The sequence below is a fragment of the Clostridium ljungdahlii genome (assembly GCF_001636845.1).
Lineage (GTDB): Bacteria > Bacillota > Clostridia > Clostridiales > Clostridiaceae > Clostridium_B > Clostridium_B ljungdahlii_A.
The window spans coordinates 57672-115342 of record NZ_LITT01000011.1 but is presented as its reverse complement, the minus strand read 5'-3'; the positions used below and the strand labels follow the sequence as shown (position 1 = coordinate 115342).

At 29.7% G+C, this 57671-nt stretch carries 61 protein-coding genes, 2 pseudogenes and 1 riboswitch (1 of these 64 only partly in view); of the genes and pseudogenes, 19 read left to right on the top strand and 44 right to left on the bottom strand.

Annotated elements, in window-relative coordinates:
* Both WY13_RS05870 and WY13_RS05865 read right to left on the bottom strand, forming a co-directional pair.
* Nucleotides 1-39, bottom strand: the 5' portion of a protein-coding gene (locus tag WY13_RS05870) for a magnesium transporter (RefSeq protein ID WP_063554772.1). Its footprint begins 1188 nt before the window's first position; the window shows 39 of its 1227 coding nt (coding positions 1-39); the start codon lies at nt 37-39; its stop codon lies off the left edge, out of view.
* A 265-nt stretch (nt 40-304) separates the two neighbouring features.
* A riboswitch (M-box (ykoK) riboswitch) is annotated at nt 305-493 on the bottom strand.
* Nucleotides 494-584: 91 nt separating this feature from the next.
* Entirely contained in the window at nt 585-1205 is a 621-nt protein-coding gene (locus WY13_RS05865) for a hypothetical protein (RefSeq protein WP_063554771.1), read from the bottom strand.
* A 252-nt stretch (nt 1206-1457) separates the two neighbouring features.
* On the opposite strand from WY13_RS05865, the gene WY13_RS05860 reads away from it, so the two are divergent.
* Nucleotides 1458-2879, top strand: coding sequence for a PIG-L deacetylase family protein (locus WY13_RS05860; RefSeq protein WP_063554770.1), 1422 nt, complete (start codon nt 1458-1460; stop codon nt 2877-2879).
* Nucleotides 2880-2938: 59 nt separating this feature from the next.
* Here WY13_RS05860 and WY13_RS05855 read toward each other — a convergent pair whose 3' ends face one another.
* From WY13_RS05855 to uppP, 6 genes are all read right to left on the bottom strand, one after another.
* The gene (locus WY13_RS05855; protein WP_063554769.1) at nt 2939-3562 is read right to left on the bottom strand and encodes an undecaprenyl-diphosphatase; all 624 of its coding nucleotides are present in this window, start codon (nt 3560-3562) and stop codon (nt 2939-2941) included.
* Between the two features lie 15 nt (nt 3563-3577).
* Nucleotides 3578-4153 carry a phosphatase PAP2 family protein gene (locus WY13_RS05850; protein ID WP_063554768.1) on the bottom strand — a complete coding sequence of 192 codons (576 nt, stop codon included), beginning with the start codon at nt 4151-4153 and terminating at the stop codon, nt 3578-3580.
* Between the two features lie 87 nt (nt 4154-4240).
* On the bottom strand, nt 4241-4915 hold the full coding sequence (locus WY13_RS05845; protein WP_063554767.1) for a DedA family protein: 675 nt from the start codon (nt 4913-4915) through the stop codon (nt 4241-4243).
* Between the two features lie 238 nt (nt 4916-5153).
* Complete coding sequence (locus WY13_RS05840) at nt 5154-5768, bottom strand: manganese efflux pump (protein ID WP_063554766.1); 615 nt, start codon at nt 5766-5768, stop codon at nt 5154-5156.
* A 151-nt stretch (nt 5769-5919) separates the two neighbouring features.
* Nucleotides 5920-6699: a transglycosylase domain-containing protein gene (locus tag WY13_RS05835; RefSeq protein WP_063554765.1), complete on the bottom strand. Its 780-nt coding sequence runs from the start codon at nt 6697-6699 to the stop codon at nt 5920-5922.
* Nucleotides 6700-6807: 108 nt separating this feature from the next.
* A complete protein-coding gene (gene uppP / locus WY13_RS05830; RefSeq protein ID WP_063554764.1) occupies nt 6808-7599 on the bottom strand; it encodes an undecaprenyl-diphosphatase UppP in 792 nt (263 codons plus the stop codon).
* 271 nt (nt 7600-7870) lie between these two features.
* Here uppP and WY13_RS05825 point away from each other — a divergent pair, with 271 nt between their 5' ends.
* The 5 genes from WY13_RS05825 to WY13_RS05805 all read left to right on the top strand — a co-directional run bounded on the left by WY13_RS05825 (nt 7871) and on the right by WY13_RS05805 (nt 12127).
* Nucleotides 7871-9835, top strand: coding sequence for a transglycosylase domain-containing protein (locus WY13_RS05825; RefSeq protein WP_063554763.1), 1965 nt, complete (start codon nt 7871-7873; stop codon nt 9833-9835).
* Nucleotides 9836-10026: 191 nt separating this feature from the next.
* Nucleotides 10027-10467 (top strand): hypothetical protein, encoded by a 441-nt coding sequence (locus WY13_RS05820; protein WP_063554762.1) that lies wholly within the window; start codon nt 10027-10029, stop codon nt 10465-10467.
* A 34-nt stretch (nt 10468-10501) separates the two neighbouring features.
* Nucleotides 10502-11005, top strand: coding sequence for a hypothetical protein (locus WY13_RS05815; RefSeq protein WP_063554761.1), 504 nt, complete (start codon nt 10502-10504; stop codon nt 11003-11005).
* A 161-nt stretch (nt 11006-11166) separates the two neighbouring features.
* Nucleotides 11167-11538 carry a hypothetical protein gene (locus WY13_RS05810; RefSeq protein ID WP_063554760.1) on the top strand — a complete coding sequence of 124 codons (372 nt, stop codon included), beginning with the start codon at nt 11167-11169 and terminating at the stop codon, nt 11536-11538.
* A complete protein-coding gene (locus WY13_RS05805; RefSeq protein WP_063554759.1) occupies nt 11522-12127 on the top strand; it encodes a DedA family protein in 606 nt (201 codons plus the stop codon). The genes WY13_RS05810 and WY13_RS05805 overlap by 17 nt, the downstream gene beginning before the upstream one ends.
* Nucleotides 12128-12226: 99 nt before the next feature.
* On the opposite strand, the gene WY13_RS05800 is transcribed toward WY13_RS05805, so the two are convergent.
* Nucleotides 12227-13627 carry an MFS transporter gene (locus WY13_RS05800; protein ID WP_063554758.1) on the bottom strand — a complete coding sequence of 467 codons (1401 nt, stop codon included), beginning with the start codon at nt 13625-13627 and terminating at the stop codon, nt 12227-12229.
* Nucleotides 13628-13997: 370 nt separating this feature from the next.
* Between WY13_RS05800 and WY13_RS05795 the strand changes: the two genes are divergently transcribed.
* Complete coding sequence (locus WY13_RS05795; RefSeq protein ID WP_063554757.1) at nt 13998-15203, top strand: MGDG synthase family glycosyltransferase; 1206 nt, start codon at nt 13998-14000, stop codon at nt 15201-15203.
* A 66-nt stretch (nt 15204-15269) separates the two neighbouring features.
* Here the strand turns inward: WY13_RS05795 and WY13_RS05790 are convergent, their stop codons facing one another.
* The 4 genes from WY13_RS05790 to WY13_RS05775 all read right to left on the bottom strand — a co-directional run bounded on the left by WY13_RS05790 (nt 15270) and on the right by WY13_RS05775 (nt 18784).
* On the bottom strand, nt 15270-15845 hold the full coding sequence (locus WY13_RS05790) for a phosphatase PAP2 family protein (RefSeq protein ID WP_063554756.1): 576 nt from the start codon (nt 15843-15845) through the stop codon (nt 15270-15272).
* 202 nt (nt 15846-16047) lie between these two features.
* Nucleotides 16048-17463, bottom strand: a complete 1416-nt coding sequence (locus WY13_RS05785; protein ID WP_082848401.1) for a sensor histidine kinase — start codon at nt 17461-17463, stop codon at nt 16048-16050.
* Entirely contained in the window at nt 17444-18124 is a 681-nt protein-coding gene (locus WY13_RS05780; protein ID WP_063554755.1) for a response regulator transcription factor, read from the bottom strand. The genes WY13_RS05785 and WY13_RS05780 overlap by 20 nt, the downstream gene beginning before the upstream one ends.
* Before the next feature lie 81 nt (nt 18125-18205).
* Nucleotides 18206-18784, bottom strand: coding sequence for a zinc dependent phospholipase C family protein (locus WY13_RS05775; protein WP_063554754.1), 579 nt, complete (start codon nt 18782-18784; stop codon nt 18206-18208).
* Nucleotides 18785-19101: 317 nt separating this feature from the next.
* Between WY13_RS05775 and WY13_RS05770 the strand changes: the two genes are divergently transcribed.
* Nucleotides 19102-19863: a DeoR/GlpR family DNA-binding transcription regulator gene (locus WY13_RS05770; protein WP_063554753.1), complete on the top strand. Its 762-nt coding sequence runs from the start codon at nt 19102-19104 to the stop codon at nt 19861-19863.
* Nucleotides 19864-19882: 19 nt separating this feature from the next.
* Nucleotides 19883-21112: an aminopeptidase gene (locus tag WY13_RS05765; RefSeq protein WP_063554752.1), complete on the top strand. Its 1230-nt coding sequence runs from the start codon at nt 19883-19885 to the stop codon at nt 21110-21112.
* Nucleotides 21113-21482: 370 nt separating this feature from the next.
* Here WY13_RS05765 and WY13_RS05760 read toward each other — a convergent pair whose 3' ends face one another.
* The 11 genes from WY13_RS05760 to WY13_RS05715 form a co-directional block, all read right to left on the bottom strand.
* On the bottom strand, nt 21483-22328 hold the full coding sequence (locus WY13_RS05760; RefSeq protein WP_063554751.1) for a TylF/MycF/NovP-related O-methyltransferase: 846 nt from the start codon (nt 22326-22328) through the stop codon (nt 21483-21485).
* 44 nt (nt 22329-22372) lie between these two features.
* On the bottom strand, nt 22373-24559 hold the full coding sequence (locus tag WY13_RS05755; RefSeq protein WP_063554750.1) for an HD domain-containing phosphohydrolase: 2187 nt from the start codon (nt 24557-24559) through the stop codon (nt 22373-22375).
* Between the two features lie 418 nt (nt 24560-24977).
* Nucleotides 24978-26390, bottom strand: coding sequence for a L,D-transpeptidase family protein (locus tag WY13_RS05750; RefSeq protein ID WP_156498973.1), 1413 nt, complete (start codon nt 26388-26390; stop codon nt 24978-24980).
* Between the two features lie 435 nt (nt 26391-26825).
* Complete coding sequence (locus WY13_RS05745; RefSeq protein ID WP_242866343.1) at nt 26826-27479, bottom strand: M15 family metallopeptidase; 654 nt, start codon at nt 27477-27479, stop codon at nt 26826-26828.
* A 285-nt stretch (nt 27480-27764) separates the two neighbouring features.
* Nucleotides 27765-28724 (bottom strand): DUF4367 domain-containing protein, encoded by a 960-nt coding sequence (locus WY13_RS05740; protein WP_063554747.1) that lies wholly within the window; start codon nt 28722-28724, stop codon nt 27765-27767.
* A 2-nt stretch (nt 28725-28726) separates the two neighbouring features.
* Nucleotides 28727-29158 carry a sigma-70 family RNA polymerase sigma factor gene (locus WY13_RS05735; RefSeq protein WP_347459173.1) on the bottom strand — a complete coding sequence of 144 codons (432 nt, stop codon included), beginning with the start codon at nt 29156-29158 and terminating at the stop codon, nt 28727-28729.
* Complete coding sequence (locus tag WY13_RS22170; protein WP_347459137.1) at nt 29101-29271, bottom strand: hypothetical protein; 171 nt, start codon at nt 29269-29271, stop codon at nt 29101-29103. Before WY13_RS22170 ends, WY13_RS05735 begins: the two co-directional genes overlap by 58 nt.
* A 192-nt stretch (nt 29272-29463) precedes the next feature.
* Nucleotides 29464-31035 (bottom strand): serpin family protein, encoded by a 1572-nt coding sequence (locus WY13_RS05730; protein ID WP_063554746.1) that lies wholly within the window; start codon nt 31033-31035, stop codon nt 29464-29466.
* Between the two features lie 362 nt (nt 31036-31397).
* Nucleotides 31398-31706, bottom strand: coding sequence for an ArsR/SmtB family transcription factor (locus WY13_RS05725; RefSeq protein WP_063554745.1), 309 nt, complete (start codon nt 31704-31706; stop codon nt 31398-31400).
* 101 nt (nt 31707-31807) lie between these two features.
* Nucleotides 31808-32140, bottom strand: a complete 333-nt coding sequence (locus WY13_RS05720) for a (Fe-S)-binding protein (protein ID WP_204377945.1) — start codon at nt 32138-32140, stop codon at nt 31808-31810.
* A gap of 48 nt (nt 32141-32188) precedes the next feature.
* On the bottom strand, nt 32189-32491 hold the full coding sequence (locus tag WY13_RS05715) for an aminotransferase class V-fold PLP-dependent enzyme (protein ID WP_063554743.1): 303 nt from the start codon (nt 32489-32491) through the stop codon (nt 32189-32191).
* A gap of 494 nt (nt 32492-32985) precedes the next feature.
* On the opposite strand from WY13_RS05715, the gene WY13_RS05710 reads away from it, so the two are divergent.
* The 8 genes from WY13_RS05710 (at nt 32986) to WY13_RS05675 (ending at nt 36255) form a co-directional block, all read left to right on the top strand.
* Nucleotides 32986-33180 (top strand): hypothetical protein, encoded by a 195-nt coding sequence (locus tag WY13_RS05710; RefSeq protein WP_063554742.1) that lies wholly within the window; start codon nt 32986-32988, stop codon nt 33178-33180.
* 13 nt (nt 33181-33193) lie between these two features.
* On the top strand, nt 33194-33571 hold the full coding sequence (locus tag WY13_RS05705) for a hypothetical protein (protein WP_063554741.1): 378 nt from the start codon (nt 33194-33196) through the stop codon (nt 33569-33571).
* Nucleotides 33572-33574: 3 nt separating this feature from the next.
* Nucleotides 33575-33868 carry a 4Fe-4S dicluster domain-containing protein gene (locus tag WY13_RS05700; protein WP_063554740.1) on the top strand — a complete coding sequence of 98 codons (294 nt, stop codon included), beginning with the start codon at nt 33575-33577 and terminating at the stop codon, nt 33866-33868.
* A complete protein-coding gene (gene gcvH, locus WY13_RS05695) occupies nt 33861-34712 on the top strand; it encodes a glycine cleavage system protein GcvH (RefSeq protein WP_063554739.1) in 852 nt (283 codons plus the stop codon). The genes WY13_RS05700 and gcvH overlap by 8 nt, the downstream gene beginning before the upstream one ends.
* Nucleotides 34705-35106 (top strand): putative zinc-binding protein, encoded by a 402-nt coding sequence (locus WY13_RS05690; RefSeq protein WP_063554738.1) that lies wholly within the window; start codon nt 34705-34707, stop codon nt 35104-35106. The genes gcvH and WY13_RS05690 overlap by 8 nt, the downstream gene beginning before the upstream one ends.
* 1 nt (nt 35107) lies before the next feature.
* On the top strand, nt 35108-35521 hold the full coding sequence (locus WY13_RS05685) for a putative zinc-binding protein (RefSeq protein ID WP_063554737.1): 414 nt from the start codon (nt 35108-35110) through the stop codon (nt 35519-35521).
* Nucleotides 35518-35706 carry a hypothetical protein gene (locus WY13_RS05680; protein WP_063554736.1) on the top strand — a complete coding sequence of 63 codons (189 nt, stop codon included), beginning with the start codon at nt 35518-35520 and terminating at the stop codon, nt 35704-35706. The genes WY13_RS05685 and WY13_RS05680 overlap by 4 nt, the downstream gene beginning before the upstream one ends.
* 180 nt (nt 35707-35886) lie before the next feature.
* Entirely contained in the window at nt 35887-36255 is a 369-nt protein-coding gene (locus WY13_RS05675; RefSeq protein ID WP_063554735.1) for a hypothetical protein, read from the top strand.
* Nucleotides 36256-36443: 188 nt separating this feature from the next.
* On the opposite strand, the pseudogene WY13_RS05670 reads toward WY13_RS05675, so the two are convergent.
* From WY13_RS05670 to WY13_RS05645, 6 genes and pseudogenes are all read right to left on the bottom strand, one after another.
* A pseudogene (locus tag WY13_RS05670) lies at nt 36444-36707 on the bottom strand (permease); the annotation flags it as partial.
* Between the two features lie 23 nt (nt 36708-36730).
* A complete protein-coding gene (gene arsB / locus WY13_RS05665; RefSeq protein WP_063554733.1) occupies nt 36731-37786 on the bottom strand; it encodes an ACR3 family arsenite efflux transporter in 1056 nt (351 codons plus the stop codon).
* A gap of 79 nt (nt 37787-37865) precedes the next feature.
* Entirely contained in the window at nt 37866-39611 is a 1746-nt protein-coding gene (arsA, locus tag WY13_RS05660) for an arsenical pump-driving ATPase (RefSeq protein WP_063554732.1), read from the bottom strand.
* A 21-nt stretch (nt 39612-39632) separates the two neighbouring features.
* Nucleotides 39633-40010 carry an arsenite efflux transporter metallochaperone ArsD gene (gene arsD / locus WY13_RS05655; protein WP_063554731.1) on the bottom strand — a complete coding sequence of 126 codons (378 nt, stop codon included), beginning with the start codon at nt 40008-40010 and terminating at the stop codon, nt 39633-39635.
* Between the two features lie 13 nt (nt 40011-40023).
* Nucleotides 40024-40434, bottom strand: coding sequence for an arsenate reductase ArsC (locus WY13_RS05650; RefSeq protein ID WP_063554730.1), 411 nt, complete (start codon nt 40432-40434; stop codon nt 40024-40026).
* Between the two features lie 37 nt (nt 40435-40471).
* Nucleotides 40472-40798, bottom strand: coding sequence for an ArsR/SmtB family transcription factor (locus tag WY13_RS05645; RefSeq protein ID WP_063554729.1), 327 nt, complete (start codon nt 40796-40798; stop codon nt 40472-40474).
* A 354-nt stretch (nt 40799-41152) separates the two neighbouring features.
* On the opposite strand from WY13_RS05645, the gene WY13_RS05640 reads away from it, so the two are divergent.
* On the top strand, nt 41153-41611 hold the full coding sequence (locus WY13_RS05640; protein ID WP_063554728.1) for a C-GCAxxG-C-C family protein: 459 nt from the start codon (nt 41153-41155) through the stop codon (nt 41609-41611).
* 64 nt (nt 41612-41675) lie between these two features.
* On the opposite strand, the gene WY13_RS20405 is transcribed toward WY13_RS05640, so the two are convergent.
* From WY13_RS20405 to WY13_RS05625, 4 genes and pseudogenes are all read right to left on the bottom strand, one after another.
* A complete protein-coding gene (locus tag WY13_RS20405; protein WP_082848400.1) occupies nt 41676-41849 on the bottom strand; it encodes a C-GCAxxG-C-C family protein in 174 nt (57 codons plus the stop codon).
* Entirely contained in the window at nt 41850-42389 is a 540-nt protein-coding gene (locus WY13_RS05635) for a pentapeptide repeat-containing protein (RefSeq protein WP_242866342.1), read from the bottom strand.
* 99 nt (nt 42390-42488) lie between these two features.
* A pseudogene (larC, locus tag WY13_RS21320) lies at nt 42489-42785 on the bottom strand (nickel insertion protein); the annotation flags it as partial.
* 332 nt (nt 42786-43117) lie between these two features.
* The gene (locus tag WY13_RS05625) at nt 43118-43966 is read right to left on the bottom strand and encodes a polysaccharide deacetylase family protein (protein WP_063554726.1); all 849 of its coding nucleotides are present in this window, start codon (nt 43964-43966) and stop codon (nt 43118-43120) included.
* A 557-nt stretch (nt 43967-44523) separates the two neighbouring features.
* On the opposite strand from WY13_RS05625, the gene WY13_RS05620 reads away from it, so the two are divergent.
* Nucleotides 44524-45663, top strand: coding sequence for an FtsW/RodA/SpoVE family cell cycle protein (locus WY13_RS05620; protein ID WP_156498993.1), 1140 nt, complete (start codon nt 44524-44526; stop codon nt 45661-45663).
* Nucleotides 45664-45927: 264 nt separating this feature from the next.
* On the opposite strand, the gene WY13_RS05615 is transcribed toward WY13_RS05620, so the two are convergent.
* The 10 genes from WY13_RS05615 to WY13_RS05570 all read right to left on the bottom strand — a co-directional run bounded on the left by WY13_RS05615 (nt 45928) and on the right by WY13_RS05570 (nt 57609).
* The gene (locus tag WY13_RS05615; RefSeq protein WP_082848399.1) at nt 45928-47046 is read right to left on the bottom strand and encodes a Ger(x)C family spore germination protein; all 1119 of its coding nucleotides are present in this window, start codon (nt 47044-47046) and stop codon (nt 45928-45930) included.
* The gene (locus WY13_RS05610; protein WP_023163297.1) at nt 47040-48119 is read right to left on the bottom strand and encodes a GerAB/ArcD/ProY family transporter; all 1080 of its coding nucleotides are present in this window, start codon (nt 48117-48119) and stop codon (nt 47040-47042) included. Before WY13_RS05610 ends, WY13_RS05615 begins: the two co-directional genes overlap by 7 nt.
* The gene (locus tag WY13_RS05605) at nt 48120-49577 is read right to left on the bottom strand and encodes a spore germination protein (RefSeq protein ID WP_063554724.1); all 1458 of its coding nucleotides are present in this window, start codon (nt 49575-49577) and stop codon (nt 48120-48122) included.
* Between the two features lie 320 nt (nt 49578-49897).
* Nucleotides 49898-51835: a molybdopterin-dependent oxidoreductase gene (locus WY13_RS05600; RefSeq protein WP_063554723.1), complete on the bottom strand. Its 1938-nt coding sequence runs from the start codon at nt 51833-51835 to the stop codon at nt 49898-49900.
* Between the two features lie 104 nt (nt 51836-51939).
* Nucleotides 51940-52704 (bottom strand): MerR family transcriptional regulator, encoded by a 765-nt coding sequence (locus tag WY13_RS05595; RefSeq protein ID WP_063554722.1) that lies wholly within the window; start codon nt 52702-52704, stop codon nt 51940-51942.
* Nucleotides 52705-52793: 89 nt separating this feature from the next.
* Nucleotides 52794-53960, bottom strand: coding sequence for an ABC transporter permease (locus WY13_RS05590; RefSeq protein ID WP_063554721.1), 1167 nt, complete (start codon nt 53958-53960; stop codon nt 52794-52796).
* A gap of 13 nt (nt 53961-53973) precedes the next feature.
* A complete protein-coding gene (locus WY13_RS05585; RefSeq protein ID WP_063554720.1) occupies nt 53974-54636 on the bottom strand; it encodes an ABC transporter ATP-binding protein in 663 nt (220 codons plus the stop codon).
* A gap of 47 nt (nt 54637-54683) precedes the next feature.
* Entirely contained in the window at nt 54684-55625 is a 942-nt protein-coding gene (locus tag WY13_RS05580) for an efflux RND transporter periplasmic adaptor subunit (protein WP_063554719.1), read from the bottom strand.
* 86 nt (nt 55626-55711) lie between these two features.
* Nucleotides 55712-56929 (bottom strand): sensor histidine kinase, encoded by a 1218-nt coding sequence (locus WY13_RS05575; RefSeq protein WP_063554718.1) that lies wholly within the window; start codon nt 56927-56929, stop codon nt 55712-55714.
* A complete protein-coding gene (locus WY13_RS05570; protein ID WP_063554717.1) occupies nt 56914-57609 on the bottom strand; it encodes a response regulator transcription factor in 696 nt (231 codons plus the stop codon). Before WY13_RS05570 ends, WY13_RS05575 begins: the two co-directional genes overlap by 16 nt.
* Nucleotides 57610-57671: the final 62 nt, after the last annotated feature.

The following is a 57671-nucleotide window of genomic DNA, read 5'->3' as shown; positions in this document are numbered from 1 at the left end:
ACCCAATATTCTACTTAAATAAACACTTGTAAATTGCATTGCACCCACTCCTTTTCTTACGAGGTGTACAATGCAGAATTTAATGCAGGTACACTCTCATATATTTTCTAATAATAAACTTTTATTGTCATATTTATAATGCGGGTCACCGTCCATTAAATTCATCACTCTCCTTAGATTTATAATTTGAAATAGTTCTTATACATTTTCATTACAAATATGTAAAAATAATTTATACAATAAAAAAATCTCTTCACAACAAAATGAAGAGATTGGATTCTTGATAAATTCCAAAACAAAAATAGCACATCTTCACTCGTTGAGTTTTGACTCTGTAAAGCTTAGATCATAGACATTCATATTTCTATGAATGTTGTCAGCTACATTAAGTAAAACCTTAATCCGGTAGTACCTGCTCACCCATTGGCGTCTCTCGACATTTCTGGGCAGTAGCGTATATCTTGTACAGTAATCTCACCTAACAATGTTATTATATTTTCAATTAATAATAATCTATTACTTATTATATACATATATTCCTCAGTTGTAAATATTTTTTAAGCAATCATAATGTTAAAATTATGTTACTTAGAAGCTTTATACCCTGCACACTCTGCAGCCCATGTTGTTGTAAAATAAACGCTATTTTTAGTATTCTTCATTTCATTATTGTAAGAAGAACTTCCTGGAATATGATATGTGTTGTTACTGGTATCTCCTATAATAGTTCCTTTACCATTTGCATCTACATACAATTTATCTTTACTGTCAGTGCTATAAGTATAAATTGGATTAGTACTGCTTTGTCCAAAATTGCTCTGTAAAGTATTAAAATCATTCTGTACTGAAATGAGATCATTTTGCAAGTTAATAAGTCCATTTTGAAAATTTACAGAACTGCCTACAGTTCCAAAAGAATATAAACTAGTTTGTTGGTTACTGCTGGGGTTACTTGGAGTAACAGTACCGCTAACAGCTACCTGTGTTTTCCCTGACATTGGATATTGATTTTTAATATCTATCTGACTAAGGGCATATTCTGAATTAAGCATTAAGACAAACAGTAAAAAATATAAAATTGCCGGCAATCCATATCCAAGTCCAGCTTGCCACTTCTCTCTGAAAAATATAGGTTTAATTAATATGGATTTCAAAAAAAGCATCATAAATATGATTCCTATACAGTAAAATATCCACTCAATCATAATAACACTTCCAAATTTAAATATTTTTATGCATTATACATCTAAATCATTAAAATTAGATTAAAAAATAGTTAATTAGACATTTTTTAACCTGATTTTAATTTTTATTGAAAATAATGCAGATTCAATGCTATTTTGGGGCAGCTCTAAAATTCAAAGAAACTGGGTATTTAAATTAGAATAATCTATTTACAATTTCCATATCATAATAAAAAATAATTTTAATTTATACACTGCAGAAAGGCGAACTACATGAGAATATTCAAACTAACTATAAAATTAATTACAACTATATCAGCTATTATCATAGTTTGTATTATTGTTTTCTTTTCTAGAGAATTTATTTCAAATTATTCTGTCAGGTTTAATATGGACAATATACAACTGCCTGGAAAAGACTCCAAAGTATTAATATTCTCACCACACAACGATGATGAAACACTTGGAGCAGGAGAATTTATAAAAAAGTCTTTAAAAAATGGTGCTAAAGTAAAAGTTGTATTAGTCACTAACGGAGATGGTTTTAAAAGTGCATTACAGCTAGATTATTTTAATTTATTTCCAAAGGAAAATGACTTTATTAAATTTGGCTATACAAGACAACAAGAAAGCATTAATGCATTAAGCCAACTTAGATTATCTAAAAATAATATAATTTTTTTAGGGTGTCCAGATGGTGGAATTGCACATTTATGGAGTTCTAATTGGGATAACAGCAATCCATATAAAAGCAATTTTACTCAATCTAATAGATCTCCCTATAGTAACAGTTATACAAAAAACGCTATTTATTCAGGCGAAAGCTTAGTTTCTGATATAACAAAAATAATTGATGAATATAAACCTGATTATATAGTTATGCCCCATCCAAATGACAGACACCCTGATCACTGGGCAGTTAACGCTTTTGTTCAATATACTTTAACTTATATAAATTATACCCCTAAAAAAATATGGTTATATCTTGTACATAGAGGAGATTGGCCCACACCACTTAAAAGAAATACTTCCTTTTATCTAGTACCACCAAAAAAATTAACTGGAATAGGTACTAATTGGTATGCATTAGATCTAAACAATAATGAAATAAATGAAAAATCTAAAGTGCTTCAAAGTTATAGAACTCAATTCCGTACATTAAAACCACTTATAACTGCTTTTGAAAGAAAAAATGAGCTTTTTGGAGAATGTCCAAATCCAACAATTGAAAAATTTGAAAAAAGTGATATTAAAATAACTGCTGAAAAGCAAAATGAAATAATTACTGACCCACTGCAAGATACTTTAAGCTTAGAAATAAGCAGAGATGCAGATATTTCCCACATATATGCAGAAATATCCAAGGAAAATAATTTGCACATTTTTTTACAAACAGATTTGAATATTGACAAATTCACTAGTTATAACATCAATATGATATTGTTCAACAAAGGTAAAATTTCTAAATTCAGTATTAAATTTAAGGACAAAAAATTAATGTTAAGACACAATTCCAGCATTCCAATAACAACTACATATGGAGGAATAAAATATTCTGTGTACAGTGGATTTATCCACATTACTATTCCTTATAAAGATACAGGAAATTTCGACCATATGTTTATAAATGCCTCAACCTCTATAGAAAATCATACACTTGATAAAACTGCACGGAAAATGGTAAATGCAATTTAAAAACAGCACCTAATTTATTCCATAGCAATAACTATTCGGAATAAATTAGGTGCTTAAAGTTATTGATTTTTGAATGTTGTTTTTGTGCTGCGTAAGTTCTGTTTATTGTATAACCTACTAAATTTGCCCAATGTTATCAATTTCTTTTCAAGTATTTCATACAAATTTTCAATTTTGCTCCTCAATTTCAGATTATAAATATAACTTGTTCCACAAACAATCATATACGCACCTATAACATCCATAGGATAGTGCTGTCCAACATATACTCTTGAAAATCCTACAATTACCGACAATATAGTTAACATTAAACTAAGTACCTTATTATACTTTCCAAGTCCCAACGCTATACTCATTGTCCCCATTGCATGATCGCTTGGAAAAGATGCGTCTTTCACATGAGTAAATAATAGATTTACCTTATTATGAACAAATGGCCTGTCCTCATAGTAAATGCCTCCAATAATAAAACTTAAAATCAGGTTGATTACTGTAATAACAAAAGTGCTAAACGCAATCTTTCTATAATCAGAATTTGTTTTTACAATTCCTAAAATAAATACTGCTGCAAGAGCTGCCATAAATATATAAGGTACATCCTTTGAAAAGAAAATCATTATACTATCTAAAATACTATTTTTATTTGCTAAATTATTTATTAATCTAAAAAGTTCCATATTCATTTTTAACTATCCTTTCTACAATAAATTTTGATAAAAAACAGAAAACATCGATAAATAGCCTTCCTGTAAAACTATAAAAATTAATTTAGCGCATACTATTCCAACTATGATTCCTGATATAATATCTGTTGGATAATGGACATATAAATAAAGCCTTGAAAAGGCTATTGAAAAAGCTATTCCCATAAATATCAACTTATACTGGCTAAAATACATAGAAAGTATTTCTGCAACAGCAAATGAAGATACAGTGTGCCCAGAAGGAAAAGAATATGACATAGGCTTTACAATTAGAAGATTAATATTATTTTTATAATTGCAGGGCCTAACCCGCCTTACTATATGTTTTATTATTCCTTCTCCAACAATAGTACTTATGATTAATGTAAGTATTACTATATTTCCAATTGCCCTATGTGGTTTATCTAATATTAAAACTACAGCTATCAAAATCCATATAAATCCTCCATTGCCCATACTTGTTACTATAGGCATTAATCTATCTAAATATCTATTTTGCATATACTTCTCAATAACACATAAAATGTAATTATCAAATATATTTATTCTTTTCAAAGTACTTAAATACATCTATTCACCCCTTTTTCATAGTAACTGTTGCTCTATCCATTATATATCCATTTCATATTATTCTTTATACATAAGAGAATATAATTATCAAGATGCTGTATTAATAACATCATCTTCATTATTGCCTCCATTTCTCTTTTGTTTAATTACTGTAACTACTCCTGGGATAAGAGAAATTATTATAATGGCAATTAGTACATATGAAAAATGTTGTTTTATAAAAGGTAAGTTTCCAAAGAAATACCCTCCCCCTAAAAATAATGTAACCCACAAAAATCCACCTAGCATATTATAAGTAATAAATTTTGAATAACCCATCTTCCCTATTCCAGCCACAAAAGGTACAAAAGTCCTTATTATAGGTATGAACCTCCCTACTACTATAGTCATAGAGCCATGCTTTTTATAAAAGCTGTGTGCCTTATTAAGATATTCTTTATTTATATACTTAATATCTTCTTTTTCTAAAATTTTAGCTCCAATCTTTTTTCCTATGTGATAGTTAACTGTATCTCCAATAACTGCAGCTAAGTAAAATATAATAAATAGTATTAATATTTCAAATGATCCAGTAGATGCTAGTGCTCCCGCTGCAAATAAAATAGAATCTCCCGGTAAAAATGGAGTAACAACTAATCCGGTCTCACAAAATATAATTAGAAATATAAGAGCATATGTCCATATTCCATAATTTTGTATTATTACATTTAAATATCTATCAAGATGTAATAGTACACCAATCAAAGTTTCTATAACACTCATATTTTTCTCCCTTCGTAATTAAAATATAATTCACCTTTACTCTGGTATACATTATCAACATATGAGATTAAAATTGGATTAAAAAACTCTTAGATTTATCTTAAAAATGATTTTTTATCAAATAAATATCTACCAGTTTTTAATAGACAAAAAGATGCTGCCTCAAAATGCATTTTGAGGCAGCATCTAATTCTTCTAATTTGATTTTATATAACAATTAGTAAAATAACTAAAAACATCAATTAAAGAATTCAATTATACCAAGTGCTATTAACAATATGCCTGAGATTAATGGTGCATATTTACCAAATAATTTACCCAATACATGATTACCTACAGCTTCACCAATTATAATTGTAAGAATACTTAGCATAAATGTAAATATGACTGTAAGTTTAATATTAACTCCTGTTATACTAGCTGCTATGCCGGTACCTAAGTTATTAAAGGTTAACCCAAATGCTACAAGAAGAGCTTCTTTTATGTTTATATCACCAGAGTTGTCCAGATCTGACTTTTCGGCATATTCAATCATATCAGTAATGTCTTTTAAAGCAAGTTCATTTGATTTTTTATTATTTATAAGTTTTATTATACTTTGTGTTATAAAATATACTCCCAATATAGCAATGACTATAGAACCTAATGCATTTGCTATAAAGTGAGGTAAAAATTTTGATATATACACCCCAAGTGACATAGATAGAAATGTTCCTGTACAAGTTATAACTGCTATTGCAAGGTTAGGGATTATTCCTATCCTTATTTTCTTTATTCCATAAGCAATACCTACAACTACATTATCTAGGTTAGAGGATAAACTGAACAATAATGCAGACAAAATTAATGTCATGTATAGTCCCCTTTTTTATTCTTTTCTTTTAGTATATGGTTCTAATTTTCTAGTGTGCTTAGGAGTTCAAAAAAGAGCTTATTCAAGATACTCATTATTATGAGTTACCTGAACAAGCTCTAAAAAAATATTGAAATGTATTAACGCATTACTATTTTTCACCCAGATCTAATACTATTTTATAATTAACGGCATTATCATATTCCGTATCAGTTATATAGTTATTTTCTTTCATATTTTTTAATATTAAATTTCTTCGCTGTAAGGCATTATTTAAATGCCTTATTGGATCATAATATTGTGGATCATTAGGTATACCAACTAATAAGCATATTTCTGAAAGATTTAACTGCCTACAATCTTTATTAAAAAATTTTTTAGCAGCAGAATTAATACCATAAGTATTATTGCTAAAATTAATATTGTTAATATAAAACTCTAATATTTGATCTTTTGTAAATTTTTGCTCTAACTTTGTAGCAATAAACATCTCCTCCAATTTTCTTTGATAATTTTTATCAAAATTTAAAAACACATTTCTTGCTAATTGTTGAGCAATAGTACTTCCCCCTTGTGTTATTTTCCCATTGTTAACAAATAAAGAATATATCGATCTAAAAACAGCCTCTGTACTAATTCCTCCATGTTTATAAAAATTCTTATCTTCAATAACAACAAAAGCATTTTTCACATTATTAGGAATTTGTGTAGATTCTAAATATAGAGATTTTCCGTTATTTAAATACTTTTCTCTATTTTTAAAAGTATACTCTGAACAATTATTTACTTTTATAACTGCATCGTCATATAAAGATTTAACTGTATGCCCATATTTAAGATAAATGAATCCACTAAAAATAATAACTAATACCAAAATGCTTAAAAATAAATGTTTTAATAAACTACTTCCTCTGTTTTTTTCCCTTGGCATTTAAAATCTCCTTTTCTTAGAAATTCTATTTTTACATCATTGTACCACAGCTTTATACAAAAAATTTCTATAATAAAAAAGAGCTCTCAAAAATAAAGTATTTTATAACTATTTTCTTAAAAGGTAAATAGCTATAAAAGTAAAACCTACTACAATTCTATAAACTACAAATATACCAAATCCCTTATTCTTTAGATAATTTAATAAGAATTTAATACTTAAAAATCCAACCACAGCAGACACTAAAACACCTATAGCAAATGATGGCATACTGCTAATTGGAGTATGTATTAAATCTTTTAATTTAAGTAATCCAGCTCCTAAAATAATTGGAGTGGAAAGAAGAAATGAGAATCTGGCTGCACCTTCTTTTGAAAGGCCAGAAAATAATCCAGTTGTCATAGTGATTCCAGAGCGAGATACACCAGGTATAATAGCTAAGGCTTGTGATAATCCAATAGAAAAACTTCTTTTAAACCCTATATTCTCAACTGCTACCTCACCATCATATCTCTTATCTGCAATATATAATATTATACCTACTATAATAAGCATAGTACCTATAAGGGCAAGGTTTCTAAAGGCAGATTCAGCTTGTTTTTCAAATAGTTTTCCTATTACAGCTCCAGGTATGGAAGCAATTACTATAAACCAAAATAATTTACCATCCTTAGATTTTGGTTTCGTAATACCAGAATAAATTAACTTAGTCCAATCCTTCCAAAAAAATGCAATTACCGCAGCAAGAGTTCCAAGATGTAGTGCTACATCAAAGGCAAGGCCAGGATCCTGCCATCCAAATATTTGTGGAATAGCTATAAGGTGAGCCGAACTAGATATTGGCAAAAATTCTCCTATACCTTGAACAATACCATATATGATTGCTTGTATTATTGACATTTATATTCCTCCCTAAAATGAATTTATTTATACCTCTTTCTTATCAAATATATAATAGCCAGCTGTAAAGAAAATTACTCCATATGATAACACCATAAATTAATAATATTATTACATCATTAAAATCAGATTAAATAATTCTTAAATTTTCTATAAATTGATTAAAACAAGGAGATGTTTTAAATACATTGCAGTTCCAATATAAAGTATATATGCAAAGTTTACTGGGGATATTATTATAAGCACACAATTAAAAATGGAAGTGACTCAATTGCCAAAAAAGCAAAAAAGCAAAAAAACTCATAAAGTAAAAAAACATACACTGCTCAAAGTTTTTTCTGTATTTCTAATAGTTATATTACTCTTTTGTATTAAGTATTTATCTATAGCAGTATCACTCTATAATGATGCGTCAGCTAAAGTAAATTCTATATCATATAGTACTTTTCATGGGCATCAAACAACTTATTTGTATGATTCAAAAAATACTGTAATAAATAAACTATATGGTTCAAAGAATTCTCTATATTTAACATCTTTTTACATACCTCAAGCTGTAAAAAATGCTTTTATATCTATAGAGGACAAAGATTATTTTAATCATGGTGCTTTTAGTATAAAGGCAAACCTTAGAGTTTTATATTCTATTATAAAAAGCAAGGGAAAAATTACACAGGGTGGAAGTACAATTACACAGCAGCTAGCAAGGACTGTGTTTTTAAATTTTAACAAAACTTACAAAAGAAAATTAGAAGAAATAATAATTGCTATAAAATTAGATCAAAAATATACTAAACAACAAATCCTAGAATTTTATGTTAATAATATTAATTTTGCTAATAATACTTATGGCATTGAGGCGGCTTCAAGAAGATATTTTAACAAAAGTTGTAATGAACTTAATTTATCAGAAATATGTTTTTTAGCTGCAATACCTAATGATCCTACTTACTATAACCCTATAAAGAATATAAACAATACATTAAAACGTAGAGATCTTATCCTATTATCAATGAGGAAAAATAATTATATTACAGATTATCAATACACTACTGCAATTAACTATAAGATTGTATTAAATCCAGAAAAATATGATGGAAATGTATGGGTTGAATCCTATGCTCTTGATTGTGCTGCAAGAGTGCTTATGAAGCTAAATGGATTCCAATTTAAAAATACATTCGATACGCAGCAGGATATGGCTAGTTATGATAAAGATTATTCTAATGTATATAACGAATGTATAAATGACATCCGCACTAATGGATATAAAATTTATACTTCTATAGATATGTATAAACAAAAACTTCTACAAGATTCCTTAGATAATGGGCTCCTAGATTTTACAGAGCAAAATAAAGGAATATATTCTCTTCAGGGTTCATCTGTTTCAATAGATAATAAAACTGGATATGTTATAGCAATAGTGGGTGGTAGAACAAGTCCTCATAAAGATTATTTGAATAGGGCATTTCAATGCTTTAGACAGCCTGGGTCGTCTTTTAAACCTTTGGCAGTTTATACTCCTGCCTTTGAAAAAGGATATGATGACACAACTATTATAAATGATCATTACATAGATGGAGGCCCTCATAATGATGGTGATGTTTATATGGGAGATATATCTATACGAACAGCTGTGCAAATGTCATTAAATAGCGTTGCATACCAAGTATTTGATGACATAACCCCTGCTTATGGATTATCCTTCGTAAGAGATATGGATTTCAATAAAATTGTAAAAGAAGATTACACTCTATCTGCTGCATTAGGCGGTTTAACTTATGGAGTAACTCCCATAGAAATGGCATCTGCTTATTCAACACTTGCAAGGGGAGGAGAATTTATTGCTCCTACATGCATACGTAGTATTGTAAATAGCCAAGGACAAACTATTTATGAAAATAACTTAGGAAAGAGAAGAGTATATAACTATAATGCAAGTTATTTAATGTCGGATATTTTAAAAGGCACTTTAGAAAATACCTGGGGTACTGCATATAATGTAAGGCTTAATGGAATTACTAGCGCTGCTAAGACTGGTACAACAAGTAACCAGAAGGATGGCTGGTTATGCGGATATTCTGCCTACTATACTACAGTAGTATGGGTTGGATATGATATACCAAGGTATGTTGATAACTTATATGGTGGAACATACCCGGGACAAATTTGGCATAATTATATGCAGCAGGTGCATTCAGGATTGCAAGACAAAGATCTTACTACACCTTAGATAAAAGTTATTATAAAATAACGATAATATTCCAAATCATAATCTAATAAATAAATTTGAAAATTCTAGCAAATAAATTCATTGATGATTATTTATTCACATAGTTGTCACAGGGCTGTCACAATTCCTATTTATAATCAAGATATTTAAAAAATAAAAAATTTATCATGTATAAAAGGGAGATACCTTTGATGACCAAAAATACCTTTTTAAGAAAAGCAACAGTATGCTCACTTGTAATTTGCATGTCTACAATCTTATTTACTGGCTGCCAAAATAATACATCTAAGGCAGCTAGCAGTAATACAAAAAACATATCACAAAGTGGTGCTAGACCTTCTTCTGGTCAGATGGGACAAAGAATACAAGATAGTGTTAAATCTTTAGTAACTGCAGGAACTATTACACAAGCACAGGCAGATAAAATTACAGCAGCCTATACAACACGTCCTAATGGGAACAAAAATAAGACACAGAATAATCAACAAGGAAGCACTCAAAACAAACAAAGATTTAATCCTTTAAGTAAATTGGTAAGTGATGGTACTATTACTCAAGCTCAAGCTGATGCTGTTACTCAAAAACTAAAGGGAAATTTTCAACATAGAAATAATGGGTCGTCTTCTAATTAGATAGCCTAATATAAATAATTAAGAGGTGAAAAATATGAACACAATAAATAGTAATTCAAATCAATATAATTTGTATGCCCAGAACAATACACAGATTTCAAACACACAAGCTCAACCAAAAATGCATCATCACCATCATAAAAGTACAGAATCACAGGACTCACTAAAGTTTAGCCAAAATGGACTTCAAGCTGTAAGTAGTTCTAGCCAAGATGTGACAAGCAGTACTGTACATAAAAGTCCATTGGACAGCTTGGTAGCTAGTGGAACAATTACACAAGATCAGGAAAATGCTATAAAAAATGCCTTTCAAGCAGCAAGACAAGCTAATCCATCAGGAACATATAATAGTAACCAAACAAACCCTATAAGCAGTCTTGTAGCTAATGGAACTATTACTCAGGATCAAGCAAACGCTATAAGCCAAACAGCAATACATCACCATCATCATGGACAACAGACGCAGGGAGTATCAGAGTCTAGTCAAACTACACAAACATCAAATAACTTGACAGAACCATCAAGCAGTTCATTATAAGCAATATGGAATAATAACTAATCAAAGCTTACAATCGGTACCTCAAAATTAAAAAGGGATACCGATTTTTATATTTATAAACTTTAGTACATATTAATATAAGGCTGTGAAACGATATATTATATATAACTAAAGTAATATAAGTGAGGTAAATATTTGTAATGAAAAATCTAAAAATAAGCATATTATCAATTTTAATTATTATAATTGCACTTATAATAACTAAGGAGTCTATAACACTACACAAAGAATTTAAAAATATTCAAATTCCTACTAAGCAAAGTAGACAACTTGGAAATATGAGTACTTATAAATGGTTAACTGTTAAAAAAATATCTCACAAATATAATATAAATGAGCAAGAGATTTTTAAAGCTTTGGAAATTATTCCTCACAGTGGAGATGAAAATATACCTCTTATCCAATTAACAAAAAAATATAATAAAAATCAAGAACAAATGAAAAGGAACTTAAAGAAACTTCTTCAACGCTATAGAAATCTAGAGGGTAAAAAGCATGAACAATCTTACTAATTTATTAATAATATATTTTAGAAATTATAACATTTTGTTTTTAAGTATCTTAATCATGTTTGGATGCATAGGAGTCCCTACAGGAGCAAGTTTGGTAGTAATAGCATCTGGAGCTTTTGCTTATGCCGGTCAATTCAATATAGTAATTCTTCTATTAGAAATTTGGCTTTTTTCATGTGTTGGTGATAATATTGCCTATATTATGTGGAAAATTATAGATAATAAGTTTCTAAATAAATCTTTGAGATTAAAAACTTATTTTGAACCTAAAATAATAAAATCACAAAATTATTTAAAAAAGCATGGCAAAGGAGCAATTTTTTTTACTAGGTTTTTAATATCAGCTATGGGTCCTTTTGTTAACGCAGCAGCAGGTATCACAAAATACAAACTGGGTACCTTCAATTTATTTGTTGCTTTAGGTGAGTTATTATGGTCATGTATGTACTTAGGATTAGGATACTGGTTTGGTGATTCTTGGGAATCTATAGTTCCTATTGTAACACAAGTTGGTCAAATTTTAACCTATGCTACTATTCTAATTGTTGTTATATACTTTTTTATTAAAGCCAAAAAAAGGAGAAGGTAATATTAACTAAGGACATTTAAATGATCGACTTTGCAATTTAATTTGCAGGGACAGATTCTCATATAGTTATATAAAATAGAGCCTAAACCAACTAGCTGTTTAATTAATTAATTTAGCTCGTTTACGAAGAATGGATTTCACCTCATTTATATCTTCTTCATTATTCTTTGCCATCTTTATGTAGAATAAAGATGAAGGAATTAAAAATAGTTCAAATAATGCTAACGTAATTATATAATTCTGCGGTTCTCCTACATATAAGGAAACAACGGATAATAAAACACCCACTCCAGCATTTCCTATAGCTCTTCCTAGCCCATTAGCAAGATTAGCTATACTAAAAGCTATTCCTCTATACTCTGGAAGATTCACATCAGTTATTAAAGCAAGCCAATTTGGTGTATTTGCAGATTGAGCTGCACTTGCAAAAAAAGACAATATAAATATCATACTTATCCAGGGATTCATAATAATTTGCCTTAATAAGTCTAAAAGTATTAACAAAGAGTTGTTGCTATCATGTAATAATAGTTTATTCATTGGAATTACAAACATTGCTATGTAAAATATCATGGTTATAAAAATAAAAAAAGATGTAAGTAATGATCTTCCTCTATACGTTTTTCCTTGAAGTATATCTCCAAGATATCCAAAAAAAGGTGATGTCAAACCACCTAATTGAAATATGGCAAAAAGATATCCTGAAGCAATAATTGCAGTCTTCATACTATATCCTTGATTTTGAATTTTTGAAATATATAGTGCTGGAAGCCATATCAAACTTCCAGTTGTTATATTCATAAAAAAGGACTGTAAAAACAATAAGACGTTACTCTTTCTGGAAATAATATCATACAAATACTTAAACTCAATGCTGGGAGTATATTTATATCCTGCTTTAATAATATCTTGTAATTCTGGTTCTGATTCACCTAAGTCAGGCTCTCTTATAAAAAAATACAAAATAATTAATAAGAATCCAATAATACTGACAACTTCAAAAGGTTTTCTCCAGCTTGTAGCAGGAGCAATAAGTGATGCCATTAAAGCTCCTGCTATTCCACCAAATCCCTGCGACATGCCCCAAAGACTTAATAACATTCCCCTAAACTTATAGGGAATATAATCAGTCAAAACGCTAAATCCAATTGAAGCTATACACCCAAGTCCTAATCCAGTAAAAAATTGAAAAATAAAAAGTTGAGTATAGCTACTACAACGTGAAGTTAAGTATACCGATACTGACCAAAAAATAGTACCTATCATAATAAGTCTTTTTCTATTAAATTTTCCAGCAAGATATCCCCAATAAATTGATGAAAGAGATGTAACCAAAATGTTAGCAGCTGAGACAATTCCCAATGAATACACTTGTATATTTAAATCCTTTGCAATAGACGAAAAAAGTGGTGGAAATAATCCTATAATTAGGTTATCAAAAGCTGCCAGGGCTACAAAAACAAATATGGTATAAGTTATTTTTATATTACTAGTATTCATATAGTGATAGCTCCTTTAAAATTGTAATTTATTGAAATATAATTTTAATGTATTTTGTCAAATGTCCACTATTGTAACCTACTTCCTTAATATATCCTAAATAACCTCAATCTAATAATTTATACTGCAAAATTAATTTATAAAAAATGAAAAACTACTTAAAATAAATTATATATGTATTTATTAACTGATCAAGATACTAAATTTAATCTAATTTTAATGAAATCTTAAACTTACTTTAAATTTAATTAGCTAGTATATAATACGAATGATAATGGTGTCCTACTTATAATTTTTATAAACTTACGCAGCTATTTACTCATTATAATACTAGTAAGTACCTAATTTATCTAACGAAAGGAGGTATATTATGGTTAATAATATACTCATCATTTCCTCTAATTTTACAGGACATGGGCATAAGAGTATAGCAGAGGCTTTATGTGAAAAATTTCAAAAATATGATAACGTTAAAATTCATGTTGTTGATGGATTTTCTCTTGGCGGAACGACCTTACTAAACATAGGTAAAGCATATGGTCCAATTACTAGAAAATCCGAGAGCCTATGGGAATTGATATGGGATATATCCTCTACAAATCCTTCCCTCATCAATGAAATCATTGAATTCAAAATAAAAGATAGATTTTTGAAATTGCTAAAAGAGGTACATCCTGATTTAATTTTAACAATACATCCTAATTTTAATGGCTCTGTTATAAACATACTAGAGAAATATAATATCAAAATACCTGTGCTTACTCTTATTGCAGATCTAATAAGTATATCCCCACTATGGGCAGATCCAAGAGCTGATTACATTATAAGTCCTACACAAGAGGCAAAAGATAAATGTATGGAATTTGGTGTTATGGAAGATAAAATAAAAGTGTTAGGATTTCCAGTGCGTTCAAGATTTTACAACTATTCAAATAGTCTCATAGAACATAGTAACTATAATACTAGCAAACCTTTAAAATGTTTAATAATGAGCGGTGGTGAAGGTGTTGGAAATATGGAAAAAATAGCCGAGATTCTTCTCCTTAACTTTAATTGTGAAATAAAGATTGTTGCAGGTAGAAATACATCACTAAAAAATAAATTACATCAATCATTGGTTGAAAAATACGGAAGCAAAGTTGAGATATATGGTTTTGTTGAAAATATACAAGATTTAATGATGTCTTCTGATATAGCATTTACAAGAGGAAGTCCCAATGTTATGATGGAAGCCATTGCATGCAGTGTACCACTAATAATAACTGGTGCTTTGCCAGGTCAAGAAGAAGAAAATCCAAAATTTATTGAAAAATACAATCTTGGAGTAGTATGTAAAGATATTGATAATCTACAAACTATTATAAATAATTTAATCTCAAATAATGGAACTAAATTATACAAAATTAAACATGCTCAAAAAGTCTTCAGTAATCCGTATACTTCAGAAAACATTGTAAATTTTATTTTAAGCATAGATAATAATTCTAATAAAGTTATGATTCGAGATGTAGTTCCATTGGTCAGTAAAAATTCAGATAAACCTATTGTATATAGGTATTTACAAAAACTGAAATAACTAATTTTTCAATAACATGAGCTAGAATTTTTATGCTCATGTTATTAAAGTATTAAAAACAATTTTTCATAATATATTTTGATAAAATATAGCAGCCTTTTCCATAAGCCCTTCTTGTAAAATTATAAAAATTAATTTTGAGCATAATATGCCAAGTATAACTCCTGCTATAACATCTGTTGGATAATGAACATATAAATACATTCTGGATAAAGCTATTAAAAATGCTATTCCTATAAATATCAACTTATACTCAGTAAAATACATGGACAGCACTTCTGCAGCAGCAAAGGAAGACAAAGTATGTCCTGAAGGGAAAGAATAAGATATTGGCTTTGAAATCAACATATTCAAACTATTTTGCTGGTTACATGGCCTAGTTCGTCTCACTATATGTTTCACTATTCCTTCCCCAGCAATTGTACTCACAATTAGTGTTAATATCACTACACTTCCAATAATCCTATATGGTTTATCTAATATTAGAATAATAGCTATAATAATCCAAACAATACCCAGGTTCCCCATATTTGTCACTATAGGCATCAACATATCTAAATATTTATTTTGTACATATTTCTTAATAGAAAATAAAATATAATTATCAAACATATCTATTTTTCTTAAAATATTTAAATGCATATTTTTCTCCCCTCATAATTAAAATTTAATAGCTTTTATCCTCTTATATATTATCAACTTAGTAGATTAAAATTGGGTTAAAAAGTTCTTAGATTTATGTTAAAAAATGATCTTTACTCTGTACCTTAAAAAAATATGACAAAAAATTAGTAAGGCGAAAAATTAAATTTTTCGCCTTATAACTATTTTAAATATTACTACATTACTTATCTAAGTTTAACGTAACAGTTATTTTTGTACCTTTTCCTTCTTCACTTTCTACATCTATAGTCCCCTGATGCATATCTATAATCCATCTAGCAATAGATAGTCCAAGCCCTGTTCCTCCTTTTTCTTTAGATCTTGATTTATCTACGATATAAAATCTATTAAATATATTTTGAATTTCTTCTTTTGGTATTCCGATGCCTGTATCACTAACAGTTATTTTTACAACTTTACCCTGTACTTCTGAACTTATATCTATTTTTCCATGTTCTGGAGTAAATTTCATGCTGTTATCAATAAATACCCTTAGCATTTGTTTTATCATCTTATAATCTGCAAAAACTCTTACAGTATCATTTTTATTACTAGATATTATATGATTTTGTTCTATTATTTTGCTTTCTTTAACTACCTCATCAATTAATTCATTAAGCCAAAATTCCTTTTTTTCTATCAACTGAGTACCACTGTCACCTTTTGCAAGGAACAATAACTTCTCAATTAAATTAGCCATATTAGAAGCTTCTAATTTGATTCCATAAATTGACTTTTCCAAGGCATCTTTGTCATCTTTCCCCCATCTATCCAATAGATTGGCATAGCCCTGAATAACAGCAACAGGAGTTCTAAGTTCGTGTGAAGCATCTGATACAAATTGTGCCTGCTTATTAAAGGCTTCTTGAAGCCTATCTATCATCTTATTAAAAGTGCTGGCAAGTCTCTCCAGTTCATCTTCAGGTTCTTTTACTTCTATTCTTTCTTTTAAATTGTTAATACTTATATTTTCAGCAGTCTTAGTTATATAATCAATGGGCCTTAACATTCTCTTGCTTACAATATACCCTAATATAATAGAAGCGATAATTCCTATAAAATCAGCTGCAGCCATAACTCCAAATAATATTTTCATAAAATTATATTCACTATTCATATCTTTTACTATTTGAATATATACAGTGCCATATTTTTTGCTTTGAAATTTAACGTTTTTATATGTCAAATGTCTATCTTTATCTTCCATGTGTCTTTCCCTATTCTGAACTTTTTTATCATTATTATGAGGAAGTTTAATTTTATAATCAAATTTTTCGGATGAATTTATTACTTTACCACTTTCTTGTATTATTCTTATAAATATATTTTCTTTAGAAGGAATATTTAAAAAGATCCCTTTATCTGACAAATCCAACTGCTGATTTTTTGCCATAATATTATTTAATATTATGTTTTGCATATCATCTATTTGTTTATTTGATTGGTTATATAAATAATACTTTACACCATATAAAATAGATGCATTTAATAAAAGCAGTACTACCGAAAACATAAAAGCATATACTATTGTTATCTTTATAGAGATCTTTGCACCCTTAATAATCTTTAAAGTACGATTAATTATCTTTGATAACATAGCCTACACCTCTTATGGTAGTTATAAGCTTATCTTGACATTCATTATCAATTTTACTCCTTAAATACCTTATAAATACATCTACCACATTAGTATCCCCTGAATAATCATATCCCCATACTTCCTCAATTAACTTATCTCTTGTAAGTACAATATTTTTATTAATTAACAGCATTTTAAGAAGATTATATTCTGTTTTGGTAAGTTCAATTTCTTTGCCATCTCTTAAAACCTGATGTGTTTTATTATCCATGACAATATTTTTTACTTTAATTTGATCAGTTTGATTTTTCAATGCTTTATCTCTTTCATATACACGTATTCTTGCCAATAATTCCTCTATTGCAAAGGGTTTAGCTAAATAATCATTAGCCCCTGCATCAAGTCCTAAAACCTTGTCTGGTATATCACTTTTAGCAGTCAGCATTATAATAGGTACATGAGAGAATTGCCTTATTCTTCTGCAAACTTCAATTCCATTTAGATTTGGTATCATAATATCAAGAAGAATTAAATCATACTCTTTATCCTCCACCTTTTCTAAAGCTTCTCTTCCATCATATGCTGCATCAATTTTATATTTTTCGTGGGTAAGCTCCATTTGAATAAACATTGACATTTGCTTTTCATCTTCTACTAAAAGAATCCTAAAATCCTCCAAACTGCCACCTCCATATCAAAATAGTTGTCTACCATCTTATTATATATTCTAACTATACACCTTCTTATTAAAACAAGCTATTCAACATACCTTACTATTATTTCTGACATAATTATACCCCAATCTGTCTGAGCTTACTATTATTTCTGTAATCATTATTGCTGCTGAAATTGCATAATTTATATCTTTTGTAAAAGACTTATCTTCCTTATCATACTTTTGGTAGACATCATTTATTATTAATACTACATCCTTTTTAACGATATCTCTATTTATAATAGTTTTTAGTTTTCCGCATATTAGAAGTTTTATAAAAATAAAATGAAGTACTATTTCATATATCAGATGTTGAAAAATATTTTTATTTTTATATTTTTCTGTATGATATAAACAAAAATAGTCACAGATGAAATGGCATACCATACCTAAAGTAATAGAATATTTTTTAATTGACATTTTATTGTGAATCAACTGCTTGGAATATTCTCTTACCATATTTATACTTCCGCTTATACAATGACAATAATTGGAATCATCTTTTACGAAATCTGGTTTTATGTTACCATATGCAAAACTCCATTTGTTCAATTTAATATTTAACTTTTTTCCACAATAATTATATATAATTTTAGAAATTAGCAGATGTGTATTTGTTATCATTAAAAATCCACCTCTCTATGTGTATGATTTAATTTTCATATTATCAGATTAAAGTTAAAATTAAATTAAAAAAATCGTAAATTTACTTCATAAAATATTGGCACATTTTTATCCGATTGCTACCATTGCTAACACCCCCATCGCACACAGTGAAAGCGACTATCACCAAATCAAAGATTTGGGATATCTGCTTTTCTATCAAAGTGGGGGATAAGCACTGCTACGCACCTGGATAATATTCCCTGTAAAACTCACTAATGCTGCATGATGTTTTACTATTAACATATTAAATTTAGATTTTTGAAAGGTATGGTATTATGAAATCAAAGAGAATAAACCAGATAGAGGAATATGTGTTAAATAAAAATACTGTAACCTTAGATACCTTAACTGATGTTTTTAATGTATCAAAAAACACTATACGTGGAGACATACAGGAACTAATTAAAAGAGGAAACATAAAAAAAGTATACGGGAGTGTTGCATCAAATTCTAAACTGTTATCGCCATTTAATGAAAATCAAATAAAAAATACCTACACTAAGGATTTAATAGCAAAAGCTGCTTCACGTTTCGTTAAAGATGGAGATATAATATTTATAGATTCAGGTACAACAACTTTAAATATGGGAGATTTTTTAAAGGATAAAAATAACCTTACTATAGTAACAAATAATCCAAACTTTATCATAAACTGCTTAAAATATACTAACTTGAACATAATTTCAACTGGAGGAACATTAAATCGAGAAACAAATTCTTTTTCAGGAATAGATTCTTTAAACCTGCTTAAAAATTATAATATAAATAAAGCTTTTATGAATACCACAGGAATATCCTTAACTAATGGGGTTACAAATTCTTCCCCACTTGAAAGTGAAATTAAAAAAATTGCAGTAAAAAAAAGCAGTGAAGTATTTATACTTGCAGATTATTCAAAATTTGATATTTGTTCTCTAGTAACTTACTGTAATCTAGATGATATAGATTACTTAATAACAGATAAATTTCCACCTGAAGCGTATAACCAATTAATTGAAAAAAGTTCTATAGAATTAATTGTTTCAGAACAATTATGAAGATAAAGGAGATATAGATATGAATAAAAATTATTTAGAAAATTATTCAAAAATAGTTGTAAAATCAGGTCTTAATATACAAGACAATCAAATATTAGTTATAAATTCACCAATAGAATGTGCTGAATTTACCAGATTAATTTCTGAAGCTGCCTACAAACAAGGTGCACGGGATGTAATAATAAATTGGAGTGATGAACTTTCAACAAAAATTAAATATTTAAATGGAAAAGACGAAATTTTTGATGAGTTTCCAAATTGGAAAAAAGAATTATATACATCCTATGCTAAATCTGGAGCTGCATTCTTAAGTATTTATGCCCAAGATCCAGAACTTATGAAAGATGTAAATCCAAAAAGATTAATGCGAGCAAGCAAAGCCCAAAATATTGCACTTTCTGAATATAGAGAAAGGATTATGACAGATAAAAATTCCTGGTGTGTTGTATCAGTTCCAACTAAATCCTGGGCAAAAAAAGTTTTTGGAGACCTTTCCGAAGAAAAAGCAGTTGAAAAACTGTGGGATACTATATTTAAGACTGTAAGGGCAGATGGACCAAATCCTATAAAGGCATGGGATACCCATAAAACAAATCTTAAAAAAAGTATGGATTTTCTCAATAAAAATAAATTTAAATATCTCATATACAAAAATTCACTAGGTACTGATTTAAAGATTGAACTTTCAAAAGATCACATATGGCTTGGTGGTTCATCATCTACACCTGAAGGTATAGAATTCATGGCAAATATGCCTACAGAAGAAGTGTACACTTTTCCATTAAAATGGGGTGTAAATGGAAAAGTTGTAAGTTCAAAACCTTTAAATTACAATGGCAATCTTATAGAAAAGTTCTCTCTAACTTTTAAGGGTGGTAAAATTATAAGCTTTACCTGTGAAAAAGGTTATGAAACACTAAAAAATCTTATTGAAACAGATGAAGGTTCTCATTACCTGGGTGAAGTTGCATTAGTACCTTTTAATTCACCTATTTCCAATTCAAATATATTATTTTACAACACACTTTTTGATGAGAATGCATCCTGCCATTTAGCTATAGGTGAAGGTTACCCTACCTGTTTAGAAGATAGTCAAAATATGAGTAAAGAAGATTTAAAAAACGCAGGTATAAATTCTTCTCTAGAGCATGTTGACTTTATGGTTGGAACAGAGGATCTAGATATAACAGGAGTTACAGAAGACGGAAGAGAAATCCCCGTATTTATAAATGGCAATTTTGCATATTAGACAGCTACTTTTTAAAGTGATTTTAACTTTATCTGCCAAAACTTTGTCATGATATTTTTGCGTATGAGTTCAAGTTTTAATTAGAAAAAGCCGTATATAGATTTTCTAGCTTAAAAATAATCGTATACGTAGAAATATTTTTACAATAAACAAGCACATTTAAATGTTTTGCATATAAGGCTTAGTGAAAAATTCGTAAAAATCTTAGGACTTTTGGATTGTTTGAGGTACGAGTTTTCAAAAGTTCTTAGATTTTTTAAGATTTTTCACTTAGGCTTATCAAAATATTTAACCGGGCTTGTGTTTGTAAAAAATATCCGGAGTATACGGTTATTTTTACTTAGGAACTCTATATAATGTTTGTGCATATCTACTGTTTAACTATTACAGCAGTTCCATGTAAATCGCATATTGGAACTACAAATACATTTTCTTCTCTGCAAAACTGTTGTACCGCCTCCCTTACTCCAGAAAATTGAGTGTTATTATAGTCATGCATAATCATATATCCTCCTATACTCATACGGGGATAAAAAAATTTTAATCCTTCATATATTGGCTGATACAAATCTGCATCTAAGCTAACCACTGCAAAATTTACGTCTATTCCATGGGCAGTATCAGGGAAGTATCCCTTCTTAAATATAGCCTGTTCTTTATAAGGCAGCCTACTGGATACCACGTCTATACTGGTATCATTAAATTTCCCAATTTCACTGTGGGAAAATTCATTTCTCTTTTCAATTTCTATGTCACGCCCATCAAATCCTTCAAAAGTATCAAATAAATATATATTTCTCTTTGGAAATAAAGCGTTTATCTCAGCTGCAAATTTGCCTTGATATACTCCTAATTCTGCTACATCTCCTTGAATATTTCTCTGCTCCACCTCTCTAGCAATCAATTTTAAAACTGCAAGACGAATATCTAACTGCTGTCGATATTCAGTAATACTAATAATACTGCATTTGAGTCCTAATGCTTCAATTTGTAACTTTACTTCCCTGCAGGCATCTTTGTTTAAAATTGCTACATAAACATAGTCTGGTTCTATATCCAAAAGCTGCTGCTCATTAACAACAGGTACACTGTCAATCTTAGTTCCTTGCATTTTTTTATTATTGTCACAATACGCCACAATTTTCATATCTGGGCTTAAGAGATTTTTCATCATTTGTCCACCTTGTCCTACACCCCAAATTACAACCTTTTTCATTGTCACACCTTCTTTTGCAAATCATTTTTAATTTGTTCCTAGTATTATGCCTTTTTACAATGCAGTTTATCTAATACCTTTTCAATAAATACACTTGTAAGTTCTGGATCAAACTGAGTACCTGCATTAAGCTTTAGTTCTCCTATAGCAATTTCTTCTGACAAAGGACTTCGATAACTTCTTTCGCTGGTCATAGCGTCATAAGAATCTGCTATAGCTATAATCCTAGATTGAAGTGGTATTTCTTTTTCCTTTAGACCCTTTGGATATCCCTTTCCATCCCACCTCTCATGATGAGCCAATACATAGTCTGCTATTTCTGACATATCATCTACTGTATTAAGTATTCTATATCCTATTTCCGGATGCCTTTTTATTTCCTGCCATTCTTCATCTGTAAGTTTTCCAGGCTTATTAAGTATATTTTCCTCTATAGCTACTTTTCCTATGTCATGAAGCAGTCCAACAGTTTTCAATTCCTTAATTTCATGTCCAAGTAAACCGAGAGCCTCACCCATATCTTTGCATAATATTGAAACTCTATGAGAATGTTCTTCTTCTCTTTTATTTTTTTCATGAAGTGCAGTAATTATAGCACTTATGGTTTTCCCTATCATATTAGGCCCTTCAAAAAGCTTCTTCTTGTACATGTAATTTTCAGCTTTTTTGAAAGTTTCTTGGATTTTTACTTTTCTACTCTTCTTAGTTTCGTATCCAAAGGAAATAGATATGTCAATGGCGCCTATCTTTTCTTTTGCTGCTATGGATTTAATACGTTTAAGAATTTGTTCTGTTTGAAAAGCATCTGTTTTAGGTAATAAAATTACAAATTCATCCCCTCCCCATCTAGCAGTAATGTCATCCTTTCGACATCCCTTTTTTATGACTTCTGCCACTTTTTTAAGGAGTTTATCCCCCATAACATGGCCAAGAGAATCATTCACAAGTTTTAAGCCATTCACATCTCCCATAACAATTGTAAGTGGTAAAATTCTCTCCACATCCAGTCTATTTAATTTTGCTTCAAAAAACCTTCTATTATACAAACCTGTTAATTGATCACGGTAACTCAAATATTCCAATTTAAGTTCCATTTCCTTTCTATCTCTAATATCCCTCCATAAGGAATGAAAGACTTTCTTTCCATTAAGAAAAATAGTTGTTAACATAACCTCTACTGGTAACACATTTCCATCGGCCTTTTTATACCACCATTCAAATTTACATTTTCCATTTTCTATAGTATTTTTACGCATTCTAATAACTTTTTCTCTGGTTATTTCTCCATCTGGCTGTTTTTCAGGATAAAACTCAAGTGGATTCTTACCTAGTATAAATGTTTTTGAATCGTATCCTAATGCTTTAATCATAGCTAGATTGCAATCAACTATATTGCCATCTGAAATTATGAGTATAGCGTCCGATGAATTTTCAAAGAGATTTCTAAAAGTAGCTTCACTTAATTTCAATTCCATTTCATTTTGTCTTTCATCAGTAACATTTCTCGATATGGCAAGTACTTCTTTTTCATTATTTTTTACCATTCTAATTTCAAAGTAATATTCTTTATTACGAATCCACACTTTATATTCAAAGCTATCCAATATCCCCTTATTAAGCACTACCTGCATTTTTTCATAGACTTTTTCTGATATCTTTTTAGGTAAAACTTCCAAGATATTTTTTCCTATAAAATCTTTTTTTGGCATGAGCACATATTTTTCATCACTTGACATACAGTCTATTAAATACCCCTTATTGTCAACTACAAATAGCGTATCAGGTAACGCCTTTATAATAGCTCTGTTTTTTTCTTCACTTTTACTCAGCTTATTTTCACTTTTACTAATTTTATCATATTGCATTCTTAATTCTTTCTTCGAATTAGCCAATTGTTTCACATACATTTTAAGTTCTTCATTAACTAATGATAATTCTTTATAGCTTTCATTAAGTTTCTTTTCTACTAAAGCAATCTTTTTTAAAAGATTGCTTATTAATAAATATAAAATAAATGAAGTTACAACAACATATACACATCCCTTGTATGTGCTTATAGCTAAGAACATATTATCGTCACTAGCAAATTTAATCGCAATTCTATCAGAAAAGTAAACCCAAGGTAAACTAATACCTAAAAATATTAAACATATTCTTATACTTTCGTATTTCCACAGCTTATTGTCTTTATTAAAAATTGAGTAGATTTTTTTTCTTATTGATACAAGCATACTATACCCCCATATGTAATATAATTCTACAATTCCGCTCAATTTATTGACATTAAAATATTATTGGCTTTATATTTTAATATCAAGTGATTCTTAGGTTCAGATGGAGTTTGCTTATAAGGATGGCTTTCCTCCAGCTGAACCTTAGAAGAACTTATCCAGGTGCGTAGCAGTGCTTATCCCCCACCTTGATAGAATATGGGGGTGTTAGCAATGGTAGCAATCGGATAAATGTGATATATCATTATATACTGCTTATTTTAATAAAATACAGCAAAATTTCTTTAACTACATTATATCAAAAAATTAAAAAAGGTGATAATTTTTTGAGCTATCACCTTTTCAATTAATTCATCCTATGTTAATCATATAGATTACTATTTAATCACACATATTCCGAAAATCGTATAGTATTATACTAATAATAACAAACAACTGGAGTACCTTTATCAATATTTTGGTATATTGTACTTGCCAAATAATATGGTGAGTTTACACAACCATGTGAACCATCTGACATATATATATTTCCACCAAATGAACTTCTCCAGCTTGCATCGTGAATTCCAATTCCTCCATTAAATGGCATCCAAAAATCCACTGGTGAACTGTATCCTTCACCCTTTAATGTGGCATGTCTTTCTTTATATTTTACCCAATAAACACCTTCTGGTGTTGGATGTCCCTGACTTACATTACCTGTAACAACATCCCCTTGTACTACTAGTGAACCATTTTTATAAAACCATAAATGTTGATCGCTCAAATCTATTTCTACATAGGTATTTCCTATGTCATTAGCTCCACGAGATGCTGCAGTTTGACTATATGCTGGTTCTTTTTTTACAGTTCCACCTTGTTTAATGTAGGTAATCAAATTTTCTGTTTCCTTAGAAGAATCAATGTCCCAGCCATAATCACCGCCGCCAACACTTATTGTTCTTCCTGAAGTTGTAACAAAACTTCTTGTCTTTCCAATTGTATCGTAAGTTTTTGAAAGCTCAAGCATATACTTTTTTATTTTATCTTTGTCAAATTCAACTTCGAAATTATCATTAACTGTAAGCCAATTATTTATCTTAGAACCATCTATAGTTTCTTTTTTATCTCCAAATGTATAGATAATTTTAGAAGATACATACTTATTAAGGAGATCTCTAATTTGGGTAGTTTTTACCGACTTTACAGTATACTTTGGATTTAAATAACAATTCATTGCTTCTAAATCCAGCGTAGTTTCACCTTTAGATATTGCCTTTATTACATTATTATATAGTGCAGTTTTATCTACTTTACTTCCATATACCTCATTTACAATAGTATAACCTTTATCTGAGTATTTAAAGCTAGGATTTTTAGGTTCAATTACATTTTTACTATCAAGACAAGAGAGGTTATTTATTTTCTCTTCCAATAGCTGCTTATCATATGAAACTGCAGCTGTCATTTTAGTATCATTTGTATCTAAAAATGCTATAATCCATTTATAGGCACCTTGCTTATTCTTAAGATTCCTAAACTCATCATCTGAATTATACTTTAACTTAATGTCAGATCCACTAATTTGTTCGCTTTTACTACCTCGCTCTTTTAAATTTAACTTATATAATTTTATTTGAGATGTCAATTCCGTATTTAATTGCTCTGCAGTTTTACCTGAAACATTCACACCATTAATTTCAGATCCAAAATAAAAGTGTTTTGTGAAGTATGCTGCCATCCCAAAATATATAATAAGTAAAATGCAAATAGAAATGATAGTACCTTTGATAATTTTATTGCGCTTATTTTTTCCCTCCTTCTCATTTTCCTTTTCTGCATCATTTTCCATAATACCCATCCCTTCTATAATTACAATAAAAATTTAAAAATTAAGGCTTTATAGTCTTTAATATTAATTAACTTATATAGATAAAGACTACATTATATTTTGTGTAATAAAACTCATAGTTAAAACAATTATTACGTGATAAAACTAAAAAAATAAATAAACTAAAAGAACGGATATTAACTATTCATTCAGTTCAAAATCATTAGTACACATCATTTTTACAACACATCTCAGGAAAACTTCTCTTCTTTATTTTACATTATTCCAATTTTTGTGTCTACCTTTTATTTGAAAGCAATATCCTAAGCATAACACTGTAATTTTACAGCATTATGCTTAGGTTTACAAATCCATTTATTTAACAAATAATACAATTTTTATTGATAACCTACTGATTAAAATAATTATTTGCTAAATTCATCAATTATATCAGATTTATTTTTCACCTAAGTACTCCTCCAGCACTATATTCTTATAATATATTTCTTTTGCTGCTTTTACTCCAACATAACGAATATGCCAGGATTCATAGCTATAACCTGTTATAGACTCTTTTTCTTTTGGGTATCTCAAAATAAATCCAAAATTATGTGCATTACGCCTTAACCATTTACCTTCCTTAGTTTGTCCGAAATCTACCATTAACCTACCTTGAGCACCATCTTCATTGGTAACATCTATGGCAAGACCTGTTTGATGTTCACTTGTACCAGAATATGCTACATATTCATCAGCTTGCTTTTTGCCTACCCGTCGAACTCTTTCATCATATACTTGTTTTTGTGACTTATAAGATCTATAAGCTGATACACCATATAAATTCATATCCTTTTTATGAGCATACTTGAATAAATTTTCCAACTGCTCAGCTGCTTCACCTTGCATCATCTTTTCTTCATGAGATGCACTTGGTGAAAATTCCACATTAGGTATTGTTAAATTTTCAGGTATATAGCTTGATGATAGAGGATGATTTTTATTTACCAAAATTAAAAATTCATTTGAATTTTGATTATTTGAATATATACGATCATTTTTAGCTTGACTTAAATTACATACTGAGTAAGCTATTACTGCAGCTATCAACAATAACGGTATTATAACTAACTTTTTGAATTTATATGCCCCCACAACTTTTAATTATTTTGTTAACTCTACTATGTAAGACACATCTTATACAAAAAAAGTTCAATTAAAAATGTTATAATTAGCTTAAAGCTTGATTCTTATTATCCTATTAAAAAATATTATAAGCATAATACTGAACTACTTCAGTGAAAACATTCACTTTTTCTCAGTATTATGCTTATTCTCATAAAACCTGTTTATCCACTGGCTGTAAGCCATAACTTCATTTGATGCCAAGCATTTTGTTTATTTAATAGAATCTGCAATTTTTATTAATTCAGCTTTTCCAAATGCTCCTCTACCTGATAAGCTATAAAGTACCCCATTATTCTCCCAGTTCATGTTTCTGTTATCACACAATATTGCGTCTTTTCCATTAACTTTTACTTTTTCAATTTTTCCATCTGTTCCATCTTCATATTTATTTTCTTTGCTAGCAAATCTTTGCTGCATGGAAATATACTTTTCTGTTTTTGCATTAGTAAAATATAAATCAATATATTCTTTACTTACGCTTCCATCGTTACCTTTATAAAATTCTGCTCTATCAAATTTATAACCTTCTGGTAAATAGGAAGGCAACTTAACATTAAAACAAGTATATCTATTTAAGCTGCTAGAATTTTTAACTATTAACATATTGTTCTGAATTTTTTCATCTTCAGCTTTTGCCTCAGTTACTGTTACTATCTTTCCATTTAAAATAGTAGCAATTTCTTCACCTGATTTTGTATATAATTTCCCTGTATTTTTCGTAACTACTGTTACAGGATTTTTATTTTTATCAAAAATTTTGCCTTTTAAATTAGTTCGAATTACCATTTGCGAAGGTTCTTGTATTTGTTCCGCTGTTATATGACCAAGGGATATTCTATTTATTACTTTTTCTGCTAAACCTTTAGCAAAAGAAGTCTGGGTAAACACACCACCTACTACTAAAAATACTGCTGCTGCAGCAGCTGTCTTTTTTATTTTATTTGATTTTTTCATAACATTATCTCCTTTATACTTATTTACATTTTTTAACGTTTTATTAAAAACAGCTTCTTTATTACTATTTTCACTGAAATCTCTATTTGCTAAAGTTTTACCGATTTCTAAAAGCTCATTGAATTCTTCACTGTTTGATTCATCAACATTTTGTATTCCATTAAGATAAGCATCCATATTCACAGAAAATTTATCCTCAATACTTTTTTTGTTCATATCTATACCTCTCTTTCCAATTCTTTTTTTAACTTTTTCATTGTTCTATAGAGTATTACCCCCACATTACTTTCTGTAATGCCAATAATTTCTGCAATTTCTTTATTTTTTAAATTTGCTCCAAATTTAAATGCTATAATATTTCGTTCTTTCGTATTTAAAATATTTAGCGCTTTTAAAAGTTCATCATTAGTCTCTGATTTTACAAATACATCCTCCGGATTCTTTTCCGTGGATATTACCTTTTGCAATTTATCCATAGAAAACACTTTATGCTTTTTCAATCTCCTAAAATAATCATTTATTACGTTTCTTGCTATAGCAAAAAGCCATACTTCAAAAGGAGATTTATCTTCACTATACGTGTTGATTTTAATCATTGCTTTTTCAAATATTTCACTCGCCAAGTCTTCTGTTTCTTCATTACAATTAATCCGGTAATATATATAGTTGTAAATTCTCTTATAGTAGGTTTCAAAAATATAAGTAAAATCTTTATCTCTAGATTTTTTTCATCTAAAGCATTAATTAATGTAGTTTGTTCCATATATTTTAAAACCACCCCTTTCTATGATTTTTTTACCTAGCTAAGTAATTCATCATATGTTAATACGTATAAACCCTAATTTCATTACACATATTTAAAAAAACTTCTAAGACAACCTGTAATATATAATTTGTCTACATAAAAAAAGCAAGCTCTTTCGAACTTACTTCTTTTAAATATGATATATTTTAACTATTTTTGTGGATTTTCAACTTTTCCCATAAATACTATTACTCCTGTGTTACAATCTCTTATTGCAAAAACAAAAGGTCTGTCAATAGTAAAATCAACATTCTTGTATTCTGGCGGCATTGATGATCCACACATTTCCAAAGCAGTTACTGCTGCTGCTGCCGTTCCCTTTTCATCTACATTGATAGATGTTTTGTGTGTAATTTTACTTATAAATAGCGGCTTTTGCTGTGAAATTCCACTAAAATCAGCTTTATTTACATCAAAAGCTGTAACTATGCCTAACTTCTTAAGTATATCAACCATGTTGTCTTCTTCATATTCTAGTTTAAACTTAGGTATTTTCATAGTAACTCTTGCATCATAGAAGTCATTCATCCATTTGTCCATATTACTTTTACTAAAGCTTGATACAAAATTGTTTATATCTACTCCCTTATCCGGTAAAAACAAATCCATTTCTAACCCATCATAGTAAGGAATCTTTACAGCTGCAAAATTATTTTCTTTTAAATAACTACTTACACGCATATCTTCCATATTATCTGTTTCTATTTTTTGACCGTTTGATAAATTAAATTCTTCTGGTTTTGTATTAGCTTTAGGAAATTCATCTAACCAGGTTCCTTTAAAGTTTACAGAATTGATCAAAATAGCTACATCGTCTGCATTAATATTATCTATTATCTTTTTTACTTGTCCATCTGTACTTTTATCTACCCACTTATTGATGATATCTACTGAATTATCATTTTTGAAGTCTAACGTGCTTACTTCTGAATTATAATATTTTTGTGAAGTATCAATAAATTGCTGATCTAAATTCGTGCTTTTATCAACCCATATGGAATCCGCTGTTTTTAGCTTTGTTGATTTCAAGTTATTGAAATAATCCAATAAACTGTAATATTGTTCATTTATAGTTTTATCATCTGCATTACTTAACCCTATAGACTTTAATATTTCATTTTTTGTATCTCCTGCCGCTCCATTTTGTGTCTCGGCTAATATGGTTCCTATACTTAACGGTGATATTATTATATTTTTATTCTTATCCTTACTTGTCAATTGCTTCATTAAATCAAATGCAAACTTATTATTTGATACACTTACTAAACTATCCTTATTTATATCTATTGTTTTAATACCATTAACAGTAAATTTCATAGTAATTGGCTGCTTAAGGTTACTTGTAGATGAACCTGTTTTACTATAAAGTTTTAAGTCTTTAGAAACATTCAAATAATAGGTTTCTCCTGCCTTATATCCATCCTTTGGAGGATATATTAAAATACTGTTACCATAGTTTGCCTCATTAATTCCCGTATCAATTATGTTACCCTTTGAATCTGTTACAGTAATAGCTTTGTCCGAAGATGGCCAATCAACTAACAAACCCTGCTTAAAAGTTAATTTCCACACTTTTTCTGTACTAACATCCTTTTGTTCTGTCCATTGTTTTATATTTCCCGCTGCATCACTAGCTTTTACCTTTTGCATATAATATCCAGAGCCTGCGGATACAAGTATAATTGAAATTAAAACAGACATAAACACTTTTGATTTAAACACATAAATTCCCCCCAAATAAAAAACAGTTCAAGTTATAAATCCTATATAAATAGTTTTTAATTATCCCTATATATATTCTATCATATAAAACATTATTTACTACCACAACTATTAAAAGGTTAGTTTAGAATTTATATTAAACTAACCCTTTTCCATATTCTAAAAGTTTACTTTTCCTGTTTTAATCCAAAGTACTTTCTTCCCCATAACAAAGCTACATTTCTGTCCCTCTCTTAGGTTCTAAAAGTAACCTTGTAAGCATACTTTCCAAAATGGAATACCTAAATAAATTGCCACAGAAATAACTATAAGGCCCACCCAACTGTAAGGCAGGTCTTCATTCTAATTTAATTTTCTAAACTTTACAACGATTCTGTTTCCTTAATATTATTTACATAATCCAAAACATATTTCCCAACATCCTCAATAATATTCTTAACATTATCACTATATAATCCATAGTGCATTTCAAGCCCTACCTTTTCACTCTTAACTAATCCTGCATCTTTTAAAATTCTTAAATGCTGAGACAAATTTGCCTGACTATATTCAAACTTCTCATTTAGTTTGCACACACATTTAGGTCCATCACATAAAAACTTCATTATTTTAAATCTTACCGGATGACCCAATGCCTTAAACACTTTTACTGCTAAATCATCTTGATTCAAAATTTTTCCTCCTTATCCACCTAATATCTTCTATTTATATTTATCTTTTTTCACACTAAACTTATAAAGAATAATTCCTTTTAATTAAATACTAATATACTTTATATAGTATAGGTTATTTTTATTAAAATTTCAATGTTAACTGTAAAAGCAATACAAGTAGTTTCTCCACATTTTTTACAATTTTTTTTAGGTAAATATGAATAAATCTTAAAAGCCGATGGTTTTTTTCTCATTTCATAATTTGGTTCTATACTATTCTTATTATCATATGTTTCATTTATTAAATCCTTTACAAAATCCATTATAGAATATGCATCGGTTTCATTAATTGCTTTTGCAACAGTCATATCATTGGTGTAAATATTTATTAGTCTACTATCTTTCTTAAATGTAAAGCTAGGCATATTACTATTGTAACTTCCACTTTTCACAACTGAATTTAGATACACATCATCACTACCTTTTCCATTCTATTTTAATCATATCCAATAAGTTAAGCTGCTTGTTATTACATGCTCCCCTTCTTTTAAAAAGCCATTAATCACCACATTAAGTGCTTCTGTAATATTTGAAGTAAATATTACTTTTGCTGGATCACTACCATTAAATAGCTTACATATCATTTTTCTACAGTTATAAATAAGTCTATCTGCCTCAATAGCAGTTTTATAAGCACCTCTCCCCGATGTTGCTCCAATATTTTGCATGTATTCCATCATCTCTTTCATTACTGCATATGGTTTTGGGAAAGATGTAGCTGCATTTTCTAGATATATACCCAATATAAACACTACCTCTCTTATATAGTACTTATAAGTACCTCCATTTGAACAAGTCCAACAATTTGCAATAGCGTTTAAAGATAACTAATCTTCATTAATATAGCTTATAACTATTTTATAATATAATTTAACATATTTTTATGTCAATATATTTAATAATGTTTATTTTCTTGAAATTTGATATACTCTACTTTTTTATACCTTCTATTTTCTCAAAACTATAAGCGTTATGCTCAAATTAAATATTTTTATCATTAAATCATCTTAATTAAAATTTCAATGTTGACTATAAAAATTTGTAGTAGTACTATAATTATATAACTATTTAATTAAATCATTATTATATGATAAAAAAATTAAAACATAAGGAGAATTTATAAATGGTAACTATTCAAGAAAAGGCAGCCAAATATGCGAAAAAAGTCCATGGCAGTTTTTTAGTCAAGAAGCATAACAATAGTGTAACCTGTTGATCAGGTAATACGACTACAGTCGTGAATCTCAATGTTGAGATTGTAAAGGATTTTAGAAAAGAAGGGTTTTATGATAAATACCAATATGATGGAGTTAGCATTTATATATTAAATAGTTTAATTTTGAAAAAAGATGCTTATATTTTTATGCATCCTAAAATTCCATTTATGAAACCAATTTTCGATGCTAGAGGAATAGAAATAAAACAATATTAGGGAGGATTTTATTATGGAAGAAAAACAATTACCAGGTTTTATTATGTGTGTATGCACTGGAAAGTGCCCAGGCTTTAAGGCAATGGATATCTGGGATTTTATTAATCAGGTTAGAATAGAATTACCTGTAGAATATGGATTTATACATCCACAACTTTGTGAAGAAGATGGTGATAGATTTCTTGCTGACTTTTTAAAATCTCATAGAAAATTAATAATTGGTGCCTGTGCTCCAAATATGCAAAGAAAGATGTTTAAACAAGCTTTTAAGGATGCAGGTCTTGATATTGAAAAAGATGCAGTTATGCTGGACATAAGAGACATGACTAATGAAAAAGCTTTTGGAATAGTTGAAAAGGCTTTAAAAAAATTAGGTATTGAGGAGGAATAAGTTATGAGTGAATCAACTTTTATGGGAGTTCCAAGAGAAAAAATAGATTGGAGCCCTAGAATAGATTACGATAAATGTAATTACTGCATGGAATGTGTAAAATTTTGTCCTCACAACGTTTATGAGGTTAGAGAAAATAATGATAAAAAACTTATTGTAAAAAATCCTGATAACTGCGTTGTGTTTTGTCGTGCTTGTGGAAAAACTTGCGGCGTTGATGCACTAACATTTCCTAATAAAGGTGAAACTACAAAAAAAATAAAATTCATACGAAAGGAGTTAGAAGGTAATGAGTAAATCTTATGCTATCTTACCCTGTAATGGTCTTGATAAATGTGCCGGATGTATTTCTAAGGAAGTTGCTATAAAACTTATAGAAGTTACCGATAGTGAAATTATTTGTCCAGTTTTATACAGAGCAGCTGATGCAAGATATAATAAAATTGCAAAAGAAAAACCTCTGCTTGTAATTGATGGCTGCAGCACAAGATGTGCCAGTAAACTTGCTTCTGAAAAAGGATTAAAGATTGCTCAAAAAATTAATATAAGTAATGAAGCAAAAGCAAATAACATTACTATTAGCAACAACTTAAAACTTGAAGAAAATGAACTAAACCTTGTGAATATTATTACCAATAAGCTTATAAAAGAAGAAACAAAAATGGAAACCGAAAATTCTTTTGCTTTTCCTAAAGACATCCAATATGAGATTTATAAAAAAGATAAGTTTACATTCAGAGTACCAAAGGAAGGGTTTTATTTTAATGAAAATGATTGCTGGGTTTATGTTGTAGGTAATAGAGCAAGAATAGGTGTTGCTGATTATGTTCAGCATAGTCTATCAGATATAATATTCTTTGAACAACCATCAGTAGGAAGCGCAGTAGAACAATTTGACGAAGCAGGGTGTATAGAATCAGGAAAGGCTGCTTTTGAAGTAGTATGTCCTGTAAGTGGTACAATTACAGCAATAAATGAAAATTTAATTGAATCACCTGAACTAATAAATGAAAGTCCTTATGAAGAAGGCTGGATTGCTGAAATAGAATTAAGTGATTTTGAAAGTGATAAAGAACTTCTTTATGACTTTGATAAATATTTTGAAGTATTAAAAAGAAAGGTGGATGAATTCCATGTCTAAAGTAAAAGTTATTCCATGTAGTGGTATAGGTAAGGTATTTGGCCTTATGGCAAGAGAAACTGCTCTAAAGGTTACAAATGAGTTGAAAACTGATGAAACTGAAATCCTTTGTCTTGGTCACATAGTAACAGGTGATGCTGATGCTAAAGAAAAAATAGAGGGCCATCCCTGTATAACTATAGATGGGTGTCCAAGACTTTGCTCCGCTAAAAATGTATCTCTAGCTGGAGGAATAGTAAAGGCTAAGTATAGAACTGTTGATGAAATGAGAAATCATAAAGGTGTAGATGCTGGAACTGCAACAGCCCTTACAGAAGAAGGATGGAAAATAACTGATAAGTTATGTACAAAAGTTTGTGCAAAAGTTGATGAAATATTAAAGGAGGCTGAATAACATGTCTGATACAAAAATTGGGGTATTATCCTGTAGTGGTGAAGAATGTTTGGGAGGTACGATTTCAAGATTAGCTACTAGAAAAATGCTGGAAAAACTCCGTAAGGATAATACTGTTACTCTGTGCCTGCCTTTATATCTTGCTGGTGGAGAAGAAGAAAGGTCTTTTGCAAAGGATTATCCTGTAATTACAATAGATGGATGCAGCAAATGCTGTGCTAAAAGAGCAACAGAAAAGTATAGTGGAAAAGTAAGTGATACTGTAATTGTTTCTAATGTATTAGGCGAAGATGCTGCTTTAAGTAAAATTGTTTCTTCTAAAGACTTAAAAAAAGAACACTACCAAATGGTTGACAAAGTTGCAGATGATATATGTCAGAAGTTTGATAAAATAACGCTGGAGATTGAAAAATGATTTACAGATTAACATTTATGGACAAAGAAGGAGAATTTCAATTTAAAGATTTTCAAACCAAACAAGAAATGGATCTTTTTATTGAAAAAAATAATTTAAAAGACCTCTGGCACCAATCTGAACAACTATCCATGATTCCTTCAAAAAATGAAAGCGATTTCAACAAAGGTAATAACGTTCTTTAATTTTTAAATAAAGAAGTTGTCCTTATAATCAACCTCTTTATCAATTTATTACTAAATTTGATATGGCATCTGAATCCATAGCAAATTCAGTAATATTTTTTCATAATAATAACAAAAATAACTATCGTGCTATAATTATATTATAATTAAAATTATATATTATATAGGAGTGTGAAAAATATGATAGTAAGTGAAGAAATGAAATCTGTAATCAAATTAATTACTGAATTAGATGGTTATAAGTGTCATGGGTTAGTAAATTATAAAAAGGGAGTTTCTGCTTTAAATGAAGATTCAAATCCTACTGATCAAAGCAATTTTTTTCCGCAGCAATGTACATCTATAATAAATACTCTATTTTCATCTTTAAAAAACTTGAATGGAGGTACTCCAAACAAGCTTATAGTTGAATCATCAAATATGACTATGTTGATTGCTATAGTAAATGATACATATTTCTGTGGGATTGGCCTTGAACCAAACATTGACTACCAAAAGGCATCACTTGCTTTAGAAACTTTGAGGAAAGCAATAAAATTACAATATTAATATGATACTCCATGATGAAATATATTAAAACAACTAAGCTGCTAAAAGCAAACCATATATCGGTTAATTTTTAGCAGCTTTTTTAATAAATTAAAAGATATTCTGAATTATCTTCTCTAAAAATATTGTTTACTTTACACTAACCAGCCTTTACTATGGCTTTCTATGATAACTATTAAATTTATATATCATGCTATTATAAAATTAAACATATGTCCTGTAAATACTGTTCCAAATCCAACAATTGTTATAAATACAGCAAGAAGTTTAGGTTTTAATACTCTTCTTAAAAGAATCATTTCTGGTACACTTAATGCAGTAACCGCCATCATAAATGAAAGTGCTGTACCCATAGCAACCCCTGCCCTTGTAAGTTTGCTAACGAGTGGAATTACTCCTGCAGCATTTGAATAGAAAGGTATTCCTATTGCTACTGCTACAAATACTGTAAAAGAAGCTACATAGTCTCCAATATTTATTTTTCTTGTTTTAAACCAAAATACTTTCTTCCCCACAATAAAGCTACATTGACAAGTCCGATCATAACAGGTACTTCAATTAATGGTCCTATAACAGCAGTAAAAGCTTCCTGGGACTGAATACCAAAAACTGCTACTGCCACTGCAATTGCCAGTTCAAAATTATTACTTGCAGCTGTAAATGACAAACTAACTGTTTTATGATAGCCTATTTTTGATTTATAACTTATATAAAAAGATACAGAGAACATAATTATGAAGTATATAATCAAAGGGACAGCAATTCTTACAACATCCATTGGGAGTTCAATAATGTATTTTCCTTTAAACATGAACATTATAACTATAGTAAATAATAATGCTATTAGTGCTAAAGGACTTATCTTAGGTACAAAAGTTTTAGTATACCATTCTGTCCCTTTCTTAGGTTCCAAAAGTAATCTTGTAAGCATACCTCCAATAAAGGGAATACCTAAATAAATTGCCACGGAAGAAGCTACCTCTCCCATAGAAACATGAACCTGCATACCTTGTAATCCTATAGCTTTTGGCAGCACAGTAATAAATACATACGCAAATATTGAATAAAATACTACCTGAAATATAGAGTTAAATGCAACTAGCGCTGCTGCATATTCGCTGTCGCCATCTGCAAGGCTATTCCATACAATTACCATAGCAATACATCTTGCAAGGCCTATGAGAATTAATCCTACCATGAAATGTGGATAATTTCTAAGAAATATAACTGCTAAAGCGAACATTAATAAAGGTCCTATAACCCAATTTTGAACTAATGAAAGAGTTAATACTCTGGGATTACGAAAAACCTTTCCTAGTTCCTTATAGTTAACTTTAGCAAGTGGCGGATACATCATAACTATAAGACCTATAGCTATAGGAATAGATGTTGTTCCAACCGACAAATTTGACAATGTATTAGATACACCGGGTAAAGCCCACCCTAAAAATATTCCTAATGCCATTGCAATAAAAATCCATAATGTTAAATAACGATCAAGCCATGATAATCTTGACGATTGACTACTCATACCAAAACCTCCTAAACTTTTTTAATTCTTAATAAAATTTAATATTCCATCTTTAAGTTTTTCACAAGACATACCTGCTTTATTTTATTAAATCTAATAAAATAACACCTTTCACTTCTTCTGGTTTCCATTCGATAACCGCAAAGTTTCCTTTAGAAATTTCACTTACTTTATTTATCCAGGATATCTCACTGTTTGCTTTTACTTTGAGGATATCATTAGTGGTATTAGCTGCAAACAGGCTTGAATTTATAATCCACCATTTACTACTAATTCCTGCTCTCTTTAAATCTTTCTCTAATCTCACAGCTTCATATACAGGTGTAGCTTCAGCTAAAGTTACAATGATGACTTCTGTTTCATCAGCATTTCTAAGCTTTGGTAAAAGTTTTTTAACTGATTCTGGTATGTCACCTTGTGATCTTTTTATTTCTCTATTATAGTTTTGGGTAGAATCCAGTAATAGTAATGTATGACCTGTTGGTGCAGTATCAATAACTACTATTTCTTCTTCAGATTTTTCAACTATTTCTGCAAAAGCTCTAAATACAGCTATTTCCTGAGTGCATGGAGACCTTAAATCCTCTTCTACATAAGCTATATCTTCTTCACCCATAGTTTCTCTAGCTTTACTCAAAACTTCTTTTTTATACTTTTCTAGTTCCTTCTTTTCATCAATATGACTTAAAGTGATACCAAAGCTGTCATCTAAAACAAACTTTAAATGCGCTGCTGGATCTGTAGTAGTTAAATGTACCTTTTTGCCTTTCTTTGCAATTCCTAAAGCAATAGCTGCTGCTGCAGTGGTCTTCCCAACGCCACCTTTTCCCATTGTGAAAATCACCTTTTTACCTCTATTGTATAAATCGTCAATAACATCCTTTAATTTAGATATCTTTTCATCATTTAAAGTTTCATTACTATATTCAATGTTATCTTCCTTTAAAAAAGCTCTTACATTTTCAATTCCTGTTACATTATAGGGCCTTAGTGGAATCTCATAAGTCTCTAGTTTTTTTAAATATTCTGGTATATATTTCAAAGCATTTTGCTGCTTTTCATAAATTGCATTTGAAAGACCATCATCATAATTTTTTAGGACTCCATTTATAATCAATATCTGATTATTTATTCCTATATCTTGTAATTCCTTAGATGCTCTTTCTGCTTCCTTTAAAGGTGTATTTTGAGGCCTCGATACAAGTATAAGGGTAGTTTTTTTCCCATCTGCTAAAGTTTTTACAGCATTTTTATACATTTCCTTTTTGCTTTCAAGCCCTGCTAATTGTCCAAGACAAGATGCTCCATGGGTGTTTTCACTTATAAAACTGCTCCAGGCCGACGGCAACTGCAGCATTCGCAGTGTATGCCCTGTGGGAGCAGTATCAAATATAATGTGATCAAATTGTTTTTGTATTTTTTCATCAGTTATAAAATTAGAAAATTCATTAAAGGCTGCAATTTCTACAGTACAAGAACCTGATAGCTGCTCTTCCATATTTTTTATTACTGTATCTGGAAGCTTTCCTCTATAGGGTAAAATAACACTTTCTCTATATTCTTTAGCAGCATCTTCTGGATTAAAATTTGATACTACTAAATTTGGTACTTCCTTAATAACAGTTCCCTTATTATTTAACTCTGTGTTAAATACGTCCTGTAGATTTGAAGCTGGATCTGTGCTTACAAGCATGATTTTTTTACCTTGGTCTGCTAAGTTAACTGCAACTGCACATGCTGCTGACGTCTTTCCCACGCCGCCTTTTCCTGTAAAAAATATATATTTGGTTAAATGTATATCATTCAAGTTAAAAGTCCTTATCATGGGTTAATACCTTCCTTCTTTCTAGCAGCAGCCTTTATGGTTGCAGCCGCAACTTTTAGTAGGTTTTTTTATTGCTACATTAGATATTTCTTTCTTAGACAATCCTGACCATTCCGAAAATTCCTCATTTGTTGGATATTCTTTAATTTTTTTAACTTCGCCATCAACAAGGGTTATTGGAAGTATATCAGCACCATTTGAGTTTAAATATTCATTGATTTTCTTGTTGTCTATAAATACCTGCGGCTCACTGGAAAGATTATGCCTTACTACATTAGCACCTTTTTTAACCATATTATTTATGACTGCTGCAACTCTTAAAAGTTCTTTATTTATACTTGGTCCACAAACACCTGTTGAGCAGCACATAGCTGGATCAAAAATCTCTATTTTACTCAATTTATATCACTCCCTATAATTTAATTTCATTATTTTTAATTCTTCTAGCTAAATTCTTAATTTTTTCTTCAATGGTTTTTGCTGTCTTTATAAACTCTTCATTACTTTTACCTGTAGGGTCTTCAAGTCCCCAATCTTCTGTATGCTTTGCAGGAAGAAAAGGACAAACTACATTACAGCCCATTTTTACTACAACATCCATCTCAGGTAAATCCTTCAATAGCTTTGATTTTTGAGTTTTATTCATATTAACGCCATACAAATCTTTTATAACTCTAACTGCATCCTGATTTATATTATCTCTAAGTTCTGTACCAGCAGAATAGGATTCAAAGGTGTCACTTGCAAATAGTTTTCCCAAAGCTTCTGCCATTTGTGATCTGCAGGAATTGTGTACACATATAAATGCCACTTTTGGTTTCATAGTTTATCTCCCTTTTAATTAAATTAATATCTTATTATTATTTGCAGCAATTATGTTTACTTTTTCCTTTACAAATACAATCATCTGTATCAGTGATGATATTCATTAGAAATAACATTAATCTGTTTGCATTATTGTTATTCAAACGGTAATGACTCCATAAACCTTCTTTTCTAGATTCTACAAGTCCGCATTCCATCAAAACTTTCATATGGTGAGATAAAGTAGGCTGTGTAAACTCAAAATATTCTAGTATGTCACAAGCACATTCTTCACCGCAGGATAATATATCAAGAATTTTCAATCTGCTGGAATCTGATAAAGCTTTAAATATCTTTGCATTATCTTCATATTTTTTATCCATTGTATCACCTCATATATAGATAATCATCTATATATAATATAAACCACAATCTATATATAGTCAATAAATAAGTAATATTATCAATTAAAATTAATATCCATATATAAATGATTATCTATACACATATTTTATGTATTTAATTTTAAAGTGTTCGAATCAATTTTATTTATTGTAATATATAAAAATACTCTTATAACATTTACTTATACAAAAGTGCCCTTTTATTAATATAAATAATAATTATTGCAAGATAAATTTATTGAATTTAATATATGACTAGAGGAAATTATATCAAACTGCTTAAAATTATATTGCAGTTTTAACATTATAAAGATATTATAGGAGGAAATTACATTGAATAAAATCATTGACTTACATAAAATAAAAACTACGGCAGAAAATTATTACCGCAATGGGGATTTTTATTGCTCTGAATCAATAGTAAAAACAATTAAAGATGAATTTAACCTGCCGGTATCCGACGACATTATAAAAATGGCTTCTGGTTTTCCAGTAGGTATAGGTGGATCTGGATGTACATGCGGTGCAGTAACTGGCGGCATTATGGCAATAGGTTTATTCTTCGGCAGATGCGAACCCAAAGATGAAAGAGTTAATAAAGCTATGGCTTTGTCTAAAGAATTGCACGATATTTTTAAAGATAAACACAAGTGTTTATGCTGCAGAGTTTTAACAAAAGATATGACCCTTGGTTCTGAAGAACATATGAAACAATGCATTTACTTTACAGGAGAGGTTGCAGAAGAATCAGCAAAAATAATAGCCCGAGAGTTAAACCTAAAGGTGAAATAATTAACCTTATTTAGCATAAAACCTCCTATTACGGGAGGTTTTAACTTATAAATTATATAGTTTTTTACAGCATAGTTTCCAATATATTAATTGCATCTTCAATATACTTAGGACACTTTTCTTTAAATAACCCTTTTTCTCTTGCGACCATTCTATTTTCTTTATGAGCAAAATCAACTCCGATCAGCTCTCTACATATTATTGAACCATTAATTTCTTTAAATTTCTCACAAAACAGCTAATCTATTCCTATTAGTTTAGTATTGAAAAATTGCCCCTGCGTAATGTCAGTATCTTTAAGTTCCAATTTAGAAAATTTACTCTCGTAAAAATCAACATATGGAAGCTGACAGTTACTGAAGATTGCCTGTTTGAAATCTGTAAATCTAAAACATGTATATTGTCCACTACATTGATCAAACATAACATTTCTAAAAACCGCTTCCGTAAAATTACTTCCTGTGAGCTTACAGTTTATAAACTCTACTCTATGTATTGAGGATTCACTCAAATTAACATTAGATAAGTCACAGTTTTCAAATCTTACATCTAAAAATTCTGCCTGTTCAAATGATATATTTATAAACTTTACATTTCTGAATATTACCTCATTAAAGGATACTCTTCTTGCCTTAAAATTTTCCACCAAGCATTCATTTAGCAATACAGATGAAATCGAATCATAATCAGATATTCCTTCCTCTAATAAATTAAATTCAGGTAGATTGTCTTGAATCTTTGGCTTTAGTACTTTAGTAAAATTCCTATTTTGAACCATTTTGTTTTTATATCTCTCCCTTATAACTTATTTCTGAAATAGCGTACCTATTTTTCCGAAATGTGTGGTAAGAGCAGCTACGCCCCTGAATTCGCTCAACTAGGAATCCGCTGGGATTGTCTCTCCATCTGATTCAAGTTTCACTCCATAAACTGCTTTATATATCTTATCTATAGATATATTTTTTTCTTTTGCTATAGTCTTGCATTCTTCATATTCTAGTTTATATTCCACTAGCTTCCCTTTATAATAAGATTTCTTTATTGTAATATCTCCATACCCTGTTTTTACTTTTGAAAACTCTCTATTTAGCATTATTTTTTCAGCCTTATATTTTCTGATACCTATTGAAGTTGTTTCTTCAAAAATAACATCTAAAACATACTTTTCAAGTTTCTATGATGATGTTGCTCATGGTTATGTTCATGTGAGGCTTGCTGTGAGATATGTATCTTATCCTTCAATTTATCTTTTAATATAACGTCTACCCTAATTCCTGTTATTCCAAGTTTCATAGACTTTTCAATTTTTATTCTCGCTATTTTTTTATTCCTACAAAAATATCATACTACATTCATATGGACAAAGCTATCTAATACTCTATCCGTTACATTTATCTTTACACATATTTCTCTCCTAGAAGATTTCAATTTAACAATATTCTCATTATGTATATCCTGTTTAAATATATATGAGAAGTGATCATTATAAGATATTTGAAATAATTTCTATTTTAAAGTATCAAAGTTATATCCTTTTAATCTTAAATATTGAATTATTTGAGGTAGAGCTTGTACTGTTGTTGTCTTCGCGCCAGCATCATGCATTAAAATTACTACAGTATCTCCATTCGTATATTTTTTCAAGTTACTCAACAAAGTTGCCACAGGTAAATCATATCCATCTGCGTCACCAATTTCATCATTCCAATTAATAAATCTATACCCAGCTTTAGTAGCTGCATTTCTAAATGGTGCTAATTTAGATCCAAAAGAACCACCAGGAAATCTAACAAGTTTTAAACTATAGCTTTGACCTAGTATAGATTTTAATACTTCATCACATTTATTTACGTCATTAATAAAGTCTTCTGGTTTTTCTTTATAACTTAACTGATGGCTATACGTATGATTTCCAATTACTTCTCCATCAGAGAATTCCTCTTTTACAAGATTATTATACCTTTCAGCATTTTTGCCTATTAAAAAGAAAGTTGCCTTTATATTATTTTGGTTTAGTATATTCAATATTTTTTCAGTGTTAACAGATGGGCCATCATCAAAAGTTAAATAAGCTACTTTTCCCCCATCTGTCCTCTTAGCTTTCCATGGCATATACTCCCCCGCTGGTTCATTTGTTGTAAATTTTACTTTCATTCCATCTTGATGCTTTTTTTTAAAATTTTTCTGTTCCGCTATTTTATTAGAAGTAGTTAATACTGTGTGTTTCTTAGATTCAATCTTAGCTTTCATAAAAAATACCCAACCCAAAGTACATAGTAAAACCACTCCTATTACTACAATGTTTCTTTTTTTAGTAATTTTATTCCTTTTTATTTTGTTCTCGTATTCATTCATTAGCTCCATCTCCCTAACAATATTCAATGTCATAATTAAAATTTAAAAATAATGCTGTAATTTCCGTATTTAATTTCCATATATCATATAGTATAATAAGTACTCATAATTTGCTATATATTAAGATAAAGTGTAATCATTTTGTAACTTATCCTAATTATTCACTATATATAGCCTAAAAAATCTGGAATTATTCATGATATACTAATACCTGCCAGCTTAGTAAATTCATGAAGCGAAAGTTCCCCACATTTTATTAAGTATTCAAAAATTTTCATTAATTAAAATGTAATAGTTATAACACTTTATCTTAACAATTAAATGATAGAATAATGTTGTTTATGTTACAAATTCATCCAAAATTCTATTTTGAGTTTAATTTAATATTGATGAATCTTATGGGAGTTAAGGAGAATTAAAATGTGGAAGTTTTTGTATCTTTTTTATTGCTGGTCTAAATTTGTTAGCGTCTCGTTATTGATGCGTTGGCTTTAAAAAAGGAATTTCTTAAAAACTTAGATAACTAAACAAGGCGGTGACTATAATTGAAACCCAATTTGCAAGACAGAAGAGATGAAAAGAAACTTTTAAAGTATACATATTGTTTTTGTTTTATATGCTTCATAAACCTATCAGTACTTAAACAGCCTTTTGACAAGATGTCCATAATAATGGCTGCAGTTATATGCTTACTTATAGGGTACACTTACTTTATTATTACAAAGTTTTTTTCTGATGGAGACAAGTATATATTTATTTTTTCTAGTATACTGTCAATTATAGGAATGGTCATACTTTACAGGATAAATATATTGTATTCAATCAAACAGATAATCTGGTTTGCACTAGGTGTAACAGAATTTATTTTAATGGTAGTTCTTTTGCCAGACTTAGAAAGTTTCAGCAAATATAAGTATTGTTATTGTATTATTACTATAATATTTATGGCAATGGGAACTTTTTTTGGCAAAGAGATAAATGGATCTAAAAGTTGGATTATAATACGAGGGTACAGCTTTCAACCTTCAGAGTTCGGAAAATTGTTTTTAGTACTATACCTAGCTTCTGAATTAAAGGATTATGAAAATTTTAAAGACTTGATAAGACCTGCTGTTGTTGTAGCAATATGCCTTGCATTTACATTAATTCAAAAATCTCTTGGATTTAGTTTAATCATATTCTGTATATCTGTTACTATGCTGTTTATAACCACTTCAAATTTAAGGTATATGTTAATTTCTTTTATATTATTTGCCATTGGATGTATAATAAGTTATAAATTATTTGCACATGTAAGAGTTCGAGTATTAATTTGGGAAAATCCCTGGTCTTATGCTAATAATATAGGCTATCAGATTGTTCAATCCATGATTTCTATTGCATCAGGAGGATTTACAGGTGTAGGACTTAACCTTGGACATCCAGAATATGTACCAATTAATTATACAGACTTTATTTTTGCAGTAATTTGTGAAGAACTTGGTATGCTAATGGGATTTGCAGTAATACTAATAAACTTCTTGTTATTTTATCGGTGTATGAGAGCTGCAGTATATGAAAAAAGCATCTTTCTAAGGCTTTTAGTAGTTGGCTATAGTACAATGATAGCATCCCAAGTATTAGTTATAGTAGGTGGCGTTATAAATGGGGCTGTCGCACTAAAAAAATTAGTGCGACAGCCCCTTTCATATCAGTAATTACAGATTATGCGAATCTTTATATTAATTATAAAGCATATTTCCACACATTACATTATAATATCATATGTAATAATTCTGCTATAGAGATGGCCTGTCAAGCTTGTATATAAATGAATTATATGTAGGCATTGGATATGTAAAAGCTGACAAAATAGATACAGTGCATTATCTTAACTATTATATATACTTTGAAGAAGCTAGAACATAATTTATAAAAAAGATTGGTATAAGTTATTCAAAAATAGTAATTTTAGATATAGGCTAATTTATAACACCATGATCTGAAATATTTAATTTTACATTAACATTAAACTTAACACTGGGATACATGTTTTTCCAGTTAACATTCTCAAAGTAAGAATTATATTTGGCACGAATAATGTCACCTATTCCCAAAGGATCACTATCAACTTTTTGTGTATAGGTTAAAACTTGCTCACAACTTTTTTTTATCTCCGCTTCTAATGTTTTTTCAATATTTTTCTGCACTTCCACATCTGGAATGGCATTCCAATGCATTTCATTCAGCGAACCATCAAAGTTTAAAGTAATATCTGCTATTGGTATATTGTTATCCAAATAAACATTAACTTTTCTTTTAACTTTTCTAATACCAATGGCACATCCCCTTTTTCCATTATTATATCCTGGATTTTGAAAATATTTACTCACATATAAAGTCTTTTTTGCTTTTCCCATCATTGATAACAATAGTAAAGTTTGATTTGTATCTATTTTGCCAACCATTTTATCTTCAGAAAAAAGTGCTGACCCAGTTACTTCAATGCCCTTTCCCTTATCATACTGCAATTTTACTATGGGAGTAATTGGATCTATGCCTGGTGAAAAAAATGTTGTAGTGAATCTATGTATTTGAGTATCAGGCACATAAGATTCCTCTATATTATCCTCAATTAATTGATGTATATAAAATGCTGGACGGGGCTTATCTCCAAAACTTTGGGCTTTTTCCATTAAATTTTTAGGACTTCCCTCCACAACTACAACGTATGCTATTATAGAGGTAGTTGGATCTCTTTCAAAAATTTCCAATAAATTATTTATGCCCTTGGCAGCTATGGAATCTGATATTAAAACTTGCTGTACTTTTCCCGCTTCCAACATCTTAGACGAAATTTTTCTTGCATCTTCTCTAAATTGTCTTAATAAATTCTCCTGACTACCATATATAACTTCAACCTGCTCTTTTGACTTTGGCTCTACAACTGGATCTGTATAAGTAATCAGGAGGTTATTATTAGAGGGCTCTATCCCAACCTGTAATATAAAACCTGTTCTCTCATAAATTGTTTGATCCCAACAGCCTTCTAAAAATATGGTAAATATCAAAATTATAGGAATTAGTCTTTTTTTCAACATTGCTCCCTCCCTTTTAAACATGAAATAAAAAAGGAAATTATTATAAATACTATATTCACTATTCCCCATATAGCCATATAATTGATACAGCTACAAACCATCTGTACATTCCTGAGTTTTGTTCCAACTATGAACATAATTATAAAAATTACTACAATTAATAGTTTTTCTTTTTTTATTCTAAATATTTTTGAAACACAATAGTAAGATGTAAAAAAATAATTTCTTACAGAAGATGCCATCATAGGGAACCAAAGCAATATAAAAACCATATCAAATCTTTCTATAACCGGTACTTTTACTGCCTCTTCAATATTATAGATTGGGAATACAAGCATTTTTAACTTCATTTCACCAAATATAAGTACTGAAACTACAACAATAATTAGATAAAATAGTGTAGTATATACGACACCTTGTATAATATGCATTGTTATATGTTCTTTGTTAACTACATTTGGATAAAAAACTGAAGCCAGCTCAAATCCTAAAAAGGAATAAATTGTATAAGGAAGACTTTTTATTATTAAGTTAAAATCTGACTTAGCAATAGGCATTATATAAGTAATTCTAATATCTTTAACAATTATTGCAAATGTAAAAATTATTACTATATGAGATAAATACAGTAGTGTAGTAAATCTACATATTACCTTTAATCCTTTAGCAGTAAGATAGATTGTAGGTAAAGCAATCAAAAATGATATAACAACTTTTGGAGTTTTCCTTAAGATTAAAACACTTACTATTCCAGTAAATAGCCTTATATTGAGAGCTGCAAAAGCAAATATATAACAAATAAATATAAAATTTAGAACTATCCCCAATTTTTTGCCATATAATTTTATATTTATCTCCAAAATCGAATTATTTTTATATCTTTTTAAAAATGCTAATTCAAAGAGTACAGATAACAACACTAAAACTCCTGTTAAAATAACAGCTATCCAACCATCATGACCAACTTTTTTTGCAAGAACAGAGGGCAATGTCATAATGCCTAAACCAATTTGAGATGATAAAGCAAATGTTTTTAATTGTTTAGAAGTGATCTGATGCCTTTTATCCTCCAACTATTTACCACCCCTTTTCTTTTTGAGTGGCCTTGATATATGCGGTATTATCTTCATAAAATCTAGAGGTGCTCTAATTATAGTGTCCTTAATATTCTTTTTTTTGAAAGGAACTATAGGCATTAAATAGGGCTGACCCAGAGATTCCAATGATAATAGGTGTGCTATTACTAAAACTGTAGATATTAATACTCCTATGATTCCAAAAAAAGATGCTAAAATTAAAAACATAAATCTTATCAATCTTAATGCTGACCCAAAATCATAAACTGGACTTACATAAGATGCTATAGAAGTAACTGCAACTATTATAATAAATAAGCTGCTGACTATTCCGGCATTAACAGCTGCCTGCCCAATTATAATACCACCTGTTACAGCTATGGTAGTAGAAATATAGGTAGGCAGCCTGATAGATGCTTCTCTAATTATTTCTATTGTAAATTCCATTATAAGCGCTTCAACAATAGGTGGAAAAGCTACTTGAGTTCTGGATATTGCCAAAGGTTCAAGCAAATTTATAGGTACTAAATAATATTGAAAGGACGTTATAGATATGTAAATGGAGGGTAAAATTACAGCAATAATCATTGAAAGCAGCCTTATCAATCTAAAAAAAGATCCAATCATCCACTTAGTACTATAATCATCTAATGCTTGAAAAAAGCTCCAAAAAGAAACTGGAACTATTAAAGCAAAGGGAGTGCCATCCATCAATATTGCAAATCTCCCTTCCAATAATGCAGATATTACCTTATCTGGTCTCTCTGTAGGTAAATATTGTGGAAATGGCGAATTTGGTGAATCTGTAATATATTGTTCAATATACCCAATAGCCAATAGTCCATCCGTATCAATTTTGCTAATCTTAGTAAGCAATGTGTTTAGTAGTTCCGGATTTGCAATACCTTGAATATATCCGACAGTTACTCTCTGCTTTGTTCTACTTCCTACCTGAACAGTTTTAAACTTCAAATCATTGTCCTTGATTTCCCTTCTTATTAAGGTAATATTTGTGTCAAGATTTTCAATAAAACCCACATGTGGACCTCGCACATTCTTCTCACTCTCAGGTTCACTTATACTTCTCTTTTCAACTTTCTTTAAATCACATATGATTGCATAGTTTAACTTATCCATCAAAAAAACTGTCTTTCCGTTTAGCACTGATGTAACAAGAATATTAATATCATAACCTAGAGAAGTATTAAACAAAGGCAAATAATCCAAAATTTCTTTATCAGATACATTATCAATATCTATAGACAAAAGAGGCTTTATAAAATCTCTTTGAATCAAATCAAAATTTATGAATCCCTTGATATAAAAAAAGCATCCTTTTATTCCACCTTTTAGAATTAACTTTTTACTTAATATATCTGGACAATCCTTGAACTTTTCACCTAGCTCATTTATATTGATATCTATATCTTTGGATAAAACATTATTCAAATTCATCTTTTAAGTACCTCTTAGTAAATATAATAAATTCTACAAGCTTATATCTATTATTTTTTATCAGTGCTATAATAAATATTTTTCAAAATAGAATTAGATTTCTCACTTAACCTCCTATATTATTTTAGTATAACTATTTTAATTCAAAATATGTAAAATAAACTTGCTTAAGTCTACTACTTCACATACTCATTGCTTCAGCAATTATAGTAAAGATGAAACTTAAAACAAGTTTAACAGGATTCATATTTCATTACTTCATCAGGATATTTTCATATATCTGTATTATTAGAAATCTTAATATTAATGTTTTCTTCTCTCTATTTTTTAATTTCTACAAAAGTATCATAATAAGCTGCCTGCTTACCCATATCAGCAATTTGATTTTCCGTTAGAAAATTTGGATTTGAACTTTTTTCCCACCAGCCTACATTCATATGGACAAGGTTATCTGGTACTTTATCTGTTATATTTATCTTTACGCGTATTTCTCCCCTTGGAGATCCTAATTTAACAATATCACCATTATGTATATCCTGTTTCTTTGCTGTATTTCTACTTATATTAGCTGCGGCCATGGTATCTACATCTTTAAAGCTTTGAGACATAAGTGATTTTTTAGGATGGGTAGTCAAAAGTCTCAATCTATCACTTTTTTTGTCGTTAACATACACTGGTATAGGGCTCAATCCATCTTTCTCAGCATCTTCGGAATATATCTCTATTTTTTTTGATGGTGTTTTAAATTTTAGATCACTCCAGGCAATAGAATTTTCCTGTATGGTTACATATCCATTTTTTATCTTTTCAAGAGTTATTCCCTTCTTTTCTAAAGGTTTTATTACTTGGGTTAAGTATTCCCTTTTAGATACATAAGGGTACTCTCTCATCCCCATATTTTTTGCAAGTTCCATAAAAAAGTAGTATTCATCCATCAATTCATACCTTGGTTCCACACACTTTTCATTATATATTATGTAGGGATTACTCATAGAAGAATATAACAGGTCTTCGCTTTCCAGGGTATTAGTACATGGAATAATCAAATCACAGTGTTTAGCTGTATCAGTCATAAACATATCTATGCATACCTTGAATTCTATATTTTCAAAAGCTTTTACAAAATTATTCAAATCAGGCCATTGGTTTAGTGGATTAGCCTTACTTACAAATATAGCCTTAATATCTTTGGAACATTTAAGTAATTTATCAAAATTCCAGTTTCTATCCTTTAATGCATATTTATAACTGCCATAGGGGTCCAAATTTAATACTTTAGGATACACCTTGTTGGAATAATTTACTCCACCGCCTTTTTTCCCTACACTTCCCGTTATAGCAGCAAGGGCATCTATACTCCTTACAGAATTCCCCCCATTTTTATACCTTTGAAGTCCATATCCCATACATATAGTGCTGTACTTTTCTTCAGCATAAATATTAGAAATTTCTTTTATAGTATCTATGTTAACACCACATTCTCTAGATAAATACTCCATACTAAGAGTATCTAAATAAGCTTTATATTCCTTAAATCCTACTACATTTTTCTCTATAAATTGTGCATCCTGTAGATTTTCTTCTATTATTACCTTTGTCATAGCCATAGCCATAGCAGCATCTGATGCTGGATTTATCTTTATATGAATATCACAAAAACTTGTACTGTCAGTAGAAATAGGATCTATAACTATTATTTTTGCCCCATTTTGACTTGCCCTTTTCAAAAATGGCAGCAGCTGAATGTGAGAATTTGCCGGATTTTTGCTCCACAGTATTATATTTTTTGCATTCAATATGTCTTCTATAGAGTTTGATTTATTATCTCCAAAATCATATTTTTGTGCCTTATTACCTGCGCTCCAGCATATTTCATTTTCTATTTTAGTTATGCCGCCATAAAAATTAAAAAATATATCTTCTATGCCTTTTAATACAGTTCCTGTTCCAGATGAATCATAATTGATTACAGAACTTGAAGAATATTTTTCTTTGTAATATCTTAATTTATCGGAAATTATATTTATGGCTTCTTCAAAAGTTATATTTACCCATTTACCATTTTGTTTTTTCATAGGTAAATACAATCTATCCCTAGCATTTAACCTCTTCAAATGATTTTTTGCTTTTTCACATACTATACCCTTTGTATAAGGATGGTTTTTATCTCCCTCTATTTTAACTACTTTATTATCTTCCACATATACATTTAATTTACAGCACCCAAAGCAGTCCAAGGGACATCCATGACTTTTCATAATCTATACGCCTCACTTAAAACATCTAATTTCATATATTTTACACCAATTATTTTAAAATTTTCTCCATTATATCTTTTTAATTCATTAAGTACAAGCCTAGATTATTTTTTCATCCCAGTATAAACTAAAACTGCATCTCTTAAAAATTCTGCTGTTCCCGGCTGGTTTTTATCATAATACGCTTTAAATCTTTCATCCTCTACATACATTTTAGCAAGACCTGCGTGAGCTTCTTTATTGTAATTTCCCCAATAAATACTTATCCACTTTGCATGGAGAGAAGCAGTCCTCTGAGCCAGTTCACCTGCAGGATCACCCGTTTTATAGGCTTTACTCAGTGTTTCAAGTATTTCATTTTCAAGTCCAGTTACCTCTTCATATTCCTCAGATGTCATATTTTTAAGATTGCTATTTGCTTTATCTACAATTTCATCTCCGTATTTTTTTCTAATTTCTTCTCCATATTTTCTTTCATTGTCATCAATAAGTTTTTTCTTGAATCCCTCAAATTTTTCTCTATCACTCATTACAATTCTCCCTTCCATGGATTTAATTGTATTTTCAACATTAGAAATCAATAAATCCAGTTCAATTCTTTTTTCAAGAAGCTTTTTGCGATGTTCTCTCAGTGCTTTAACCCTGTCAAAATCAGGAGAGGTTATGATCTCTCTGATATTTTCAAGCTTTATGCCAAATTCTCTATAAAATAGTATTAACTGAAGTCGATCTACTTCATTTTGGCCATAAATGCGATATCCTGATGAATTGATTTTTGCCGGCTTTAAAATTCCAATTTCATCATAATATCTAAGGGTCCGTGCACTGACACCTGCCATGTGAGCTAATTTCTGCACTGTATATTCCACTGCTATCACCTCCTGACAATTTAACTATAAACTTATACGCTGCGTCAATGTCAATAAAAAAATCTCTGTAAAATACAGAGACCTTTTTATTATTCAAATCTAAGTGCATCAATTGGCTTGAGTTTTGAGGCCTTATATGCCGGGAATATACCAAATACAACTCCAACTATAAGGGAGAAAGAAAATGCTACTGCAATTATAGGCAGAGAGAAGGTAACTGACATTCCAAAAGTTGATACAAGCCACCCTATTCCAAGTCCAAATAATACTCCTATTACTCCTCCAAGAGAACTTAGTACAAGCGCCTCAATAAGAAATTGAATCAGTATGTCCTTTCTAGAGCCACCCAGTGCCTTTCTTATACCTATCTCCTTTGTACGCTCCGATACAGATACAAGCATAACATTCATTACTCCTATGCCCCCTACAATTAAAGATATGGCAGCTATTCCACCAAGCAGATAAGTCAAAGTATTTGTTATCGAACTCATTGTGTCAAGCAACTGTTTTTGACTCATAACTGTATGATTTTTATCCGTTGACTTGAAGAAATTCGTAAGATAATTATCAACTTCATTTGTTACATAATCAACATTATTGTCATTAGAAGATTTTATATAAATGGTACTTACATTTCTATTTCCTGCAAGAGATATAGCAGTAGTTATTGGTATAATCACCATATCATCTGTATTACTTCCCATAGAATTTCCCTGAGATTTCAACTCACCTACTACCGTATAGGTACTTCCCTTTATAGTTATATTCTTTCCGACAGGATCTGTAAACCCGTACAGCTGTTGTGCTATATCTGATCCTAAAACAGCTACTTTGCTTCTATAATCCACGTCAAGATCAGCTATAAATCTTCCTTCTGCAACATTCATGTTTCTTATCTGATAAAAGTTGCTGGTAGTTCCAGTTACTGCAGTATTTTGTGAATTTTCTCCTACTTTAACTGAAGTACTTGAAGATATAATAGGAGCCATTTCATCTACACCATTAATTTTCTTTATATTGTCCATATCACCAAGAGTCAACTGCTTGGTTCCACTGCTGAATGTATTAGCTACAATAAGATTGGTTCCAAGTGATTCAACTTGAGAAGTTATATTCTTTGTAGATCCACTTCCCATACCAACAAGTACTATTACAGATGATATTCCTATAATTATACCTATCATAGTAAGGATAGATCTCAATTTATTGCTTCTTATATTTTTTATAGCCAGCTTTACCGTTTGAAAAAAGTTCATCTAATCTCTCCTCCTATGCATACAATTTACCATCTCTTATGGATAGAATTCTCTCAGCTTGTTTCGCTACATTAGAATCATGAGTTATAAGTATTATAGTTTGTCCCTTTTTATGGAGTTCTTTGATAAATCCCATAAGCTCAGCACTTGTTTTACTATCCAGTGCCCCTGTTGGTTCATCAGCCAAAATAATCTTTGGACTGCCCACTAAAGCTCTTGCAATAGCTACTCTCTGCTGCTGCCCTCCAGATAACTGATTTGGCTTATGATGTTCTCTGCCTTTAAGCCCCACCTTCTCTAGATATTCTAATGCCAACTTTCTACATTCCTTTTGGTTTATTCCTCTATATAAAAGAGGTACCTCTACATTTTCTACTGCATTTAACTTAGGCAGTAAATTAAAATTTTGAAATATAAAACCTATCTGCCTATTTCTAATTAGGCTTAACTCATTTTCGCTTGCATTTTCTACATTTACATTATCAAATATATAGTTTCCAGAATCAGGTATATCTAAGCATCCTAGTATATTCATAAGAGTTGATTTTCCTGATCCTGAAGGTCCTATAATAGATATAAATTCATTTTCATCTATACTTAAATTTATATCATCTAATGCCTTTACTACTGTATCTCCCATGGTATAGTATTTACATACATTTTTAATGTCTATCATAAGGTTCTCCTTTCTTTAATTCTCACAGCTCTGCTGTTACTACAAACTTAGTTACTGCTTCTATTGCTGCTTCCTTGAGAACCAGATTGTTTATTTCCTCCGCCAGAGTTTCTCATCATCTGGAAGCTTCCCATTCCTCTCGTTGAAGAGTTTGTACTAGAACTTTTAACTTGTGGGAGTTGAACCTCTTCTCCTGCTATCAATCCATTAGTTACTTCAACTGACTTCCCATCACTTATACCAAGTTCTACTTTCTTCATAGATGTTTTATTACCATCATACACAAGTACATATTTTCCACCATTAATGTCTCTAACTGCTTCTACCGGTATTACAAGTACATTATTTTTAGAATCTGTAGTTATCGATACTTCTGTAGACATACCAACTTTAATATTTTGAACCTCATCAAAATATACAGATACATCAAAATTTGACACTCCATTTGAGTACTGTCCCTGCTGACTTATACTTGTAACTGTTCCTGTAAATTTCGTATCAGGAAAGGCATTTAATTTTATGTCAGCCTTTTGTCCTACCTTTAACTTCGTTACATCCGTTTCATCTACAGATATAGTTGTAAGAAGGTTTGTATTATTAAACATAGTTACAAGTGGAGTACCTTGATTTACATTATCTCCTGGATTAACATTTACAGCGCTTATAACTCCACTCATATCTGCCACTATAGGCGCACTTCCATTAGTAAATGTCACAAGTTCATCTCCTGTACTGACTATTTGATTATTATTTACAAGTACAGATGCAACCGTGTCTTTACCTGCTGCTTTGAATACTTCACTTTGAGATGCTTGAACACTTCCCGAACCGGATACAGACTGTGTAATGTCCTTTACAGTTACCTTTCCCCTGGCAAACTGAGAATTCACATTTTGAGCTGACTTCTTAGCTGATACATTTTTATATACCAAGAAGCCTCCAACTGCAACTACCGCCACTAGTACTATGCCAACAACCATTTTTTTCATATTTATCTATTCCTTTCAATAAATTTAATGTATCTTTTATGAAAATGATTATGACACCTCAACCTTAATTTTTGCTTAACTCAAAATTATTTTTTTAAAACTACTTCTACAACCGTTCCTCTAGGTATGTTTTCAAAAATGTTTATAGTTCCTCCATGTTTTTGTACTATCCATTTAGCTATAGAAAGTCCAAGACCTGCACCACCTGTTTCCCTATTTCTACTCTTATCACCTCTATAAAACCTTTCAAATACCAATTCCTTTTCTTCACTTTTTATACCAATACCATCATCTTTTACATAAATAATGCACTTATTATCTTTTTTAGTAAGGACAACCTGTATATTTCCTCCTTTATAAGTATATTTAATAGCATTATCCAAAAGAATTATCATGAGCTGCTTAATTCTTTCCTCATCACAGTTTACAATTAAGTTTTTCTCTAAATCAGTTTTTACCTGTTTATCCTCCATATCTGCAACTTCAGCATATATATCAGTTATTTCTTTAATTAGCAAATACATATTTACATCTTTTTTATCTATTTCTACTACATCAGAATCAGAACGGGTAAGAGTGAGCAAGTCAGCTACCAATTTTGATAACCTTCTTGTTTCCGATAAGGCTATTCCTAAATTTTCACTTTTAGTTATTATCTTATCCTCCGAATTTCTAATAACCAATTCCAACTGTGCCTGTATTATGGTAAGCGGCGTCCTGAGTTCATGGGAAGCATCCCCCACAAACCTCTTTTGTTTTTCCCATGCCTTAACTATTGGAACCATACTCCTTTTGGCCAGTAAATTTCCAGCTAGCGTACAAACTAAAAGTACAATAATACTTCCCCATATTATTATTTTTAACAAATTATTTAAGAATTCTATTTCTGAATTTGTATTTCTAAGCAGCTGAACCATTACCGTTTCATTTTTTAGTTGAGCTGAAAAGGCTATGCTCCTGAAATGAAATCGTTTAAAATTTATGCTATATAATTGATCCACCTTGGATGGTTTGATATATTCCTGATTTGCCCTATAAAATATATTTATATGAGTATCTAAAATAACTTTTCCACTCTTGTCACGTACAATAGCTATCACCCTTGGATCTAATGTAGATAAATAAGAACTATTTTGCAGCATATTTTTTTGAATCATATCTCTTGAAATCAGCAAATTTTTGTCTATTGAGAAATATATATTAGATTTAGCATATAGATAAATAACAACATTAAATATTAAAAAAAGTATAAAAAAGACCCCTACATTTAAAAATGTAAGCTTTAATTTTAGCTTTTTAAACATTTAGCCTTTTCACCGGATTTAAACATGTATCCAATTCCCCTTACAGTTTTTATTTCTCCATCACAACCGTGTTCAATTAGTATTTTCCTCAACTTATGCATATATACCTCTACAATATTTATGGCAGTATCTGATTCAAAGCCCCATACTCTATCAAATATCTGCTCTTTGGTTAGTATAGTTCCCTTGTTATTTATTAGGTACTCCATGAGATCAAATAGTTTAGCCTGTAAATTTACCTTTTTATCATTTATTGATAGTTCTCTAATTTTAGTATTGATTTCTAAATTTCCACATTTTAGTATATTCTCATTTACCAGTGCTCCGCTTCTTCTAAGTAATGCCTCAATTCTCACTTTTAACTCTTCTATATGAAATGGCTTTGAAATATAATCGTCAGCGCCTATTTTAAAACCATTAATTTTATCCTCTAAAGAATCCTTTGCAGTAAGCAATAGTATTGGCGTACTTACTCCATTTTTCCTCAGACTTTTAAGTATTTCATCTCCATTTAAACTTGGGAGCATTATATCTAAAACTATAAGGTCATATATATTTTGCTCTGCCATATAGAGTCCTTCTTCTCCATCTAAGGCAGTGTCTATACTGTAATAATCTTTAAGGCTATTTTTTATACTTTGAGAAATAAGTTTATCATCTTCTACTACAAGTATTTTCATTATTTTTCCCTTTCAAATAGAATGTTCTTTTAATTAAATATTCCCAAATAGGTGAAATATTA

What these genes read in the sequence shown, in the direction of transcription:
- WY13_RS05865 (WP_063554771.1), bottom strand. Translation starts at nt 1,205, where the DNA reads ATGATTGAGTGGATATTTTACTGTATAGGAATCATATTTATGATGCTT.
- WY13_RS05860 (WP_063554770.1), top strand. Translation starts at nt 1,458, where the DNA reads ATGAGAATATTCAAACTAACTATAAAATTAATTACAACTATATCAGCT.
- WY13_RS05855 (WP_063554769.1), bottom strand. Translation starts at nt 3,562, where the DNA reads ATGAATATGGAACTTTTTAGATTAATAAATAATTTAGCAAATAAAAAT.
- WY13_RS05850 (WP_063554768.1), bottom strand. Translation starts at nt 4,153, where the DNA reads ATGTATTTAAGTACTTTGAAAAGAATAAATATATTTGATAATTACATT.
- WY13_RS05845 (WP_063554767.1), bottom strand. Translation starts at nt 4,915, where the DNA reads ATGAGTGTTATAGAAACTTTGATTGGTGTACTATTACATCTTGATAGA.
- WY13_RS05840 (WP_063554766.1), bottom strand. Translation starts at nt 5,768, where the DNA reads ATGACATTAATTTTGTCTGCATTATTGTTCAGTTTATCCTCTAACCTA.
- WY13_RS05835 (WP_063554765.1), bottom strand. Translation starts at nt 6,699, where the DNA reads ATGCCAAGGGAAAAAAACAGAGGAAGTAGTTTATTAAAACATTTATTT.
- uppP (WP_063554764.1), bottom strand. Translation starts at nt 7,599, where the DNA reads ATGTCAATAATACAAGCAATCATATATGGTATTGTTCAAGGTATAGGA.
- WY13_RS05820 (WP_063554762.1), top strand. Translation starts at nt 10,027, where the DNA reads ATGACCAAAAATACCTTTTTAAGAAAAGCAACAGTATGCTCACTTGTA.
- WY13_RS05815 (WP_063554761.1), top strand. Translation starts at nt 10,502, where the DNA reads ATGAACACAATAAATAGTAATTCAAATCAATATAATTTGTATGCCCAG.
- WY13_RS05810 (WP_063554760.1), top strand. Translation starts at nt 11,167, where the DNA reads ATGAAAAATCTAAAAATAAGCATATTATCAATTTTAATTATTATAATT.
- WY13_RS05805 (WP_063554759.1), top strand. Translation starts at nt 11,522, where the DNA reads ATGAACAATCTTACTAATTTATTAATAATATATTTTAGAAATTATAAC.
- WY13_RS05800 (WP_063554758.1), bottom strand. Translation starts at nt 13,627, where the DNA reads ATGAATACTAGTAATATAAAAATAACTTATACCATATTTGTTTTTGTA.
- WY13_RS05795 (WP_063554757.1), top strand. Translation starts at nt 13,998, where the DNA reads ATGGTTAATAATATACTCATCATTTCCTCTAATTTTACAGGACATGGG.
- WY13_RS05790 (WP_063554756.1), bottom strand. Translation starts at nt 15,845, where the DNA reads ATGCATTTAAATATTTTAAGAAAAATAGATATGTTTGATAATTATATT.
- WY13_RS05785 (WP_082848401.1), bottom strand. Translation starts at nt 17,463, where the DNA reads ATGTTATCAAAGATAATTAATCGTACTTTAAAGATTATTAAGGGTGCA.
- WY13_RS05775 (WP_063554754.1), bottom strand. Translation starts at nt 18,784, where the DNA reads ATGATAACAAATACACATCTGCTAATTTCTAAAATTATATATAATTAT.
- WY13_RS05770 (WP_063554753.1), top strand. Translation starts at nt 19,102, where the DNA reads ATGAAATCAAAGAGAATAAACCAGATAGAGGAATATGTGTTAAATAAA.
- WY13_RS05765 (WP_063554752.1), top strand. Translation starts at nt 19,883, where the DNA reads ATGAATAAAAATTATTTAGAAAATTATTCAAAAATAGTTGTAAAATCA.
- WY13_RS05760 (WP_063554751.1), bottom strand. Translation starts at nt 22,328, where the DNA reads ATGAAAAAGGTTGTAATTTGGGGTGTAGGACAAGGTGGACAAATGATG.
- WY13_RS05755 (WP_063554750.1), bottom strand. Translation starts at nt 24,559, where the DNA reads ATGCTTGTATCAATAAGAAAAAAAATCTACTCAATTTTTAATAAAGAC.
- WY13_RS05750 (WP_156498973.1), bottom strand. Translation starts at nt 26,390, where the DNA reads ATGGAAAATGATGCAGAAAAGGAAAATGAGAAGGAGGGAAAAAATAAG.
- WY13_RS05740 (WP_063554747.1), bottom strand. Translation starts at nt 28,724, where the DNA reads ATGAACAAAAAAAGTATTGAGGATAAATTTTCTGTGAATATGGATGCT.
- WY13_RS22170 (WP_347459137.1), bottom strand. Translation starts at nt 29,271, where the DNA reads ATGGAACAAACTACATTAATTAATGCTTTAGATGAAAAAAATCTAGAG.
- WY13_RS05705 (WP_063554741.1), top strand. Translation starts at nt 33,194, where the DNA reads ATGGAAGAAAAACAATTACCAGGTTTTATTATGTGTGTATGCACTGGA.
- WY13_RS05700 (WP_063554740.1), top strand. Translation starts at nt 33,575, where the DNA reads ATGAGTGAATCAACTTTTATGGGAGTTCCAAGAGAAAAAATAGATTGG.
- gcvH (WP_063554739.1), top strand. Translation starts at nt 33,861, where the DNA reads ATGAGTAAATCTTATGCTATCTTACCCTGTAATGGTCTTGATAAATGT.
- WY13_RS05690 (WP_063554738.1), top strand. Translation starts at nt 34,705, where the DNA reads ATGTCTAAAGTAAAAGTTATTCCATGTAGTGGTATAGGTAAGGTATTT.
- WY13_RS05685 (WP_063554737.1), top strand. Translation starts at nt 35,108, where the DNA reads ATGTCTGATACAAAAATTGGGGTATTATCCTGTAGTGGTGAAGAATGT.
- WY13_RS05680 (WP_063554736.1), top strand. Translation starts at nt 35,518, where the DNA reads ATGATTTACAGATTAACATTTATGGACAAAGAAGGAGAATTTCAATTT.
- WY13_RS05675 (WP_063554735.1), top strand. Translation starts at nt 35,887, where the DNA reads ATGATAGTAAGTGAAGAAATGAAATCTGTAATCAAATTAATTACTGAA.
- arsB (WP_063554733.1), bottom strand. Translation starts at nt 37,786, where the DNA reads ATGAGTAGTCAATCGTCAAGATTATCATGGCTTGATCGTTATTTAACA.
- arsA (WP_063554732.1), bottom strand. Translation starts at nt 39,611, where the DNA reads ATGATAAGGACTTTTAACTTGAATGATATACATTTAACCAAATATATA.
- WY13_RS05650 (WP_063554730.1), bottom strand. Translation starts at nt 40,434, where the DNA reads ATGAAACCAAAAGTGGCATTTATATGTGTACACAATTCCTGCAGATCA.
- WY13_RS05645 (WP_063554729.1), bottom strand. Translation starts at nt 40,798, where the DNA reads ATGGATAAAAAATATGAAGATAATGCAAAGATATTTAAAGCTTTATCA.
- WY13_RS05635 (WP_242866342.1), bottom strand. Translation starts at nt 42,389, where the DNA reads ATGGTTCAAAATAGGAATTTTACTAAAGTACTAAAGCCAAAGATTCAA.
- WY13_RS05625 (WP_063554726.1), bottom strand. Translation starts at nt 43,966, where the DNA reads ATGAATGAATACGAGAACAAAATAAAAAGGAATAAAATTACTAAAAAA.
- WY13_RS05615 (WP_082848399.1), bottom strand. Translation starts at nt 47,046, where the DNA reads ATGTTGAAAAAAAGACTAATTCCTATAATTTTGATATTTACCATATTT.
- WY13_RS05605 (WP_063554724.1), bottom strand. Translation starts at nt 49,577, where the DNA reads ATGAATTTGAATAATGTTTTATCCAAAGATATAGATATCAATATAAAT.
- WY13_RS05600 (WP_063554723.1), bottom strand. Translation starts at nt 51,835, where the DNA reads ATGAAAAGTCATGGATGTCCCTTGGACTGCTTTGGGTGCTGTAAATTA.
- WY13_RS05590 (WP_063554721.1), bottom strand. Translation starts at nt 53,960, where the DNA reads ATGAACTTTTTTCAAACGGTAAAGCTGGCTATAAAAAATATAAGAAGC.
- WY13_RS05585 (WP_063554720.1), bottom strand. Translation starts at nt 54,636, where the DNA reads ATGATAGACATTAAAAATGTATGTAAATACTATACCATGGGAGATACA.
- WY13_RS05580 (WP_063554719.1), bottom strand. Translation starts at nt 55,625, where the DNA reads ATGAAAAAAATGGTTGTTGGCATAGTACTAGTGGCGGTAGTTGCAGTT.
- WY13_RS05575 (WP_063554718.1), bottom strand. Translation starts at nt 56,929, where the DNA reads ATGTTTAAAAAGCTAAAATTAAAGCTTACATTTTTAAATGTAGGGGTC.
- WY13_RS05570 (WP_063554717.1), bottom strand. Translation starts at nt 57,609, where the DNA reads ATGAAAATACTTGTAGTAGAAGATGATAAACTTATTTCTCAAAGTATA.